Below are 55,678 nucleotides of genomic sequence, written 5' to 3' on the forward strand. Positions count from 1 at the left end.
CACGTTGAGCTCCCAGCCGGTAAGCTCGCTGGCCAGGCGCACATTCTGCCCGCCACGGCCGATGGCCTGTGAGAGCTGCTCTTCGGCCACGGCCACATCCATGGCGCCACGATCCTCGTCGACCACGATGGACTCGACCTCGGCCGGCGCCAGGGCGTTGATGACAAACTGTGCCGGGTTCTCGTCCCACGGGATGATGTCGATGCGCTCGCCACTGAGCTCGTTGGAGACCGCCTGCACGCGCGAGCCGCGCATGCCGACGCAGGCCCCGACCGGATCGATGCGGGGATCCAGGGCACGTACCGAGATCTTGGCACGCATGCCCGGGTCACGGGCGGCGCCGAGGATTTCGATCAGCCCCTGACCGACCTCGGGCACCTCGATCTTGAACAGCTCGACCAGGAAGTCGTTGGCCGTGCGGCTGACGAACAGCTGCGGCCCGCGCGGTTCAGAGCGGACGTCGCGCAGATAGCCGCGAATCCGGTCGTTGGGCCGGATCGCCTCGCGGGGGATCAGATCCTCGCGGGAGACCAGCGCCTCGGTGTTCTCGCCCAGATCAATGATGGCACTGCCGCGCTCCATGCGCTTGACCGTGCCGTTGACCAACTCACCGATCCGGTGTTTGTAGGCGTCGACGATCTGAGCCCGCTCGGCCTCGCGCACCTTCTGCACGATAACCTGCTTGGCGGTCTGCGCCGCGATGCGGCCGAAGTCCACGGACTCGATCGGCTCTTCGACGTAGCCCCCCACCTCGGCACCGGCGTCCCGCTCGCGGGCGCGCTCCAGACTGATCTGGCGCTGCGGCTCCTCCACGGACTCCTCATCGGGCACCACCTCCCAGCGTCGATAGGTGGCGTAGTCACCGGTCTGCCGATCCACCGCGACCCGGGCGTCGATGTCCTCCATGTGCCGCTTGCGCGTGGCCGAGGCCAGGGCCGCTTCAATGGCCTCGAAGATCACCTCCCGGTCCACGCCCTTCTCATTGGAGGTGGCCTCCACGACCAACAGGATTTCTCTACTCATGCCTCCGACTCCGCTGTTCTTCTGCGGCCGACGCCCTTCACGGCTCGAGATCCAGCCGCGCCCGGTCGATCAGCTCCAGGGGGATGCGCAGCTCGATCCCGTCGACATCGCGCACCCGCACGAATTCATCATCCAGTCCCAGCAGGACGCCCTTGACCCGGCGACGCCCCTCGTAGAGCTCCAGCAGGCGCAGCTGGATGCGCTCACCGCTGAAGCGATCGTAATCCGCCGACTTGAAGATCGGCCGGTCCAGTCCCGGCGAGGAGACCTCGAGATGGTAGGCCCCCTCGATCGGGTCCTCGACATCGAGCAGACCGCTGACCTGGTGACTGACCGCCTCGCAGTCCTCCAGGCGAATGCCCGCGGGCGTGTCGATGAACACGCGCAGCGTGCGATTGCCCTTTGCCCCGGTCAGCTCGACCCCGACCAGTTCATAGCCGAGCCCGGCCACCGTCGGTTCGAGTAACGAGTGAAGCGTCTGGATCTGAGACATCCGGCACCACAAACAAAAAGAGGGCCCAAGGCCCTCCCCCCGAGTCCGCTCGTCGGCGAACCGACGGCGGGCGTGTCCAAAGAGCCTGCGAGCCCAACCACCCTCGCAGCTTCAGCCGGCGATTATACACACGCGCCAGGTGACAAAAAAGCGCACGGCCCACGCCGGCTGACCCAACGGGACCGTCCGTCAAGCGCCCACAAAAAAGGCGGCCATGGGCCGCCTTTCCGGATTGGTAGCGGGGGCAGGATTTGAACCTGCGACCTTCGGGTTATGAGCCCGACGAGCTACCAGACTGCTCCACCCCGCAACTGTTAAAGAGGATTATACGGGGACCCTATGCAAACATCAAGCCGTCCCCGCCTTCGCGAGCCGATCCACCGTCACAGTCCCAGGGCCGCCTGGCACAGGGCGATCAACCGCTCGGGGAAGATCCCGAGCACCAGGACCGCCACACCGTTGACGACCACCAAGCTGCGGATGGCGGAGGACGCGCCGGGGGCCGGCAGCGCCTGCGTGTCGGCCTCCGCCTCGGGGCGGTCGAAATAGACGACCTTAAGCACCCGCAGGTAGTAGAAGGCCCCAACCACGGCCGCCACTACGGCAAAGATCGCCAGCGGGATGTGCCCCGCCTCGACGGCCGCCTGGAGCACCAGGTACTTGGCGTAGAAGCCGACCGTACCGGGAATGCCGGTCATCGACACCAGCACCAGCAGCAGCACCCCGGCGTAAACCGGATGACGCTCGTTGAGCCCGCGCAGATCGGCGATCTCCTCAGCCTCGAACCCAGAGCGGGCCAGCACCGTGATCATGCCGAACGCGCCGGCCGCCATGATGCTGTAGGCGATGGTGTAGAACAGCGCGGCCGCGTGACCGGCATCGGTACCGGCGGTAAACCCGACCATGATGAACCCGGCGTGGGCGATGGCCGAGTAAGCCAGCATGCGCTTGAAGTTGGTCTGCACGATGGCGATCAGGTTGCCGACCAGCAGCGAGGCCACGGCGAGGATCATCAGCATCGGCTCAAGCTGCTCGTGCATCGGTCCCAGACCGTCGACCAGCAACCGCATGAACAGCGCCACGGCCGCCACCTTCGGCGCCGTACTCAGGAACAGGGTCACCGGCGTGGGGGCGCCCTGGTAGACGTCCGGCACCCAGGCATGGAACGGCGCGGCACCGAGCTTGAAGGCCACGCCCACCAGCATGAACACCACCCCGAAGAGCAGCATCAGTGGATCGGAGTGGCGGCCCGCCACCTCGGCGATCACCGACAGCTCCAGGCTCGCGGTAGCGCCGTAGACCATCGACATGCCGTAGAGCAGGATGCCGGAGGCCAGCGAACCGAGAACGAAGTACTTCATGGCCGCCTCAGCCGCACGGCGCGAGTCGCGGTGATAGGCCACCAGGGCGTAGAGGGCCAGCGACAGCAGCTCCAGGCCGAGATACAAGCTGAGCAGGCTGGCGCCGGAGGCGATCACCAGCATGCCCAGGTTAGCGAACAGGGCCAGCAGGTAGAACTCCCCCTGGAGCAACCCGCGGTCGCCCAGATAGGGCCGCGTGTAGGCTAGGGCCAGCATGGACAGCAGTGCCACGGAGGCCTTGACCACTGCACCCAGGGAGTCGGCAACGTAGTGGCCCGAGAAGGTCACCTCGTTCACGCCCCACTGGGTACTCAGGGCCAGCACCGCCGTCACCAGCAGCGCCCCCTGGGTCAGATAGAAAGTCGCGCTACGCCGGGCATCACTGGAGAAGAGGTCCACCACCAGCACGCCGCAGGTGGCCGCCAGCAACCAGATTTCCGGCAGCGCCAGGGAGAAATCGGGCGTCTCGAAGCTCATTGCCTCTCCTTCCTTACCGGGCAGCCGGGAGCGCTGCAGAGACGTCGTTCAACAACTCGACCAGGGTCGGCTCCGCCACAGCGACCAGCGCCTGGGGATAGACACCGACGCCGATCACCAGCACCGCCAGCACGCCGAGCAGCATGAACTCGCGCCGGTCGAGGTCGTTCAGCGCAGCCACCCGCTCGTTGGCCACCGGACCGAAGATGACCCGCTTGACCAGCCACAGCGAGTAGGCAGCTCCGACGATCAGGGTCAGACCGGCGATGGCGGCGTACCAGAAGCTGGCCTGGTAGCTGCCGAGGATGACCAGGAACTCGCCGACGAAGCCGGAGGTCCCGGGCAGGCCCGCGTTGGCCATGGCGAAAACCACGAAGAGGGCGCCAAAGATCGGCATGCGGTTGATCACACCACCGTAGTCGGCGATGTTCCGGGTGTGCATCCGGTCGTAGAGCACGCCGACGCACAGGAACAGCGCCGCCGAGATGAACCCGTGGGAGATCAGCTGGACGTAGCCGCCGGTCATGGCCATCAGGGCGCCGTCCCCGGCCTCGGCACCGAGACCGGCCTGGAAGATGACGAAGAACCCCAGGGTGGCGAAGCCCATGTGGGCGATCGATGAGTAGGCGATCAGCCGCTTCATGTCCTCCTGGACCATGGCCACCAAACCGATGTAGACGATGGCGATCAGCGACATGGCGATCACCAGCCAGGCCAGCTCCTGGCTCGCCTCCGGCGCGATGGGCAGCGCGAAGCGCAGGAACCCGTAGGCGCCCATCTTCAGGGTGATCGCCGCCAGGATCACCGAGCCACCGGTGGGCGCCTCGGTGTGTGCATCGGGGAGCCAGGTGTGTACTGGCCACATCGGCACCTTGACGGCAAAAGCCGCCAGCAGTGCCAGGAAGATCAGGATCTGCGCCTCGAGCCCGATGCTCAGCCCGTGGAAATCGAGTACGCCGAAGCTGCCCGCCTCCCAACGCAGATAGAGGAAGGCGATGAGCATCAGCACCGAACCGAGGAAGGTGTAGAGGAAGAACTTGATGGTGGCGTAGATGCGGTTGGCGCCGCCCCAGATACCGATGAGCAGGAACATCGGCACCAGCATCGCCTCCCAGAAAACATAGAAGAGGATGGCGTCGAGCGCCGCGAAGACGCCAACCATCAGCCCCTCCATGATCAGGAAGGCACCCATGTACTGCGCCGGCCGATAGGTGAGCCCGCTGCGACCGGCGACCACCACCAACAGCGTGGCGAAGGCGGTCAGCACCACCAGCGGCATGGAGATACCGTCCACCCCCAGGTGGTAGTGGATGTCGAAGGTCGGCACCCAGTCGCGCTTCTCCACGAACTGCATGCCGCTCCCGGGTTCAAAGGCGAACCAGAGCACAAGGCTGAACAGGAACGTCAGCCCGGCCACGCCGGTGGCCAGTTCCCGGACCGCCACCTCCGAGCGCTGGCCAACGGCCAGCACCGCGGCACCGCCGAGGATCGGCAGCCAGATAATCAGGCTAAGCAACCAACCGTCGAACATCCGTTCTTCCCCTGCGTTCTTGCGCGTCCGTTCCGAAGCCGCGCACTAGGCGAACAGCGTTCGCACAACGAAGAATGAGATCAGCAGCAGTACGCCGATGACCATGACGAAGGCGTAGTGATACAGGTACCCGGTCTGTGAGTACCGCGCCCCGGCAGCGACCCGGCCGATCAGACGCGCCGACCCGTTGACCAGCAGCCCGTCGATCAGCCAGCGATCCCCGACCTTCGACAGCAGCCCGGCGATCGCTCGACCGCCATCCGTGAACCCGCGGATGTAGAGCCAGTCGAACCCGTACTTGTGCTCCAGCACCCGCTGCAGCGGACGCAGGGGCGCCACCACCCGTTCCCGCAGGTCGGGGCGACGCAGGTAGAGCAGCCAGGCCACGAAGACACCGGCCAGCACCAGGTAGAGCACCGGCGTCACCAACGCGTGGGCCATGAAGCCCAGAACCCCGGTGTACCCGTCCGCCAGGCGATCCAGGCCGGTCTGATCGGCAAGCACGCGGATCGACCCGTCGGCGTAGAAGAAGTCGCCCATGACCATCGGCCCGAAGGTGAACAGGCCGATCAGCACCGAGGGCACCGCCAGGAGCACCAGCGGCACGGTCACCACCAGCGGGCTCTCGTGCAGATGTTTGCGGGCGTGCTCGTCCATGCGCTCCTCGCCGTGAAAGACCATGAACAGCAGGCGGAAACTATAGAGCGCGGTGACGAAGACCCCGAGCACCAGCAGCCAATAGGCGAAGGTGGCCCAGCCGCCGGCGGAGTACCCCACGGCCTCGATAATGGCGTCCTTCGAGAAGAAGCCAGAGAAGCCGGGGATGCCGATCAGCGCCAGGGTGCCGACCAGCATGGCGATGTAGGTCACCGGCATGTACCGGGCCAGCCCGCCCATCTTGCGCATGTCCTGCTCGTGGTGCAGGGCGATGATCACCGAGCCGGCCCCGAGGAAGAGCAGTGCTTTGAAGAAGGCGTGGGTGAACAGATGGAAGACACCGGCCGCGTAGGCCGACACGCCCAGGGCCGCGACCATGTAGCCGAGCTGGGAGAGCGTGGAGTAGGCGATGACCCGCTTGATGTCGTTCTGTACCAGCCCGATCAAGCCCATGAAGAAGGCCGTCAGCGCACCCACGACCAGGACCACGGTCAGCGCCACCGTGGACAGCTCGAAGACCGGCGACATGCGGGCGACCAGGAAGATGCCGGCGGTCACCATGGTCGCGGCGTGGATCAGCGCCGAGATGGGCGTTGGGCCCTCCATGGAGTCCGGCAGCCAGACATGGAGCGGGACTTGGGCCGACTTGCCCATGCAGCCGATGAAGATCAGCAGCGCGGCGACGGTCACCAGGCTCCACTCGGCGGCGCCGAAGAGGTTCAGCGTCCGGCCGGGATCGGCCTCCACCGCCGCGAAGATCTCGCCGTAGTGGAGCGTGCCAAAGGCACCAGCCAGTACGGCGATGCCCAGAAGCAGCCCCAGATCCCCCACGCGGTTGACCAGAAACGCCTTGAGGTTGGCAAAGATGGCGCTCTCGCGGGTGTACCAGAAACCGATCAACAGGTAAGAGACGAGCCCGACAGCCTCCCAGGCGAAGAACAGCTGCAGCAGGTTGTTCGCCATGACCAGCATCAGCATGGCGAAGGTGAACAGCGCGATGTAGCTGAAAAACCGCTGATAGCCTGGGTCGTCGTGCATGTAGCCGATGGTGTAGATATGGACCATCAGCGCGACAAAGGTGACGGTGGCCATCATCACCGCGGTGAGCCGGTCGACCAGGAAGCCGATCTCGAAGCTCAGGTCGCCCACCGAGGCCCACGTGTAGACGGTGAAGTCCACCGGCTCCAGATCGCCCCAGACCAGGCCGTGCAGCACCCAGAAGGAAAGGGCGCAGGAAATGGCGACACCGAGGATGGTCACCCAGTGGGCTCCGGCGCGTCCGATCCAGCCGCCAGCCATGCCAGCGATGGCGGCGGCGACCAGCGGAAAGAGGACGATGGCGTAGAGGACCGTCTCCATGGCTTACCCCTTCATCGCATCCAGGGCGGCAACGTTGATGTCGCCGCGTGAGCGGAACAGGACCACGACGATGGCCAGGCCGATGGCCGCCTCCGCCGCCGCCACGGTGAGGATGAAGAAGACGAAGATCTGCCCGGCTATATCCTCCAGATAGGCGGAGAAGCCGATGAAGTTGATGTTCACGGCGAGCAGGATCAGCTCGATGCACATCAACAGCAGGATCACGTTCTTCCGGTTGAGGAAGATGCCTGCCACGCCGAGGGAGAACAGCAACGCCCCCAGGATCAGGAAATCGGACAGCTCGATCATTGGGCCTTCCTGCTTGCCTTCGCTAGTCGTTTGCCCGGCTTCGGGCCCTCAGTTCCGCGTATGGTCCTGCCGTCGCGAGGACTTCATGCGCACCATGCGCAGGCGGTCGTCCTTCTTGACCGACAGCTGCCGGGGCACATCCTGCTTGTGCGTCCCCTCGCGCCGGCGCAGCGTCAGGGTGATCGCGGCAACGATGGCCAGCAGTAGGATCACCGCCGCGATCTCGAACGGGTAGACGTAGACCGTGTACAACACCCCGCCAATCGCCTGGATATTGTTCACGTCCGCCGCCGGCTCGGGGATGGTCCCACTGACCAGGTCCGCCCGCTCGGAGACGATGACCGCCACCAGCTGCGCGGCCATCAGGACCGCCACCAGTGCCCCGACCGGCAGGTAGCGGGTAAACCCTTCGCGCATCGGGGCGATGTTGATATCGAGCATCATCAGCACGAAGAGGAAGAGCACCATCACCGCGCCGACGTACACCAACACCAGGGCGATGCCGAGGAACTCGGCACCGGCCAGTACCCAGATCACCGCAGCGTTAAAGAACGCGAGCACCAGGAACAGCGCCGCGTGGACCGGGTTGCGCACGGAGATCACCATGGTCGCCGCGAACAGCAGCACCCCGGCGAAGATGTAGAAGATCACCTGTTCCATAAGCCCGAGGCTCCCATTACCGGTAGGGCGCATCGGCGGCGCGATCGGCCGCCAGCTGGCTCTCGTACTTGTCACCCATGGCCAGCAGCTTCTGCTTGTCGGCGACCCGCTCCTCGCGACGCTCCATGTGGAAGGTGTCGAGCCGGGTCAGGACGATGGAGTCTACCGGGCAGGACTCCTCGCAGAAGCCGCAGTAGATGCACTTGAACATGTCGATGTCGTAGCGCGTGGTGCGCCGTGTGCCGTCGGCGCGCTGGTGTGAATCGATGGTGATCGCCAGCGCCGGGCACACCGCCTCGCAGAGCTTGCAGGCGATACAGCGCTCCTCGCCGTTGGGGTATCGACGCAGGGCCAGGTGCCCCCGGAAACGCGGCGACTTCGGCGCCCGCTCTTCCGGGAACTCCAGCGTGACGCTGCGTCGGAAGAACATGTGCCCCGCCGTCAGCCGCAGTCCGCGCAGCAGCTCGGTGAACAGGAAGCTGTTCAGATAGTCGTTTAGCGGTCTCATGACCGTACCCCCGTCAGAACCAAGGACCGACGCCGCCGTAGACCAAGCCGGTGAGCACCACCAGCCAGACCACGGTGGCCGGGATCAGAACCTTCCAGCCCAGCCGCATGAGCTGGTCGTAGCGGTAGCGCGGGAAGGTGGCGCGGAACCACAGGTAGCAGAAGGCGAAGAAGGCAGCCTTCGCGAACAGCCAGACGATCCCGGGGACCCAGTCGAACGCTGGCCCAAGCACCGGCAGCCCCTCGAAGGGCGAGTGCCACCCGCCCAGGAACAGAGTCGCCGCGAGGAACGAGATGAGCAGCATGTTGGCGTACTCGGCCAGGAAGAAGACCGCGAAGGCCATTCCCGAGTACTCCACGTGGAAACCGGCAACGATCTCGGACTCGCCCTCGGCAATGTCGAACGGCGCCCGGTTGGTCTCGGCGACGCCGGAGATCCAGTAGATCAGGAACAGCGGCAGCAGCGGCAGCCAGAACCACTCCCAGAACGGACCGGCCTGGGCGTTGACGATGCCGGTGAGGTTCATCGTCCCGGCGGCCAGCAACACACCGACCAGCGCGAACCCCATGGCGATCTCGTAAGACACGACCTGGGCCGAGGCGCGCAAGGTACCGAGCAGCGCGTACTTGGAGTTGGAGGCCCAGCCGGCGATGATCAGTCCGTACACCCCCAGCGAGGTCATCGCCAGGATGTAGAGCAGACCAGCGTTGATATCCGCCACCACCAGGCCGTCGTCGAAGGGGATCACCGCCCACGCGGCCAGGGCCGGCATGATGGCCATCGCCGGGGCGATCAGGAACAGCGTCCGGCTGGCGTAGGTCGGGATGGTGATCTCCTTGAAAAGGAGCTTCAGCGCATCGGCAATGGGCTGCAGCAGCCCGCGGGGACCGACCCGGTTGGGCCCGCGTCGATCCTGCATGTGACCGATCACCCGCCGCTCGACGTAGGTGAAATAGGCCACGGCCAGGAACAGCGGGATCAGGACGGCCCAGATCTTGGCGAACTGCCAGAAGAGTGTCTCGTACATGCCCTCGATCGTCCTTTTCTGCGGCTCTGCGGCCTAGAGCGCTTCCAGCGAGACGGTCCCGTAAGGGCCGCCGAGCGCCGCACGCTCATCCAGCCCGGCAGGAATCCAGGCCACGCCTGCCGGCACGGCGTCATCCACGACCAGCGGCAGCTCCGCCACCCCGCTGTCGGCACGGACCCGGACGCGGCGTGGCTGCGTCTGCGAAAACCCGAGTTCGGCCGCCGTCTGCGGGGCAAGCACCACCTCGGCCCGCCCGGCAATCGGCGCCTGCTGCAGTGGCCGCGCGCGCCGCACCAGCGGATCGCCGGCGTAGATCGGCACACCACCGGCCAGCGCCAAGCCCTGCCCCGTCTTCGCCCCGGCGGCCACCGCCGTGGCCGGGTAGTGCGACCCCGGCCTCAGATCCCGACAGAGCCCGGCCAGCTCGCCGTAAACATCGGCGATGTCGTTGTATTCGAAGCGCTCCAGCCCGAGGACCGTGCCCAGGGCACGCAGGACGCGCCAGCCCGGGCGTGCCTCGCCGGGAGGCTCCGCCAAACCACGGCAGCTCTGCCAGCGGCCCTCGTTGTTGACGTACGTCCCGGCACTCTCGCCGAAAGCGCCCATCGGCAGCAGGACGTCGGCCTGGGCGCGCAGCTGCTCGTCGGCGAAGGCCGTGATGGCCACCACCTCTTCGGCCTGCTCCATGGCCTGCCGGGCGGCCTGCGGATCCCATAGATCGCGGGTCGGCTCGACGTTCAGCAGCAGATACCCCTTGAGCCCGGCGCGCAGCATGGCGTCGGCGCTGCGTCCGGCCGGCTGTGCCGCCACGCCGCCGGCCTGACGATGTGGCACCGCGCCGGCCAACCAGCCGCCGGCGGTATTGCCGGCCTCGGCGAGAACCCCGAGGCGCCCGCCGCAGAACTCCGCGATACAGCTGCCCAGGGCCCGCAACGCGGCAGCCTGCGGATGACTGCTGGCGAGGTTGCCGAGCAGCACCGTGGGCCGCTGCGCCGCGGCCAACCGGCGCGCCACCTCGCGGGCGTGATCCGTCACCGGTCCGGCCACGGCAGCCAATTCGTCGGGCAGCGAGCGCCCGGCTCCCTCGGCCACTGCCACCGCCACCGCGCCGAACTCGGCAACCAGCTGCGCCGGCGCAACGGCCTGCTCTGAGGCCAGCGGCAGGTTCCAATCGAACCCCCGGGGGTTCAGGGCCATGATCTGCGCGCCCGAACGCGCGGCCTTGCGCAGGCGGTGGTTGATCAGCGGCTGCTCGTGTCGGGTATAGGCCCCGACCAGCAGCGCCGCATCGACCTGCTCGAGCTCGGCGATCTCCTGCCCGAGATAGGGGAAGGGCGGTGCCTGTTCCTGGTCCGAGGTGTCCACCTCGCGGAGCCGGTGGTCGACGTTCCCGCTCCCCAGACCGCGCAGCAGTCGCGCCGCCAGGTAGAGTTCCTCGAGGGTGGCGCTCGGCGCCAGCAGCCCGCCCAGACCATCAGCGCCGTGGCGCTGGACGACCCCCTGCAGGGCCCCCGCGGCGCGATCGAGTGCCGTCTCCCAGGGCACCTCGTGCCAACGGCCGTCGCGCTTGATCATCGGCTGCACAAGCCGGTCGGCGTGGTCGACCCCCTCAATGGCGAACCGGTCGCGGTCGGCGATCCAGGTCTCGTTGATGGCCTCGTTCTCGCGCGGCACCGCCCGCTGGATACGTCCGCGCAGGGTGTGCAGCGCCAGGTTCGAGCCGACCCCGTCGTGGGGGGAGACCGCTGGGAAGCTGAGCAGCTCCCACGGACGGGCCCGGAAACGGAACGGCTTGTTGGTCAGCGCTCCAACCGGGCAGAGGTCGATCACGTTGCCGGAGAGCTCCGAGCTTAGACCCGTTTCCAGGTAAGTCGAGATCTCCATGTGCTCGCCCCGCCCCATGCCACCGAGTTCCTTCTGCCCGGCCACCTCGTCGAGGAAGCGCACACAGCGGGTGCAGTGGATGCAGCGGGTCATCTCCGTGGCGACCAGCGGGCCAAGGTCCTCGTCGGCCACGGAGCGTTTGCCTTCGGTAAAGCGCGAGATCCCGCGGCCGTACCCCATGGAGATGTCCTGCAACTCGCACTCGCCGCCCTGGTCGCAGATTGGGCAGTCGAGCGGGTGGTTGATCAGCAGGAACTCCATCACCCCGCGCTGCGCCTTGATCGCCGTCGCCGATGTAGTGCGCACCACCATGCCGTCAGCCACTGGCGTGGCGCACGCCGGCAGCGGTTTCGGCGCCTTCTCGACCTCGACGAGGCACATCCGACAGTTGGCCACCACCGAGAGGTGCTTGTGGTAGCAGAACCGCGGGACGTGGATCCCGTGACGGTCGGTGGCCTGAATCAGCATCTCGCCCTTGCGGGCCTCGATGGAGCACCCATCGACCTCGATGGTGACCGTCTCCTCGTTTGCGCTCATGCCGCTGCCTCCACCGGGGATCGACCGTGCTCGATGTAGTGCTCGAACTCGTGCCGGAAGTGCTGGATGAAGCTCTGCACCGGAGTTGCCGCCGCATCACCGAAGGCGCAGATGGTGTGCCCGGCGATCTGCCCCGGCACCTCCTCGAGCATGCGTAGGTCGTCGTGGGTGCCGCGCCCCTCATGGATCCGCTGGACCGCGCGATAGAGCCAGCCGGTGCCTTCACGACACGGCGTGCACTGCCCGCAGGACTCGGCGTAATAGAAGCGCGTGATACGGGCGAGGATGCGCACCATGTCCGTGGTATCGTCCATCACCACCACGGCCCCGGAGCCGAGCATGGAGCCGGCTGCAGCAATGCTGTCGTAGTCCATGTCGGTCTCGAGCATGGTCTCGCCGGGGACCACCGGCGTCGAGCTGCCGCCGGGGATCACCGCCTTGAGCCGGCGACCACCACGCACACCGCCGGCCATCTCCAGTAGCTCGCGGAAGGGGATGCCCATCGGGATCTCGTAGTTGCCGGGGCGCTCGACGTGACCGGAGACGGAGAAGATCTTCTCGCCGCCGTTGTTCGGCCTACCGAGGTTGAGGAACCAGTCGGCGCCATTGCGGATGACCGCAGGCACCGAGGCGAGGGTCTCGGTGTTGTTGATGGTCGTCGGCTTGCCGTAGATGCCGACCTGCGCCGGGAAAGGCGGCTTGTATCGGGGCTGGCCCTTCTTGCCCTCGAGCGACTCCATGAGTGCCGACTCTTCGCCGCAGATATAGGCGCCGGCACCGTAGTGGTTGTGGAGCTGAAAATCGAAGCCCGAGTCGAGGATGTTCTGCCCCAGGTAGCCGGCCTGGTGGGCCTCGGCCACCGCCTGCTCCATACGCTCGAACGGCTCGTGATGGAATTCGCCGCGCAGGTAGTTGTAGCCGACGCTCGCGCCCATGGCGTAGCCGGCGATGATCATCCCCTCGACCACCGCATGCGGGTTGAAACGCAGGATGTCGTGATCCTTGCAGGTTCCCGGTTCGGACTCATCAGAGTTGCAGATCAGGTACTTCTGCCCGGCACTGTCGCGGGGCATGAACCCCCACTTGATCCCCGGCGGGAAGCCGGCACCGCCCCGACCGCGCAGGGCGCTCTGCTTGACCTCGTCGATGACCTCCTGGGGCGACATGGGCGTGCGCAGCACGCGCTCGAGGGCCTTGTAGCCACCCACCTTGCGGTAGGTCTCCAGGCTCCACGGCTCGTCATAGCCCAGGGTCGTATAACAAACTTGGTTGACCATGACCCCTCCGCGCCCTGCGGCTCAGCTCAGCCCGTCGAGGATCTCGTCGATCCGCTCGCGGGTCAGATGGGTGTAGTAGTGCCCGTCGACGACCATCATCGGCGCCCGCGTGCAGGCGGCCAGGCACTCCTCCTCGCGCACCAGCGTGATGCGCCCGTCCGGCGTCGTCTCGCCGAGCCGGATCCCGAGCTTCTCCTCGGCGTAGGCCACCAGCTCATCGGCGCCGTTGAGACAGCACGAAATATTGGTGCAGATATTGACCTTGTGCCGGCCCACCGGCTCATCGAGGTGAAACATGGAGTAGAAGGTCGCCACCTCGAAGGCGCTGGCCCGGGGCATGCCGATGTAGTCTGCGGCCGCCGCCACGTGACGCCGCTCCAGCCAGCCGCCGTTATCATCCTGCAGGATGTGCAGCGCCGGGATGATCGCCGACGCCCGCCCCTGCTCGTCATCGGGATACTTAGCCAGCCAGTGGTCGATACGCCGGCACTGGTCCGCGCTCAGGGTCTCTGCTGCCACCGTCTGCTCCGTCACCGATCCACCTCCCCGAACACCACATCCAGCGAGCCGATCAGGGTCACCACGTCCGCCAGCATGTAGCCGCGGATCATCTCGTCAGTAGCCGCCAGGTGGTAGTAGCACGGCGGCCGGACCTTTAAGCGGTACGGCTTGTTGGCGCCGTCCGAGATCAGGTAGACGCCAAACTCGCCCTTGGGCGCCTCTACCGCGGCGTAAACCTCGCCGGGCGGCGTGCAGTACCCTTCGGTGAAGAGCTTGAAGTGGTGGATGAGCGACTCCATGTCGTCTTTCATCTCTTCCCGGGTCGGGGGGGTCACCTTCGGATCGTCGACCCGCACCGGGCCCGGGTTGTCGCGCAGCCAGTCCACGCACTGCTTGATAATGCGCACCGACTGGCGCATCTCCTCGACACGCACCAAGTAGCGGTCGTAGGAGTCACCGTTGACGCCGACCGGGATGTCGAAGTCGACCCGGTCGTAGGCGGCGTAAGGCTGTTTCTTGCGCAGGTCCCAGGCTACTCCGGAGCCGCGCAGCAGCGGACCGGTAAAGCCGAGTTCCACGGCACGCTCGGCGGAGACCGGGCAGATGTCCACCAGTCGTTGCTTCCAGATCCGGTTCTCGGTCAGCAGCGTCTCGTACTCGTCCACGCAGGCGGGGAAGCGCTCGCAAAAGTCGTCGAGAAAGTCGAGCACCGAGCCCTCGCGGGCGCGGTTCATCTCACGCAACTCCTTCTCGCTGCGGTAGGGCGAGGGCTCGTACTTGGGCATCTGGTCGGGCAGGTCGCGGTGCACCCCGCCCGGGCGGTAGTAGGTCGCGTGCATCCGCGCGCCCGAGACCGCCTCGTAGACATCCATGAGATCCTCGCGCTCGCGGAAGGTATACAGGAACGCGGTCATGGCGCCGACGTCGAGCCCGTGCCCGCCGAGCCACATCAGGTGGTTCAAGATGCGGGTGACCTCGTCCATCATCGTGCGGATATACTGCGCCCGCAGCGGCGGCTCGATACCGAGCAGTTTCTCGATCGCGCGCACATAGCCGTGCTCGTTGCACATCATCGAGACGTAGTCGAGCCGGTCCATGTAGCCGATGGACTGATTGTACGGCTTGGATTCGGCCAGCTTCTCCGTCGCCCGGTGCAGCAGACCGATGTGGGGGTCGGCGCGGCGCACCGTTTCCCCCTCCATCTCCAGCACCAGGCGCAGCACCCCGTGCGCCGCCGGGTGCTGCGGGCCGAAGTTCAGGGTATAGCTCTGGAACTCAGCCATCGGCTTGTCCCTCCGTGCCTTCCGCCTTGTGCGGTGCGGCGTAACGGTTGTCTTCGCGGATCACCCGCGGCACGAGCACCCGCGGCTCGATCTCCACCGGCCCGTAGACGACACGCCCCTTCTCGGGGTCGTAGCGCGGCTCTACGTTGCCGATCAGCGGGAAGTCCTTGCGGAAGGGGTGCCCGACAAAACCGTAATCGGTGAGGATCCGGCGCAGATCCGGGTGGCCTTCGAAAACGATACCGTACAGGTCGAAAGCCTCCCTTTCGGCCCAATTGGCGGACGGCCAGAGGCCCGACACAGAGGGCAATACCGGCAGGTCGTCATCCTCGGCGAAGCAGCGCACGCGAAGGCGCTGATTGTGCGTCAACGACAGCAGCTGATAGACCGCCGCGAAACGCCGGCCGGTCCGCTCCTCGATCGACTGCACCCCGTAGATGCCGGTCAGGCCCAGACGCCCAAACCCCGGCTCGGTCACCCCGCGGCTGAAGCCTGTCCCGGTCGCCGACTCGGTGATCCACTCATCCTGGCCGTAGGCGGCGTAGTCGACCCCGGCGACATCGGACAGCTGCTCGAAACGCCAATCGGCGGCATCACGCAGCTCGGTCATCACCGCAACCAACTCGGCGGGCCGGACCTCCAGCGTCACCTCGCCGCGCTCGAGCCAGCAATCGGTCAAACGACCACCGAAATGGCCGCGGAGCTGCTCCAACAGGCTCTCGGGCTCAGCCATGACTCTCCCTCAACGTGCGATGGTATTGGTCCGGCGGATCTTGTTCTGCAGCTGCAGGATGCCGTAGTACAGGGCCTCGGCCGTGGGTGGACAACCGGGGACGTAGATGTCCACGGGGACGATGCGGTCGCAGCCGCGCGTCACCGAGTAGGAGTAGTGGTAGTACCCCCCGCCGTTGGCACACGACCCCATGGAGATCACCCACTTCGGCTCCGGCATCTGGTCGTAGACCTTGCGCAGCGCCGGGGCCATCTTGTTGCAGAGCGTGCCGGCGACAATCATCACATCAGACTGCCGCGGGCTGGGCCGGAAGATCAGACCGTTGCGGTCCATGTCGTAGCGCCCCGCCGCGGTGTGCATCATCTCGACGGCACAGCAGGCCAGGCCGAAGGTCATGGGCCACAGGGAGCCGGTCCGCGCCCAGTTGATCAGCTTATCCGCGGAGGTCGTCACGTACCCCCGCTCCAGGATGCCTTCTACTCCCATTCCAGCGCCCCTTTACGCCACTCGTAGAGCAAACCGATCACGAGAAGCCCGACAAATAGGCCCATGGCCAAGATGCCGAACAGCCCAATGTCGTCCAACACAACTGCCCAAGGGAAGAGGAAGGCGATCTCGAGATCGAAGAGGATGAACAGAATGGCGACGAGGTAATAGCGCACGTCGAACTTCATGCGCGAATCCTCGAAGGCCTCGAAGCCGCACTCGTAAGGCGACTGCTTTTCCGGATCTTCACGCCGAGGACCGAGCACGAACCCGGCAGCCAGAGGCAGGACGCCGAAGACGAGCCCGACGACAATGAAGAGCAGAACCGGGAGGTAATTCTCTAGCATCGTTCGCCGCTCCGCTGGTGAGAACACGGGACCGGTGCCCCGCCCCCGTGTCGAACATCGCTGGAGTTTACGGAGCGGTCTCTCTCCGTGTCAACTCAGCGGCTTTTTTAACTTCCTGATTTTAAAGACGTTATCGTGCCGACAAACGATCGTGACGGTTGCGGGAAATCAATCCCGCCAACCGGCGCGACCAGACAGGGACGATCAGGGTGCGGGATATCGCGCGAGTGCGCGCTGAGGAAGGAGAGATATAGATGGTGCCGAAGGCCGGACTCGAACCGGCACGGCTTTCGCCACCGCCCCCTCAAGACGGCGTGTCTACCAGTTCCACCACTTCGGCACGTAGACAGTTGCGCTTGGGCGTTTACTCTGCCCCAACGCGGGACGCATGATAGCAACCCTGATCCCGCGATTCAATCCCGCAATCGCGGAAAAGGGGCTACTCCGCTTCACCCTCTTCCGCAGGCGCGTCCGGCTCCACCGGCTGACCCGGCGCCTCAGGCGCGGGGGCCTCCTGCTCCGCCGGCATGTCCGGAGCCGCCGGCGCCTCCGGATCCTCCTCTTCCGTCTCTTCCTCGCTCTCGAGCACGTCGTCGTCGCCAATCACCGAAGCGCCGCCGCCGATCCCCTGCGAGGCGATCACCGCCAGCCCCAGGCTGGTCAGGAAGAAGGTCGTACCCAGGGTCGCAATCAGCTTGGTCATGAAGGTCGCTGCGCCGCGCGAGCCGAAGACGGTGCTCGAGGCACCGCTGCCGAAGGCGGCTCCCATGTCAGCGCCCTTCCCCTGGTTCAGCAGGACCAGCACCACCAGGGCAACGGCGATGACGATATGGACGGCAAGCAACGCTTCAAACATGGGTCTACCTCAGCCCTCCGCGGCTGCGTTGTAAATCGAAAGGAAGCTGTCGGGATCCAGCGACGCGCCACCGATCAGACCGCCGTCGATATCCGGCTGGGCCAGGAGCTCGGCGGCATTGTCCGCCTTCATGCTGCCCCCGTAGAGGATGCGCAGCTGGTCGGCCACCTCATTGCCATCGCGCTCCGCAACGCGCTGACGGATGAAAGCGTGCACCGCCTGCGCCTGTTCCGGGGTTGCGGTCCGCCCGGTCCCAATGGCCCAGACCGGCTCATAGGCGATGACCGCCCCCTGGAAGGCCGCCCCGTCCACGGCGTCGATGGCAGCGTCGAGCTGTTCACCTACCACAGTCTCGGTGCGCTCGGCATCTCGCTCGGCCAGGGTCTCGCCAACGCACAGGATCGGGGTCAGCCCGGCATTGCGCGCCGCCACGAACTTGCCGGCCACCCGGCCGTTGTCCTCGCCGTAGAGCGTCCGACGCTCCGAGTGCCCGACGATCACGTAACGGCACCCCGCCTCGAGCAGCATGCCCGCCGACACTTCGCCGGTGTAGGCGCCCGACTCGTACTCGCTGACGTCCTGCGCACCCAGCGCCACACCGAATGGCAGCTGCGATGCGGCCGCCGCGAGCAAGGGATACGGCGGGCAGACCGCCAGCTCGGCATCGCCACCGCTGTCGGCAGCGTGCTCCGCAACGCGGCGGACCAGATCCTGGTCGCCGTTCATCTTCCAGTTACCAGCAATGATCTTGCGCCGCATGCCTAGACCCAACCCTGTCTATGGATTCCTATGAAGCTGACGAAGCCTATCTACACAAGCGACTGAAATCAAATCGGGTCGGTGGCCGCACCCCGGGCCGCGCTGGCCACGGTCTCCGCCAGCGACTCGACCAGGCGATCCACCTGCGCCCCGTCGGCGCCCTCGACCATCACCCGCAGCAGCGGCTCTGTCCCGGACGGACGCAACAACACCCGCCCCCGTTCGCCGAGCTCTTGCTCGGCCTCGCTGACCGCTTCGTTGACCGCCGGCAACCCGAGTACGTCCACGCCACGCTCGATCGGCACATTGACCAGACGCTGTGGATAGTACTGCATCCCGGCGACCAGCTCATCCAGCGGCCGGCCGGTGGTCACCATGGCCTCGAGCACCTGCAGCGCCGAGATCAGCCCGTCGCCGGTGGTGGTCCGATCCAGGCAGATGATATGACCGGAGGACTCACCGCCCAGCACACCGCCGACCTGCAGCAGCCGCTCGAGGACATAACGGTCGCCCACCCGGGTCCGCTCCAGGGGAAGCCCCAGCTCCTGCAGCGCCACCTCCAGGCCGAGGTTGGTCATTTGGGTGCCGACCACCGGTCCGCACGCCTGACCACGGGCCACCCGGGCCGTAGCGATGATATAGAGCAGACCATCGCCATCGATCAGGCGGCCGGACCGGTCGGCCATGATCACCCGGTCGCCGTCGCCGTCGAACGCCACACCGACATCCGCGGACTCGTCCACCACCCGCCGGCACAGACGCTCCGGGTGCTGGGAGCCGTGATCGACATTGATGTTCAGCCCGTCCGGCTCGTGGCCGATGAGCACCACCTCGGCACCCAGCTCGCGGAGCACCGCCGGTGCCGCCTGGTAGGTGGCACCGTGGGCGCAGTCAACCACGACCCGGAGACCGCGCAGGTCGATGCGCCGACCCACAGAGCCCTTGCAGAACTCGATGTACCGCCCGACCGCGTCGTTGATACGGGTCGCGCGGCCCAGCTCCTGGCAGGGGACCATCTGCGGCGGCCCGTCCTGGAGCAGTCGCTCGATGGCCTCTTCGGTGGCGTCGTCGAGCTTGTAGCCATCCGGGCCGAAGAACTTGATCCCGTTATCGTAATGCGGGTTGTGTGAGGCGCTGATGACGACACCGGCCCGGGCATGGAGGGTCCGCGTCAGGTAGGCAATGGCCGGGGTCGGCATGGGCCCGAGCATCAGACTGTGCACGCCGGCGGCCGCGAAACCGGCCTCGAGGGCGGACTCGAACATGTACCCGGACAGCCGGGTGTCCTTGCCGATGACCACCTTGCGCTGCCCCTCGCCGACGAGGACACGGCCAGCCGCCCAGCCCAGCCTGAGGACGAAGTCCGGGGTGATCGGCGCCTCGCCGACCCGCCCGCGGATGCCATCGGTTCCGAAATAGATTCTCTGCTCGGCCAAGTCCGTGTTCCCTTTCAGTGCACTTGCCTAGGCGCTCGCGGCCGTCGCTGCCACCCGCACCGCGTCGGCGGTCGCCCCAACATCGTGGGCACGGATGATCCGTGCCCCCTGGTACACGGCGACGGCCGCCGCCGCCAGGCTGCCTGGCAACCGCTCCTCCACCGGGCGATCCAGCAGTTTGCCGATCATGGACTTGCGCGACATGCCGACGAGCACCGGTGGTCCGAGCGCCACGATCCGATCCAGGTGCCGGAGCAGCTGGTAGTTGTGCTCCAGCGTCTTACCGAAACCGAACCCCGGATCGAGCAGCATGCGCTCGCGTGGCAGCCCGGCCTCCTCGGCGGCGGCCATCCGTTCCGCCAAGCATTCGGCCACCTCGGTCACCACGTCATTGTAGCTCGGCGCATCCTGCATGGTCCGGGGCTGACCCTGCATGTGCATCAGACACACTGGGACGCCCAGCCCGGCGGCTGCCTCCGCGGCCCCCGGCTCCTGCAGCGCACGGATGTCGTTGATCAAACCCGCCCCGGCGGCTACCGCCTCGCGGGCCACCTCGGGCTTGTAGGTGTCCACGGAGATCGGGCAATCGACCTCGCGGGCCAGGGCCTCGACGACCGGGACCACTCGCTCAAGCTCCTGCTCCAGCGGCACCGGCGGCGCACCGGGGCGGCTCGACTCGCCTCCGACATCGATCAGGTCGGCGCCCTCGGCCACCATCCGCCGGGCATGGGCGCGCGCCTGCTCCAGGTCGAGGAAGTGGCCCCCGTCCGAAAAGGAGTCCGGGGTCACGTTGAGCACGCCCATAACCCGCGGCCGATCTAACGAGAGGGGGCGGCCCCCGCAATGGAGAACCGCCCCGTCGGACAACGCCACCATCAGTGTTCGCCTACGGGTCCGCCGATGGGTCCCTCGCGGCCGTCGTCCTTGCCATCCGTTTCGGCCTGGTCGTCAACCCCGACCGTCTCGCCCTCGTCGGTGGAGCCACCGCCCTGATCGCGATCCTGCCACCCCTTGGGCGGCCGGGGCTCCTTGCCCTGCATGATGTCATCGATCTGGTCGCGGTCGATGGTCTCGTACTTCATCAGGGCATCGGCCATGATATGGAGCTTTTCCAGGTTCTCCTGGAGGATCTTCTCCGCGGCGGTGTAGTTGCTGTCGATCACCGCCCGGACCTCCTCGTCGATGGCGTGCTGCGTCTCGTCCGAGACCTCCTTCTGCTGCGCCATCGAGCGGCCGAGGAAGACTTCGCCCTCCTCTTCGCCGTAGGCAAGCGGGCCAAGCCGCGCCGAGAGCCCCCACTTGGTGACCATGTTGCGGGCAATCTCGGTGGCCCGCTGGATGTCGTTCTGGGCACCGGTGGTGACCCGGTCGTTGCCAAAGATCAGCTCCTCGGCGATCCGGCCGCCAAAGAGGCTGGCAATCATGCTGTCCAGGCGCTGCTTGGTGTAGCTGTACCGATCCTCTTCCGGGAGGAACATGGTCACGCCCAACGCACGACCGCGTGGGATGATCGTCACCTTATGGACCGGATCATGCTCCGGGGTGCGCAGGCCGACGATGGCGTGCCCAGCCTCGTGGTAGGCCGTGAGCTTCTTCTCGTCTTCCTTCATCACCATGGACTTGCGCTCGGAGCCCATCATGATCTTGTCCTTGGCCTGCTCGAAGTCCGTCTGATCGACGGCCTCCTTGTTGGCCCGCGCTGCGAACAGCGCCGCCTCGTTGACCAAGTTCTGCAGATCGGCCCCGGAGAAGCCCGGCGTTCCGCGGGCGATGATCTCGGGCCGGACGTCGTCGGCCATGGGCACCTTGCGCATGTGCACGTTCAGGATCTGCTCGCGTCCGCGCACATCCGGCAGCGGCACCACCACCTGGCGGTCGAAGCGGCCGGGGCGCAGCAGTGCCGGGTCGAGCACGTCCGGCCGGTTGGTGGCGGCGATGACGATGATGCCCTCGCTGCCCTCGAAACCGTCCATCTCGACGAGCATCTGATTTAGCGTCTGCTCGCGCTCGTCGTGACCACCACCGAGCCCGGCGCCGCGTTGACGGCCGACGGCGTCCAGCTCATCGATGAAGATGATGCACGGCGCCTGCTTCTTGGCCTGCTGGAACATGTCCCGCACCCGGGAGGCGCCGACGCCGACGAACATCTCGACGAAGTCCGACCCGGAGATGGAGAAGAACGGCACCCGCGCCTCGCCGGCGATGGCCTTGGCGAGCAGGGTCTTGCCGGTTCCCGGCGGCCCGACCATGAGCACGCCGCGCGGGATGGTCCCGCCGAGCTTCTGGAACTTGCTTGGGTCGCGCAGGAAGTCCACAAGCTCCTTGACGTCCTCCTTGGCCTCGTCGCAGCCGGCCACGTCCGAGAAGCTGTGCTTGCTCTGCTCCTCGGTCATCATCTTGGCCTTGCTCTTGCCGAAGGACATCGCCCCGCGGCCGCCACCGCCTCCCTGCATCTGGCGCATGAAGTAGATCCACACGGCGATCAGCAGCAGGAAGGGCGTCCACGAGATGAGGATCTGCAGGAGCATGCTGTCTTCCTCAGCCCGCTCCGCATCGATGGTGACGCCGTGCTCGAGCAGTTCGCCGATCAGCGCCCGGTTGTCCACCTCGGGGTTGAAGGTCAGGTACTCGTTGCCGTCGGCGTGCTGGATGGTGATCTCCTCGCCCCGGATCAGCACCTCGCGGATATTGCCGCGCTCGACCTCGTTGAGGAACTCGGAGTAGGGGACCTTCTCGGTCACATCCGCCGACTGCTCCTGGAAGTTGCTGAATACGGACATCAGCACGACGGCGATGATGACCCAAAGGATCAGATTCTTGGCCATGTCGCTCACGGCGTCACCTCAATCTGCCTGAATGCGGCACCTGATAGGCACCTTACTATACCGTCGGACCGCGAGCCAGAAGGTAGACCTCCCGACTGCCCGACCTGGAGGCGTCCGGTTTGCGAGAGAGGACGCGGGAGAAGCGCCGTGTCAGCTCGCCGCGGAACGTGTCGAACCCCTCGCCGTGGAAGACCTTGACGAGGAAGTCACCATCCTTATGCAAGAATTGACCGGCAAAGTCGGCGGCGAGTTCCGCCAGCCCCATCGCCGCCGGCTGATCCACCGCGCTGTGCCCGGTCAGATTCGGCGCCATGTCGGAGAGCACCACATCCACCGGGCGCCCGCCCAGCGCGGTCTCCACGGCGCGCAGCCCGTCGTCGGTGGAAAAGTCGGCGTGGACGAACGTAACCCCGGGCAGGGGTTCCATCTCCAGCAGGTCGATGGCGACGACCAACCCTGACGCGCCCACCTTCGGCGCCGCCAGCTGCGACCACCCACCGGGTGCGGCGCCCAGGTCAACAACCACCTGACCGGGGCGCAGGAGCCCGTCGCGCTGGTCGATCGCCTCGAGCTTAAGTGCTGCCCGCGAGCGCCACCCCTCAGCACGGGCACGGCGGACGAACGGATCGCTTTCGTGCCGGCTCCGCCGGGCCCGGGAGTTGCAACCGCTGCGCCGCCGCCTACAGGCCGCCATGCCCGCCCCCTTCCGCCACGCGGCGGCGCGCCACGGCACGTGCGCGCAGCACGACCCAGCCGGCACCCAGGCTGGCGACCACCAGCACGCCGAGCGCCTCCTGCCAGGCGGCGAGATCGAGACCCAGCGTCAGGAAGTACGCCGAGATGATCACCAGCACCACCACACCCAGCTCGATCTTGACCTCGCGCAGCGGCCCGCCGCTTGCCCGGACCACGCCACGGCGTGATAGCCTTCTTGCTTTATCGTCACCAGGCACCAAACACCTCCATGCATCTAGATCCGGATCAACTCAAGCAACTCCGCCGGCTCGGCCACGCCCTCAAGCCCGTCGTCCTGACCGGGGCCGCCGGCCTCAGCGAGGGGGTCCTGGAGGAGATTGAGCGTGCCCTGGACGACCACGAGCTGATCAAGGTGAAGCTCGCCGGCGCCAGCAAGGAGGAGCGCCAGGCCATGACCGAGGAGATTGCCGAACAGACCGGGGCGATCGTGGTCCAGACCATCGGGCGGATCGTCCTGCTCTATCGAGAGAACCCGGAGAAGAGCCAAGTCCTGATCTGAGCTCCCGCGCGGCAGACGCTCAGCGTCCCTGTTCCGCGGTGTCGACGGCATCACCGTCACCTGCCGCCAGCCGCGGTTCGATCCCGCCGAGTACCAGGACCAGCGCAATGGCACTGGCCACGAAGTAGAGGCTTTCGGCGGCACGCAGGGCCGAGAGGTACCCGACTTCACCGGCCTGCTCAGTTAAAACCGCCATCGGTGGCCGCACCCAGAACTCTCCCACCGCCAGCACGACCGCCAACAGCACCAGCAGCCACAGCCGCCAGTGGGCCGCCAGCGGACGGATCCGGTGGCGCAACTGTGTCGGTATCAGCAGCGCGGCACACACCAGGGCGATCCAAGCCACCAGGCCGGTGATCTCGCCGACCAACGCCGCCGCCTGGGCGGTGTCCTCCAGCGTGCGAAACAGCAATGGCGAGACGATGTAGCCGACGCTCCACAGCGCGCCGGCCAGCATCGTCAGCGCCACCCGCTCGGCCGCGCGGATCAGCACCGCACCTCCACCGCCGGGCCGCTGCGGGCAAGCTGCCCGCACCTACTCATAGCGGACCTCGACGATCTCATAGGTCCGCTCACCGCCCGGGGCCTGCACCACGGCCTCGTCACCCTCCTCCTTGCCGATCAGCGCGCGGGCGATGGGCGAGTTGACCGAGATGAGGTGCTGCTTGATGTCCGCCTCGTCCTCGCCAACGATCTGATAGCTGACCGTCTCCTCGGTGTCGGTGTCCTCGAGCGCCACGGTCGCCCCGAAGACGATCTTCGGGGCCGCCTGCACCGTCGCCGGGTCAATGATCTGGGCGTTGGACAGTTTGCCCTCGATCTCCTGGATACGGCCCTCAATAAAACTCTGCTGCTCGCGCGCGGCGTGATACTCGGCGTTCTCTTTTAGGTCGCCGTGTTCCCGCGCCTCGGCAATCGCCTGGATGACCCGCGGGCGATCCTCGTGCTTGAGCCGCTGAAGCTCCTCACGCAGCTTCTCTGCGCCACGAACCGTCAACGGTATCTTGCTCATCCCGTCATCTCCCTGTGCAGGGCGTGAAGGGGGCGGGCCTCCCAGTCCTTCATGTGATCCAGTGCCAGGCACGTGGCCCGGGCACCCGCGATGGTCGTCGTGTAGCAGACCTTGCGCTGCAGCGCCTCGCGGCGGATCGAGTAGGAGTCGGCAATGGCCTGCCGCCCCTCGGTGGTATTCACGATCAGATCGATCTCGTCGTTCTTGATGGCGTCCACGACATGCGGCCGACCCTCGATGACCTTGTTGATCCGGCGCACCTCCAGGCCCGCCTCCTCGAGGGCGGCCGCGGTGCCATGGGTGGCGATCAAGCGAAAGCCGCGCCGAACCAGGTCCCGCGCCACCTCGACCGCTGCCTCCTTGTCCACCTCACGCACACTGACAAAGGCACAGCCGCCCCGCGGCAGGGTCACCCCCGCAGCCAGCTGAGCCTTCGCGTAGGCCTCCCCGAAACAGGCGCCAATACCCATCACTTCGCCGGTAGACTTCATCTCCGGACCGAGGATGGGATCGACACCGGGGAACTTGAGGAACGGGAAGACCGCCTCTTTTACGGAATAGTAGTTAGGGATGACCTCGTTCACCACCCCCTGCTCCGCCAGGGTGCGGCCGGCCATGCAGCGGGCGGCCACCTTGGCCAGCGGCACGCCACACGCCTTGGCGACGTAGGGCACGGTCCGCGAGGCGCGCGGGTTGACCTCCAGTAGGAAGATGCGCTGCCCCTGGATGGCGAACTGCACGTTCATCAGCCCGACCACCCCGAGCTCCCGGGAGAGCAGGCGCACCTGCTCGCGGATCCGATCCTGCACATCCTGCCCCAGCGTGTAGGGCGGGATAGAGCAGGCGGAGTCGCCGGAGTGGACGCCGGCCTGCTCGATATGCTGCATGATGCCGCCAATCACCACCTGATCGCCGTCGCTGACGGCGTCCACGTCGACCTCCACGGCATCGTCGAGGAAGCGGTCAAGCAGCACCGGCGAGTTGTGCGAAACCCGCACGGCCTCGTTCATGTACTGGCGCAGCTCGCTCTCCTCGTAGACGATCTCCATCGCCCGACCACCAAGGACGTACGAGGGGCGCACCACCAGCGGATAACCGATCTCGGCAGCCAGCTGCAGGGCCTCGGTCTCCGTGCGGGCGGTGCGGTTCGGCGGCTGCATCAGATCGATGCGGCCGATCATGTCCTGGAAGCGCTCCCGGTCCTCGGCCAGATCGATGGAGTCCGGGGTCGTACCGATGATCGGCGTCCCGGCGGCCTCGAGTTCGCGGGCGAGCTTCAGCGGCGTCTGCCCGCCGTACTGGACGATCACCCCGTCCGGCTGCTCCGTCTCGACCACCTCCAGCACGTCCTCCAGGGTCAACGGCTCGAAGTAAAGCCGATCCGAGGTGTCGTAGTCGGTGGAGACGGTCTCGGGGTTGCAGTTGACCATGATGGTCTCGTAGCCGTCATCGCGAAGGGCCAGCGAGGCGTGGACGCAGCAATAGTCGAACTCGATCCCCTGCCCGATACGGTTCGGCCCGCCGCCGAGAACCATGATCTTCTTGCGTCCGCTCGGCTCTGCCTCGCACTCCTCCTCGTAGGTGGAGTAGAGGTAGGCGGTGGCGGTGGGGAACTCGGCGGCGCAGGAGTCCACCCGCTTGAACACCGGCCGCACGCCCAGATCGCGGCGGCGCTGGCGCACCTGGGACTCCTTGACGCCCCACAGGGCCGCCAGACGGGCATCGGAGAAACCGCGCCGCTTGAGGCGCAGCAGCGCCCCGGCATCACAGTCGTCCAGGGTCGAGGCGGCGACCTCCCCCTCCACGGCGATCAGCTCCTCGACCTGCGCGAGGAACCACGGGTCGATGGCCGTCATGCCGTGGACCTCATCGAGGGTGAAGCCGACCCGGAACGCATCCCCCAGGTGCAGAACCCGATCCGGGGTCGGCTGACGCAGCGAGTGGCGCACCGTATCGCGCACGTCCGTGCGACTGTGGTCGAGCCGCTCGTCGAGCCCGGACAGATCCTGCTCCAGTCCCCGCAGGGCCTTCTGGAAAGACTCCTGGAAGGTCCGTCCGATGGCCATGACCTCGCCCACGGACTTCATCTGGGTCGTCAGGTAGCAGTCGGCCTGCGGGAATTTCTCAAACGTGAAACGCGGGATCTTGGTGACGACGTAGTCGATCGTCGGCTCGAAGGAGGCCGGGGTGGCACCACCGGTGATCTCGTTGCGCAGTTCATCGAGGGTGTAGCCGACGGCCAGCTTGGCCGCCACCTTGGCGATGGGGAAGCCGGTCGCCTTGGAGGCCAGCGCCGACGAGCGCGACACCCGCGGGTTCATCTCGATGATCACCATGCGCCCGTTGTCCGGGTTGATGGCGAACTGGACGTTGGAGCCGCCGGTCTCCACGCCGATCTCCCGCAGCACCGCCAGCGATGCGTCGCGCATCAGCTGGTATTCCTTGTCGGTGAGGGTCTGCGCAGGGGCCACCGTGACCGAATCACCGGTGTGCACCCCCATGGGATCGAGGTTCTCGATGGAGCAGATGATGATGGCGTTGTCGTGGCGATCGCGCACGACCTCCATCTCGTACTCCTTCCAGCCGAGGACCGACTCCTCGAGCTGCACCTCGTTGGTGTAGGAGAGGTCGAGGCCGCGCTCGACGATCTCGTGAAACTCCTCCCGGTTGTAGGCGATGCCGCCGCCGGAGCCGCCCAGGGTATAGGACGGGCGGATGATGACCGGGAAGCCGATCCGTGCCTGCGCCGCCTGGGCCTCGGCCATAGAGCGGGCGATCTCGGCGCGCGGCGACTCGAGCCCGATCCGCGACATGGCGGCGCGAAACGCCTCGCGCTCCTCGGCCTTGTCGATCGCCTCACGGGTGGCGCCGATCATCTCAACACCGAAGCGCTCCAGCACGCCGTGCTTGACCAGGTCGAGGGCGCAGTTGAGCGCCGTCTGCCCACCCATGGTCGGCAGGACCGCATCGGGGTGCTCGCGCTCGATGATCCGCGAGACCGTCTGCCACTCCACCGGCTCGATATAGACCGCATCGGCGGTCTCCGGGTCGGTCATGATGGTCGCCGGGTTGGAGTTGACCAGGATGACCCGGTAGCCCTCCTCACGCAGCGCCTTGCACGCCTGCGCCCCGGAGTAGTCGAACTCGCACGCCTGGCCGATGACGATGGGGCCGGCGCCGATGATCAGGATCGATTGGATGTCAGTTCTTTTCGGCATGATTCCAGAGTGCTCGGGGTCCAGTGGTCGGCGGTCGCCTGTGATGCGGCTGCGCAGTGCTCAGTCACGCTCCATCATCTCGACGAAGCGCTGGAACAGCGGACGCATGTCGTGGGGACCGGGGCTTGCCTCCGGGTGGCCCTGGAAGCTGAAGGCAGGCACGTCGGTGCGCCGGATACCCTGTAGCGAGCCGTCGAACAGCGAGCGGTGCGTCGCCTCCAGGTGGTCGGGAAGGCTGCCCTCGTCCACCGCGAAGCCGTGGTTCTGGCTGGAGATCAGCACCTGCCCGGAGGCCAGGTCGATCACCGGGTGATTGGCACCGTGGTGGCCGAATTTCATCTTCTCGGTCCGCGCCCCGCTGGCCAGCCCCAGCAGCTGATGGCCCAGGCAGATGCCGAAGGTCGGGATGCGATGCTCCTCCAAGAGCTCGCGGATGGTCGCCACCGCGTAGTCCATCGGCTCCGGGTCACCCGGCCCGTTGGAGAAGAACAAGCCGTCCGGCTGCAGCTTGAGGACATCCGCAGCCCCGGTCCGCGCCGGTACCACCGTGACCCGGCAGTCGGCGTCGACCAGCAGGCGCAGGATCTGCTGCTTGATCCCGTAATCGAAAGCCACCACGTGGTACCGCCCCGACTCACCGCGCTCCGCCGCATCGGCAAGACCATCGTCCAGGGTCCAGGTCCCGCGCTGCCACGGCCGACGGGTCTTGGTGCCCGCCTCGCCGGCCAGGTCACGGCCACTCATGCCGCCGTAGCCCTGGGCCTGAGCCAGCGCCCAGACCTCGTCCAGCGACTCGCCGGCGACCAGGCAACCACCCTGGGCTCCGCACTCGCGGAGGCGGCGGGTTAGCTTGCGGGTATCGATCCCGGAAATCGCCACCACCCCCTGGTCACGCAGCCAGGCCGTCAGCCCCTTCTCGGCACGCCAGTTGCTGGCCCGCGGCGGCACATCGCGCACCACCAGCCCCGCCAGCCGAGCGCGGTCGTCCTCGCGGTCGACGCTGTTGATGCCGGTGTTGCCGATGTGGGGGTAGGTCAGGGTCACGATCTGACCGGCGTAGGACGGGTCGGTGGCGATCTCCTGGTAACCCGTCATCGCGGTATTGAAGACCACCTCGCCGGTGACGGCCCCGTCGGCGCCCACCGCCTCGCCGTGGAAAACCGTACCGTCCTGGAGGACGAGCAGTGCTGGCCGGGTCAACGCAGCCTCCCCTGTCTGGAGCTCAACGGCCCCGCCCGGACAAGCCACGGACGGGGTGCGGGCATGCAAAAAACGGGAGGGTTTACCCCTCCCGTCCATGGAATCGCCAAACCGCGCCCTCCGGCGCGTAGACGCCGGTATTCTACCGGGGCCAGCGGTGATCTGTCACGGCTTTGCGGCGCATTTCAACCACCCGGTCGCCCCCGCCGGAGCCCGGTGCAGGCCGCACTCGCGCTGACCCGATGCCTCCCACCACCACCGCCCGGCGCGGGCATCCTCACCCGGAGCAACCGGCCGGGTACACGGCGCACACCCGATACTGCGATACCCTTGATCGTAGAGTTCGTTGTACGGCACACGGCGGCTGCGCAGGTAGGCCCATACATCGTCCTCACGCCACTCCGCCAGCGGGTTGACCTTCACTAGGCCGTGGTGCTCGTCGAACCCCTCGACGACCACCTCCTGGCGGGTGACGGCCTGGGCGCGGCGCATCCCGGTCAGCCAGGCACGCTGCCCGGCCAGGGCGCGCTGCAGCGGCGCCACCTTCCGGGCATGGCAGCACGCCCGCCGGGCCTCGATGCCATGGTAGAACCCGTTGGCGCCGTAATGCGCCACAAAACCCTCCACCTCAGCCGGATTGGGGAAGTAGGTGCGCACCACCGGGCCGTAACGCTCCAGCACCTGCTGCTGCAGTGCGTAAGTCTCCGCCGGCAGCCGCCCGGTATCCAGGGTAAAGACCCCGATCCCCGGCGCGTGCCCGCGGATCAGGTCCAGCAGCACCATGTCCTCGGCGCTGAAGCTGGAGGCCAGCGCCGCGGGCAGCAGCTCGCCCTCGACCCGCTCCAGGACCTGCACGGCCTGACAAACCCGCGCCCTGAGCGCCGGCGCCAAGTCCCGCTCGACGGATACTGCTCGGGATTCGCTCATCGATCTGCCTCCCCGTCTGTTCCCGCCTTGATCCGGACGAGCCGATCGCCCCAGACGCTGCGGCGGGCTTCAGCGGCGTCCGCACCCTTGCTCACCCTAGGCGCCTCTGCCGGCGGCGTGAAATACGGATTCGGCATTTTGTTACCACAGCCCGGCATATCCCCCCGCGGCATCCCGACCGCCCTACAAAAAAACCGGCACACCCCCTACCATGAGAGGTTTCTCCATGAACCCGAGGACACCCTTTGACCGCCCTAGCCGTCTCCGACCTGACCAAGACCTACGCCGGGGGGCATATCGCGCTGCACGGCATCAATCTGACCGTCGACGCGGGCGCTTTCTTCGGGCTGCTGGGACCCAACGGGGCGGGCAAATCCACCCTCATCGGGATCGTCTCGACGCTGGTCAACAAGAGCGGCGGGACGGTACGCGTCTTTGGCCACGACCTGGACCGCGACCCCTGGGCGGTCAAGTCTTCCATCGGCCTGGTCCCGCAGGAGTTCAACTTCAACACCTTCGAGACCGTGGAGCAGATCGTGGTCAACCAGGCCGGCTACTACGGTATCCCGCGCCGGTTAGCCCGCCAGCGTGCCGAGCACTACCTCCATAGCCTGGGCCTGTGGGAACGGCGTGAGACCGTCTCGCGCACGCTCTCCGGCGGGATGAAACGCCGGCTGATGATCGCCCGGGCGCTGATGCACGAACCGCAGCTTCTGATCCTCGACGAGCCCACCGCCGGCGTGGACATCGAGCTGCGCCGCTCCATGTGGGACTTCCTGCGCCACATCAACGACCAGGGCACCACCATCATCCTCACCACGCACTACCTCGAGGAGGCCGAGAGCCTCTGCAAGGACATCGCCATCATTGATGATGGACGGATCATCGAGAACACCGACGTCAAGAGCCTGCTCCAGCGCCTGTCCACCCACGCCTTCCTGCTCGACGTCGATCGGGTCCCCCGGCCGCTGCCGCAGCTGGACGACTTCGCCCTGCGCCAGGTTGATGACTACGTCCTGGAAGCGGAGGTGCCGCGCGGCCGAGCTCTGACTGACCTGTTCGCCGCCCTCTCCAAGCACGGGATCACGGTCAGCAGCATGCGCAACAAGTCGAACCGCCTCGAGGAACTTTTCCTGCGCCTGGTAGAGAGCAGCGACCCGGCTCCGGTGACGCCGGACAACGCCGATAGGCAGGAGGTCGTCTCTTGAACCGGCCCCAGGGATCCCCGCGCCGCTACGGCAGCCAGGGTACGCCGTCGCGAACCCGCGCCGCCCTGGTCTCGCTGCAGACCATTGTCTACAAGGAGACCCACCGCTATCTGCGGATCTGGATCCAGACCCTGGTGCCGCCGGCGATCACCATGACCCTCTACTTCGTGATCTTCGGCGCCCTGATCGGCGAACGGGTCGGCGAGATGGAGGGCTACCGATACATGGAGTACATCGCCCCCGGCATCATCATGCTGGCGGTGATCACCAACTCCTACAACAACGTGGTTTCGTCGTTCTTCGGCGCCAAGTTCCAGCGCCACATCGAGGAGATGCTGGTCTCGCCGACACCCAACATCGTCATCCTGCTGGGCTATGTCGCCGGAGGTGTGGGGCGCGGGCTGTTCACCGGCGCGATCGTCACCGCCGTGGCGCTGATGTTCACCTCCCTGCCCATCCACAACTGGGCAATCACCATCTCGGTGGTGGTCCTGACCGCGGTGCTGTTCTCCATCGGCGGCTTCATCAACGCCATCTACGCGCGCAAGTTCGACGACATCGCCATCATCCCCACGTTTGTTCTGACCCCGCTGACCTACCTCGGCGGCGTGTTCTACTCGATTTCGCTGCTGCCGGAGTTCTGGCAGGGGGTGTCGCTGGCCAACCCAATCCTCTACATGGTCAACGCCTTCCGCTACGGCATCCTCGGCTCGGCCGACGTCCACATCGCCGTGTCGTACGCGATGATGCTCGCCTTCATCGCGGCCTTCGGCGGGTTTGCCCTCTATCTGCTAAACCGGGGGACAGGGCTGCGCTCCTGATCCGTAGCCCGTGCATTCGCACCATCCGAGGGAGCTCTCATGGAACCGGCCCACAGCCCGCTGCTGACCGACCTCTACCAGCTGACCATGGTCGACAGCTACCTCCAGCAGGGCATGGACGCCCCGGCCTCCTTCGAGCTGTTCAGCCGCAGGCTGCCCCCGGGGCGCGGTTTCTACATCGCCGCGGGCATCGAGGCAGTGGTCGACTGGCTGACGGAGATGCGCTTTGGCGACGCGGAGCTGGACTGGATCCGGACCTGCGGACACTTCCGCGCCGGCTTGGCCGAAGAACTGGCACAGCTGCGCTTTACCGGTCACGTCGAGGCCGTGCCGGACGGCACCATCCTCTTCCCCCAGGAGCCGATCCTGCGTGTGACCGCCCCGCTGCCCGAGGCCCAGCTGATCGAGAGCCGGGTCATGAACCTAGTCCACCTGCACAGCCTGCTCACCAGCAAGGCCGCCCGCGCGGTACTGGCCGCCGGGGGCGGCAGCCTGGTGGACTTCGGCATGCGCCGCGCCCACGGCGCCGAGGCCGCCATGGCCGCTGCACGCAGCACCTGGATCGCCGGCTACGCCGGCACCGCCACCTGTCTGGCCGGCGCCCGGTACGACATCCCCACCGTGGGCACAATGGCCCACTCCTACGTGCTCGCCTTCGACCGCGAGATCGACGCCTTCCGCGCCTTCGCCACCGCCCATCCGCGGAACGTGGTGCTGCTGATCGACACCTACGACACCGCCGACGGGGCTCGGAAGACGATCCAGCTTGCCCGGGAGGGCCACCCCGTCCACGGCGTGCGCATCGACAGCGGCGACCTCGGGGCCGAAGCCAGACGCGTGCGCCGCATCCTGGACGAGGGTGGGCTGGAGCAGGTGCGCATCCTGGTCAGCGGTGACCTGGATGAGTATGCCATCGCCCGCCTGCGCGCCGACGCAGCCCCCATCGACGGTTTCGGCCTGGGCACACGGATGGACACCGCCGCCGATCAGCCCCACCTGGACATGGCGTACAAGCTACAGGAGTATCGCGGCGTTGCCCGGCGCAAACGCTCCGTGGGGAAGATGCACTGGCCGGGCCGCAAGCAGGTCCGGCGGCGCTTCGTCGATGGTGTGGCCGCCGGCGACACCCTCTGCCTAGCCGAGGAGGAGCTGCCCGGGGCGCCATTGCTCACCGAAGTCATGGACGGCGGCCAGCGTACCCGCTCCCCGGAGGGCACCGCCGCCATCCGCGAGCGAGTGCGGGAGGGGCTCGCCGCCCTGCCCGAGGCCTGCCGCGCGCTGGAGGCGGAGCCGGACCTCTACCCTGTGGAGGTCTCCACCCGGCTGCGCGCCTGCGCCGAGGCCACGGACCGCCAGCGCCACTAGCCGGAGTCCCCCGTCCCGCGCATGCCCTCAAGCAGATCGCTGAGGGCGAATCCGTAGCGCTCGGCGATGGCTTTCAGCTCGCGCCGCGCCTGGACGATGTTCTCCCGGCGACGGCGCTCGATCTCGCGTTCCACATCCTTGCGCAGGTCGCGCAACTGCTCCACCGAGTACCTGGACAGATCCTCCATCACGCTCCCTTTCGGCCCGATACGCCCATCACGGATTGAGCAGGAAATGGCTCCAGCCGTCCGGTCGGTGCTCGTATCGCTCGCGCTGATGCAGGCGTCCGTCACCGGCCGACCAGAGTTCGATACTGGACGGGATTATACGGTAACCGGACCAGTGCGGGGGACGCGGCACCCGCTCCGGGAAGCGCGACTCGACCTCCTCCAGGCGGGCCTCCAGCTCGTGACGGCTGGCCAGCGGGTCGGACTGATGCGAGGCCCACGCTCCCAGCTGGCTGAGCCGCTCCCGCTGCGCCCAGTAGTGGTCCGCCTCACTCGCACTCACCGCTGCTACCACGCCGCGAATCTCGACCTGCTCGTAGAGGGGCTGGAAATGGAAGCACAGCGCCGCGCGGGGATTGGCCGCCAGGTGCTGCCCCTTGCGGCTGTTGCGATTGGTGTAGAACACGGCGCCCTGGTGGTCCAGCTGTTTGAGCAACACCGTCCGCGCCGCCGGCCAGCCGTCGGGGCCGACCGTCGCCAGAACGCCGGCGGTAGGCTCCGGCAGGTCCGTGGCCCGGGCCCGCTCCAGCACCTGGTGCACCCGGCTCAGCGCCTCCTGGTAGATCGTGTCCGAATCCATCCCCGGTTCACTCATTGGGTTCGACCCTCAACGTCAGTCCCTCCTTGCTGACCACCCGCACCCGCTGACCGCTACGCACCGGGCGGACCGCCACGGCATTCCAGCGCTCGCCGGCGTAGCGCACATGGCCCGTGGCATCGAAAGCCTCCTCGGCGATGGCCTCGGCATCGATCAGCTCATCGGCCCCGCCGAGCTTCGGCCGTCGCCACGCCCGAGCGGCCATGGTGGCCACCCCGGTGAAGACGATCAGGCTAGCGACCGTAAACCCGGCGATCAGGCCGATCGAGACCTGGAAGGCCTCGAGATCGGTATCGAACAGCATGATCGAACCGAGCACAAAGGCAACGGCTCCACCGATGCCCATGATCCCGAAACTGGGCATGAACGCCTCGGCGATCATGAAGGCGATCCCCAGCCCGATCAGCCCCAACCCGGCGTAGGTGATCGGCAGGGCCTGGAAGGCGTAAAGCGCCAGCAGCAGGCTGATGCCGCCGAGCACCCCCGGCACCAGGGAGCCGGGATTGATCAGCTCGAAGATGATGCCGTAGATCCCGACCAGCATCAGGATATAGGCCACGTTGGGATTGGTGATCACCGCCAGCAGGCGGTTGCGCCAATCCGGCTCGAGCAGCTCCACCTCCAGACCGGCGGTCTCGATAGCGCGCTCGCCCACCGGGAACTTGACCACCATGCCGTCGGCCTTGGCGAGGAGTTCGTCCACGTCCTCGGCGACAAAGTCGATCACCCCCAGCTCGGCCGCCTCGCTGGCCGAGGCGCTCACCGACTCGCGCACCGCCTTCTCCGCCCACTCGGCGTTGCGCCCGCGCAGCTCGGCCAGGCCCTTGATGTAGGAGACCGCGTCCTCAATGATCTTGCGCTCCATGGCATCCGGGCGCTCGTCCGCCCGCTCTTCCGCCGGCTCGTCCTCGTCGCGGGCTTCCTCGTCGTCGTCCTCGCCGAGCAGATCCTGGAGTTCGTCGAAGCCCTCGCCGTCGCGCTCCTCGTCGTCCCCGCCGGGGAAGATCCCACCACCGCCACCGCCGATCTGCACCGGCGTGGCCGCACCCAGGTTGGTTGCCGGCGCCATGGCCGCAACATGGGAGGCGTAGAGGATGTAGGTCCCGGCACTCGCCGCCCGGGAACCACTGGGCGCGACATAGGTGGCCACGGGGATTTCGCTGGCGAGGATCTCGCTGATGATGTCGCGCATGGCGTCATCGAGGCCGCCCGGGGTGTTCATGCGCAGGATGACCAGCCTGGCGCCGCGCTCCTGCGCCTCGGCGAGGCCGCGGACGATATAGTCGGTGGTTGCCGGGCCGATGGGCCCCTTGACCTCGAGCATCAGCGCCGTACCGGCCGCTTCCTCATCGGCGTCCGGCGTTGTCTCGGCACTGCCCAGCGGCACGGCCGAGAGGAAGTAGGCGAGCAGGACGGCAAGCAGACGTCGAATCCACATGGCCAGGCACACCTCCAGAAAGCGGCGAGGGCCGACAAGCCCTCGCCGCCTGTCCGATCAACGCGCCTTGAGCGCGGCGAGGATCTCGTCCCGCACCGTCTCCACGGGCCGCTGCCCGTCGACGGTGATGTAGGCGGGCGCATCGGCACCACCCTTTTGCGCCCACTGGGAATAGTAGTCGACCAGCGGCCGGGTCTGCTCGTGATACACCGAAAGGCGGTGGCGGACGGTTTCCTCGCGATCGTCATCGCGCTGGACCAGGTCTTCGCCGGTGACGTCGTCCTTGCCCTCTTCGCGGGGCGGATTGTGCTTGATGTGGTAGACCCGCCCGGAACCGGGATGGACGCGCCGCCCGGCCATCCGATCGACGATCTCCTCGTCGGGCACCTGGATCTCGACCACGGCATCGATGCCGATCCCCTGCTCGTTCAGGCCATCCGCCTGGGCGATCGTCCGCGGGAAACCATCGAACAGGAAGCCGTTGCCGCAGTCTGGCTGAGCGACCCGCTCCTCGATCAGGCCAAGGATGATATCGTCCGACACGAGGCCACCCTCATCCATGATCTTCTTGGCCTGCTGCCCGAGCGGGGTGCCGGCCTTGACGGCGGCGCGCAGCATGTCACCGGTGGAGATCTGAGGGATGCCGAAGGCCTCACAGATATGGGCAGCCTGCGTACCTTTCCCGGCGCCCGGAGGGCCTAATAGAATGAGCCGCATTGATTCACCTCGTATATCGTTTAGTGGGATATGCCGTCGAGGCCGAGGGGGCCTGCGACACGAACGCAAACGAACAAGAAGACGAAAGGCTGATGAGACGGCACGTATGCAGAGTCGCCGCGGTGGCGATGTTGGGCGCGAGCGTATCACCGGCCCTGGCCACCTGCAATGACGCGCCCGCCCCCGGCGTCAACTGGTTCAACTGCGACCTGAGCGAGGCACAGCTCGCCGGTGAGGACCTAGAGGGGGCGGTACTCGGACGCAGCCGACTGGAAGGGGCCAACCTGGAGGGGGCCCACCTGCGGCGGGCAGACCTGACCAGTGTCAGCGCCGCCGGCGTCAACCTGCGCGACGCCAACCTGTCGCGGGCCCGGCTGAGCTCCGGGGATTTTACCGACGCCGACCTCTCGGGCAGCGACCTGCGAGACGCCCGGGCAGGCCGCGCCGATTTTGAGGGTGCCCGGCTCGACGGCGCCATCGCCACCGGTATCGACCTCAACAGCGCCCGCATGCGCGGCGCCAGCCTGCAGGACGCCGATCTGAGCGGTGCCTCGCTGCGGCGCACGGGCCTGCGCGAGCTGCAGGCAGCGAGGGCGAAGCTGGCCGGGGCCGATCTCAACGGCGCGGATCTAGAGGGGGCCAACCTCTCGGGAGCGGAGATGCGGCAAGTGGATCTGCGCGATGCGAACCTAGTCGATGTGGACTTCACGGACGCCGACTTGGGGCGGGCCGACCTGCGCGGCGCGGACCTCAGCGGCGCCGAGTTCACCGAGGCCCGCCTCGGCAGCACCCTGTGGACCGACGGCCGGCGCTGCCGCCCCACCTCCGTGGGGGAGTGCCAGTAGCGGCGCCCGCAGGCGCCGCGCCTAATGCAGGCGCAGCGCCGTCATGCGGCCGCGGGCATCCAAGACGTAGACATCGCCGTCGCCGGTGACCACCGGAGGCCTCTCCAGGGGCACGTCAGAGAGGCGCTCCCGCGCCACCAGCTCTCCGTCGCGCAGGCGCAGCCAGTTGACGTGTCCGGCATCGTCGCCCATCACCAGGTAGCCCTCGTGGACCACAGGGCGCGTTAGGGCCAGCCCCTCGAGGGCCTCCTGTCGCCAGGCGGTGGCACCGTTACGCCGATCGAAGGCCCAGACCCGCCCGTCATCGGCGGCCAGGTAGACCTCCTCGCCCTGAGCGACCAGCCCTCGATGGCTTGCCACATCCCGGCTCCAGGCCTGGGCCCCGTTGGCGATGCGGACCGAACCGATCGCCCCCTGATAGGCCACGGCGTAGGCGGCACCGCGGTGAATGACCGGATCGGCGGCGATGTCCGACATACGCTCGAGTTCAGTCCGTCCCCGCGGCTCGGTGAGGGTGTGCTCCCAGCGCACGCTGCCATCGGCCACGTTCAGCGCCACCAGTCGCCCGTTCTGCAGACCCACCACCGCGGTACCGCCGCTGACCGCCGGCGCGCTGTTGCGACGCAGGGTCAGGGCGGGGATGCTGCGGTCGAAAATCCACTGCCGCGACCCGTCCTCGGCGTCGAGGCCGTAGATCCGGCCATCGGCGCTACGCGCCACCACCATCCCGCGGGTGTAGCGCGGGCTCGCCAGCACTTGGGCCGAGAGGCCGGTCATCCACGCCGGCTCGCCGCTGTCCCGTTCGTACGCGTAGACCCGCCCCTTGCGATCCCCCACCAGCAAGCGGTCACCGGCGACCACCGGACCGGCGGACAGGGGACGGTTTAGGCGATCGTGCCACAGCCCCTCGCGGGTCTCGGCATCGAGGGCCCGGACCCAGCCGCGGGCGTCAGCCACGTACAGCACGCCGTCCGCGTAAGCCGGCTCCAGAGCGAAGGCGCCGGACTCCAGGCTGCCCACCGGCCGCCCGCTCCAGACCAGTTCGACATCCAGCGTGTCGGTGGCCTCGACCTGCGGGTTGGGCAGCGGATCCTGCAGCGCGCAACCGGCCGCCATGCCGAGCACCGCAGCAACCCCGATGGAACGCAGTCCCGCGCGGATCACGCCTCACTCTCCACGGCCTGCAGCTTCAGGCGGACCAGCTCGCGTGACTGTGCGCCCAATCCTTCCTGATCCAGCGCCTGCTGATACGCTTCGGTGGCCTCGTCATAGCGACCGAGCTCGCGGAGCAGGTCACCACGCAGCTCGGCATAGGCGGCCGCAAAACCAGCCGAGACAGAACCCTCCAGCGCCGCCAGGGCCTCCTCCGCGTCAACCTCGCCGAGGACCCGGGCCTGGCGCAGCCGGGCGAGCTCCGCCATGGCGCTATGGTCGGCGTTGTCGATCAACCAGCCGAGCGTCTCCGCCGCACGCCGGTACGCGCCGGCTTCGGCCTGGATACGGGCCATGCGCAACGCAGTCAGCCCTGCGTAACCGCTGCGGGCGTGATCGTCGAGCACCCGCTGGCCCGCCTGCTCGGCCATCTCGGGCTCACCGGACCGGGTGGCCTGCAGGAACTCGGCGTAGGCCGCGGCGGCCTGCTGCGCGCCTCGCTCTTGCCAGGTGCCGTAGCCCCACCAGCCGGCCACGATCAGCAGCGCCGCGGTCAAACCCAGCATGATCGACCCACCGTTGCGCCGCCACCAGTCCTTGAGCTGCTGAAGCTGTTCGTCGTCGGTGCGCTCCATCTCCAGTCCCCTTGCCAGCGACCGGGGCTACGCCCCGATCAGCCCTCGCAGATATTTGACTGCGTCGTCGAAGGGCAGCCGCTGCTGCCCGTCTTCGCCACGCAGATCCTTGATCGTCAGTGCACCGGCCGCATGCTCCTCGTCACCGAGAATCAGGGCCACCCGGGCACCACTGCGGTCGGCGCGCTTGAGCTGCGCCTTAAAGCCGCCACCGCCGGCATGGGTCTGCAGACGCAGTTCCGGCAGCGCGTCACGCAGGGCCTCAGCCGTCTCCAGCCCGGCCCCGACCTCGGTGGCCACCACCAGGTAGGCGTGGGGCACCCCGCCCTGACCGGGCACCCCCTGTTCCTCGAGCAACGCCACCAACCGCTCCAATCCCAGGGCGAAACCGATCGCCGGGGTCGGGCGGCCACCGAGCTGCTCGACCAGCCCGTCGAAGCGCCCGCCGGCGCAGACCGTGCCCTGGGCACCGAGTCGATCGGTCACCCATTCGAAGACCGTGCGCGTGTAGTAGTCGAGCCCCCGCACCAGCGAGGGATTCACCTCGTATTCGACGCCGGCCCGCTCAAGCAGGTTCCGTACCGTGTCGAAGTGTTCCGCCGAGGTAGCATCGAGGCAGTCCATCAGCCGTGGCGCATCGGCCATGATCTGCTGCACTTCCGGGTTCTTGCTGTCGAAGATGCGCAGCGGATTTGTCTCCAGGCGTCGCCGCGCGTCCTCGTCGAGCCGGTCCTCGTGGCGGCGCAGGTAGGCGACCAACTCCTCGCGATGGGCCGCGCGGCTCTCCGGGGTGCCGAGCGAATTGAGCTGCAGGCGCACATCGGGCAGTCCCAGCTCACGCAGCATGCGCGCGGTCATGATGATCATCTCGGCGTCGAGCTCGGGCCCGGGGATCCCGAAAACCTCGGCCCCGACCTGATGGAACTGCCGCAGCCGCCCCTTCTGCGGCCGCTCGTGCCGGAACATGGGGCCGGCGTACCAGAGCCGCGGCTCGGCATTGTGCAGCAGACCGGACTGGATGCCGGCGCGTACACAGCCGGCCGTACCCTCAGGGCGCAACGTGACGCTGTCGCCATTGCGATCGTCGAAGGTGTACATCTCCTTCTCGACGATATCGGTGACCTCACCGATGGACCGGCTGAACAGCTCGGTGCGCTCGAGCACCGGCAGCCGGATCTCGCGATAACCGTAGGCCTCCAGGACCCGGCGGATCACCGACTCGGCGCGCTGCCACAGCGGGCTCTCCTCCGGAAGGATATCCGAGAACCCGCGAACGCTCTGAATCCCCTTTTTTGACAAAACGCTACTCCGACTCCATCGACGTCCAAGGCACACCGGCGACCGGCGTGCCCACCTGCGCGGCGGAGGCCTCCCGGGCCTGTGCACCGTCCTCGCCCGGGCCTGTCGGTTCCGGCTCGCCACCATCGAGCAGGATTGCGGTCATCACCACGGCCACGGCGAGCAGCAGCACAAGGAGCATCAACGGCAACCAGCGCCGCCGGCGGCGCCCGGCCGGTCGGGGCTCAACGGCTCCCACATTGCCCACGGCCCGCTCCTCGCTGGCCGGATCGCTGCCCCGGCGCCGGTTGTACGCCTCGACCACCGCCTCGGGATCGAGTTCGACCAGGCGCGCATAGGCGCGTAGGTAACCGCGCACGAAGGTTGGCGGCGGCAGACGTTCGTCGTCATCTTCCTCGAGGGCCGTCACCCGGTCCGCCGACAGGTTGAGACTCGACCCCACCGCACGCACGGTACGCCCCTGCGCCTCACGGGCGCGGCGCAGTTGCTGCCCCGGCGACGGCCGGGCGCCCTTGTCCCCGGCATCATCCGGGGCATCGGCCCGGGGCCGCGCCCCGTCGCTGTCGTCCTGCCCCGTTTCATCAGTCATGGCCCGACCTCATCCGCGTGCAAACGTTCGTTCCACCCCGAACCAGGGAAACGCTCGGCCAGCATCTCGGCGAAGGCGGCCGCCTCCTCCGGCCGCCCCTGCTCGGCCGCCACGCGTGCCGACCAGTAAAGGCCGCGCGCCCCGGCGCCACCGCTGTCACGGGCACGTTCCAAGTCTTCGGCGGCCGCCTCCAGCGCCCCCTGGCGGTAACGCAGCTCCCCGCGCACCACACGCGCCGGGGCAAACCCCGGTGCCGCCTCGACGGCAGCATCGGCGCGGCGGGCAGCGGCATCCTCGCGCCCCGCATCGAGGGCGCAGCGGGCGGCGTTGGTCAACGGCACTTCGGCGGAATCATAGCCACCCGCCCCGGCGGCATCCCCGAAGACCTCCAGCGCCTCATCCACTTGCCCGGCACGGCACAGACTCCGCCCCCGGTTGTTCAGGATAGGCCCCGAGTCCGGAGCGGCCTGCGCGGCACGCCGATGGTATTCGTGGGCCATCTCCAGATCGCCCTGCGACTCGGCCACGAGCCCCATGCCGGAAAGCGCCTGTGGGTGTTCTCCATCGATCTGCAACGCCCGCTCCAGGCGCGAGCGGGCGGCCTCCGGCTGCGCATGGGCGATCAGATGAAGCCCTGCCCCGGCGTGGCTGTCGGCTGCGCGCTGGTCATCCGGCATCTCGGGCCCGGCAGCGCACCCGACCGCCAGCAGGGCCGCCAGCATGGGCCCCGTGCGCTTCACGCCGTTCCCGCCACCTTACTGGGCCGCGCATCGCGGATCTCGCCGACGAGCTGGCCGCACGCCCCATCGATATCATCACCACGGGTTTCGCGGATGGTCGCGGTCAGGCCGTGCTCGAGCAGTCGATCCGCGAAGCGGCGCACCCGCCGCTGTGGCGAGCGGCCGTAGCGTGCCCCCGGGTAGGGATTGAACGGGATCAGGTTCACCTTGGACGGAATCCCCCGCAGCCGCTCGATCAGCTCCCGGGCGTGCTCGTCTTGGTCGTTGACCCCATCGAGCATGACGTACTCCCAGGTGATGCGCCTATGGGGCTTGTCGGCGATGTACGCGTGGCAGGCCGGCAGCAGGCGCTCCAGAGGGTTCTTGCGATTGAGCGGAACCAGCCCGTTGCGCAGCTCGTTATTCGGAGCGTGCAGTGAGACCGCCAGACTCACGTCCGTGATGCGCTGCATCCGCTCGATGGCGTGGACCACTCCCGAGGTCGAGATCGTGACCCGACGCTTGGAGAGAACGAACCCGAAATCGTCGGTGAACACCCGCGACGCCGAGATGACCGGGTCGAAGTTGAGCAGCGGCTCGCCCATGCCCATGAAGACGATGTTGGTGATCGCCCCCTCCGGCAGGTGGCGGCGCGCGATGTGAACCTGACCGACGATCTCGGCGGCGCTGAGATTCCGCGAGAACCCGCCCTCCGCCGTAGCGCAGAAGGTGCAGCCCATCGGGCAGCCGGCCTGCGAGGAGACGCACAGCGTCCCACGCTTCGGCTCCGGGATGTAGACGGCCTCGACACAGTTGCCGTCGGCCAGGCGCACCACCCACTTGCGGGTGCCGTCGCTGGCCTGCTGGTCGGCGGCCACCTCGGGCAGACCGACCCGGGCGTTCTCGCGCAGCCGCTGGCGCAGCGCCTTGCTCAGGTCGGTCATCTCGTCGAAATCGTAGACGTGGCGCTGATGCAGCCACTGCATCATCTGCCGGGCGCGGAACCGCTTTTCGCCCAGGGCATCGAAGAAAGCGGCCAGCCGCGGCCGATCGAGCCCGAGCAGCTCGACCGGGCCCGACTGGCGCTCGGCGTGCACCGCCTCGTGGTCAGCGGGAGCAGATCTCATCGGCCTTGAAGAAGAACTCGATCTCCTGTTCCGCCGTCTCGGGGCTGTCCGACCCGTGGACCGCATTGGCATCGATGCTCTCCGCGTAGTCGTGGCGGAGGGTGCCTGCAGCCGCCTCCTTGGGGTTGGTGGCGCCCATGATCTCGCGGTTCTTGCGGATGGCGTCCTCGCCCTCGAGAACCTGCACCATCACCGGCCCGGAGGTCATGAAGCCGACCAGGTCATTGAAGAACGGACGCTCCCTGTGCACAGCGTAGAAGCTCTCGGCCTGCTCGGTGCTCAGCCGCACCATGCGGACAGCCACCACGCGCAGGCCAGAGCGCTCGAAGCGGGCAAGGATCTCGCCGATCGCGTTCTGCGCTACGGCATCCGGCTTGATGATGGAAAGGGTTCGCTCGACGGCCATTAGGATCTCCTGACTGATGAATGCTCGCGTTCAACAAAAAAGCCGCAGCGCTGGAATGCTGCGGCGCCTTGGGCAGTCGGACAGTCTACCCCTCCGTTCCGGGCGCCGACAATCTCGCCGCGGTTGGGCCGTTCACACGGCAAAGCTCTCGCCGCACCCACACAGATCGCGGACGTTCGGGTTGCGGAAATCGAAACGGTAATTGATACCGTCGCGCACGTAGTCCACCTCGGTGCCTTCCAGAAACGGCCGGTGCTGTTGCGCCATCACCACCTTCACCCCGTGGCTCTCGACGACAAGATCCTGATCGCCGATCTCCTCGGCGTAATCGACCACGTAGGCGAAGCCGGAGCAGCCACTGGCCTTGATCCCCAGGCGCAGGCCGTGGGCCCGGTCAGCATCCTGGCTGGCGAGCATCTTCTCGACATGCCGCGCGGCACGTTCGGTCAGGGTTACGGGCATGACTTGCCTCCTGTCACTGGGCGCGCCGTAACGGCGCATCTGTCTGCATTCTAGGGGGTTCCGGCAGCTAGCGGGAAGCGTCCCGGTGGTGCTCGCCGCACGCCTTCTCGACCGACGTCTCGTCGACCTCCAGATCCGGCACGCGGGTCTCTTCAAGCCGCCCGCCCATCTGCTGCACGGCGCTGCACAGCTCCTCAATGCGCCGATCGGTGACGTGGATATGATCGAGGATCGCGTTCACCGCCTGGGCCACCGGGTCCGGCATCTCGGTGGTCCCGTAAGCATCGAAGCCAATTCGCCGCGCCACCCGGGCTCGCTGCTCGTCCCCGTCAACGTCGCGCTTGCGCTCGCCGACCTGGCGCGCCGGGATCCCCACCATAGTCGCCCCGTCGGGGACATCCTTGAGCACCACAGCATTCGAGCCGATGCGCGCCCCGCCACCCACACGGATGGGTCCAAGCAGCTTGGCGCCGGCGCCGACCACGACGTCATTGCCCAGGGTCGGGTGGCGCTTGCCCGACTGCCAGCTGGTCCCGCCCAGGGTGACGCCGTGGTAGAGGGTGACGTCGTCGCCGATGTCTGCAGTCTCACCAATGACCACCCCCATACCGTGGTCGATGAAGAAGCGCCGGCCGATGCGCGCCGCCGGGTGGATCTCGATCCCCGTGACCCAGCGGCTGAACAGCCCCAGCATGCGCGCCAGCCATCGCAGCCGCCAGCGCCAGAGCCGCGCGCTGATGCGGTGCAGGATCAGGGCGTGGAAACCGGGATAGGTGGTCACCACATGGAAGGCGTTCCGGGCGGCCGGATCGCGATCCATGACACACCGGATGTCCTCACGCAGGCGTCGCAGCATCCATTTACCCTTTACAACGGTCCTACTTGCGCCAGCGGCGCGGATTGAGCACGTGGCTGAGCAGCCCGCGCAGCATCCGCACCTCGTCCTCGGTCAACCGCGCACGGCGGAAGATGTTGCGCAACCGCCGCATGGTCAGCGCGGGGTTGTGCCGGTCCAGGTAGCCGACTCGACCGGCCATCTCCTCCAGGTGAACGAAGAAGCGCTCCAGCGTATCCACGGCGGCGGGCGGCTCTTCCGTCTCGGGCTGCGGCAGTGCGCCCCCCACCTCGGCCGCCATGCGCAGCTCCCACGCTACCAGCTGCACGGACTGAGCCACATTCAGGGAACTGTAATCCGCGTCGGTCGGGATCTGCACGAGGTAGTGGCAATGATCCAGCTCGGCGTTGGTCAGGCCGGTGCGCTCCCGACCGAAGACCCACGCCAACCCCCCTTCGCCCCCCTCAGCGGCGGCCGACTCGGCCGCCGGGCGCAGCGCCAGCCGGGGCTGCCGCTCGGCGCGGATACGCGCCGAGAGCCCGAAGGCCAGACGACAGCCGGCCAGCGCCGAGGCGAGATCCGGATAGCGCTGCGCCTGCTCCAGAACCTCGCCGGCCCCGGCCGCCCGCGCGACGGCCTCCGGGTCATCGGGGTCGCACTGCGGATCCACCAGACACAGATCCCGCAGCCCCATGGTGCGCATGGCGCGCGCGGCGGCGCCGATATTGCCGGGGTGCGTGGTCCCGACCAACACAATACGAGTGCGCTCAAGGCTCAAGATGGCCTCCCGGTCTGAATCGCATCAGTTTTGCTGTTATCCTGTACCGCGTCCAGCGTAGGAGCTTTCCCGATGCACCCAATGGTCAACATCGCAGTCCGTGCCGCACGGGCTGGTGGTGATCTAATCGTCCGCAACATCGACCGCCTCGACCGCGTCCGGGTCGAGACCAAGGGACGCTACGACTTCGTCTGCGACATCGATCGCCAGGCCGAGGCGGCGATCGTGCAGACCATCCAGCGCGCCTACCCGCAGCACGCCATACTCGCCGAGGAGAGTGGCCTGCAGGGGCGCGCGCAGAGTGAGGCGGAGTATACGTGGATCATCGACCCGCTGGACGGGACGGCGAACTTCCTCCGCGGCTACCCCCACATCGGCGTGTCGATCGCTGTGCAGAAGGACGGCCAGCTGGAGGCAGCCGCCGTCTACGACCCGCTGCGCCAAGAGCTGTTCACCGCCTCACGGGGCAACGGGGCGCAGCTCGACGGCCGCCGCATCCGCGTACCGCAGCGCCGCGGGGTGGACGGGGCGATGATCGGGACCGGCTTTCCGTTCAAGAACCAGGCCCTGATGCCGGCCTACCTGCGGATGTTCTCCGCCCTGACCGAGCACGCCGAAGACATGCGCCGTGCCGGCTCCGCGGCACTGGACCTGGCCTACGTCGCCGCCGGGCGGCTGGACGGCTACTTCGAGTTGGGCCTGAAACCGTGGGACATCGCCGGCGGCACCCTGCTGGTCCGTGAGGCCGGCGGCATTGTGACGGACATCACGGGCGAGGATCGCGCCCTCGCCACCGGCCATGTCGTCGCCGGCGCCCCCAAGGTCCACAGCGGTCTGCTGAACACCATCCGCGCCCACACGGCGGATCTGCCTACCGCCTGAGCAACCCGACCGCTCAGGCGCTGCCCAGGCCGCGCTCCAGGTCGCGGATGATGTCCGCCGGATCCTCCAGGCCGACGGAGATCCGGACCAGCCCCTCGCCGATGCCGGCCGCCGCCCTCAGTTCGTCGGTGATGGTGCCGTGGGTGGTGGTCGCCGGGTGCGTGATGGTGGACTTGGTATCGCCGAGGTTGCCGGTGATCGACAGCATGCGGGTGCTATCGATCACGCGCCAGGCCGCCTCCCGTCCGCCAGCCAGCTCGAAGGCAACGATCCCGCCAAAGCCACTCTGCTGCGCCGCCGCCAGCCGGTGGTGCGGATGGTCCGGCAGCCCCGCGTAGTAGACCCGCTCGACCCGCGGATGATCCCGCAGCCACTCGGCCACCTGCTGGGCATGGCTACTGTGGGCGCGCATGCGCAGCGAAAGCGTCTCCAGCCCCTTGAGAAACACCCAGGCATTGAAAGGACTCATGCACGGCCCGGCAGTGCGGATGAAACCGTGGATCTCTTCGCCCACCCGCTGGGCGTCGCCCACCACCGCGCCGCCGACACAGCGCCCCTGGCCATCCAGGTACTTGGTCGCCGAGTGGACCACCAGATCGGCCCCAAGCTCCAGGGGCCGCTGCAGGGCGGGGGTACAGAAGCAGTTGTCGATCGCCAGCAGGGCGTCGTGGGCGTGCGCGATCTCCGCCAGGCGGCGGATGTCAGCGACCTCGTTGAGCGGGTTGGAGGGCGTCTCGGCGAAGAGCAGACGCGTATTCGGCTGGATCGCCCCGGCCCAGGCCCCCTCGTCGCTCAACGGCACCCAGCTGACCTCGATCCCCCAGCGCGGCAGGTACTTGGTGAACAGCGACAGCGTGGTCCCGAACAGGGTCCGCGACGCGACCACGTGGTCCCCGGACTGCAGCAGGCCAAGGCACGTCGCCAGGACCGCGGACATGCCCGAGGCCGTCCCGACGCAGGCCTGACCGCCCTCCAGGGCCGCCAGGCGGTCGCAGAAGGTCCGCACCGTTGGATTGGTGAAACGCGAGTAGACGTTGCCCGGCTCCTCGCCGGAGAACCGGGCGGCCGCCTGAGCGGCGCTCTCAAAGGTGAAGCTCGAGGTCGGGTAGATGGGCTCCGACTGCTCCTGGCCATCGGTCCGCACCTGCCCGGCTCGCACCGCCCGGGAATCAAACCCGGAGAGCGGCTCGTCGTCAGGCCTGGTTGTGCACATCCACGATCTCCAAGTCCTGGTCGCTGCGCGCCTTTTCCCTGGCGGCATCGGCCCGCGCCTGGGACAGGCCACGCAGGTAGTCCTGGCTCACGCCACCGGTGACGTACTGACCATTGAAGCACGAGCTGTCGAACTGCCGGATCTGCGGATTGCCATCGGCCACGGCGGCCTCCAGGTCAGCGAGTTCCTGGTAGATCATTCGGTCGGCCCCGATGGCCTCGGTGATCTCGGCCTCGTCCCGATTGTGAGCGATGAGTTCCTCGGGGGCGGGCATATCGATGCCGTAGACATTGGGGTAACGCACCGGCGGCGCCGCAGAGGCCAGGTAGACCCGCCGCGCCCCGGACTCCCGGGCCAGCTGCACCAACTGCTGCGAGGTGGTGCCGCGGACGACCGAGTCATCCACCAGCAGGACGTTCTTGCCCTCGAACTCCAGCGGAATGGGGTTGAGCTTCTGACGTACTGACTTCTTGCGCGCCGCCTGCCCGGGCATGATGAACGTACGCCCCACGTAGCGGTTCTTGATGAAGCCCTCACGGGACTCCACACCCAGCTGATAGGCCAGCTGCATCGCCACCGTACGGCTGGTGTCCGGGATCGGGATGATCACATCGATATCGTGCTCGGGCCACTCGCGCCGGATCTTCGCGGCCAGCCGCTCACCCATGCGCAACCGCGCCTTGTGCACGGCCACCCCGTCGACGATGGAGTCGGGCCGGGAGAGGTAGACGTACTCGAACAGGCACGGCGCATGGACCGGATCCTCGGCACACTGCCGGGTGTGGAGCTCGCCAGCCATGTCGATGAAGATCGCCTCGCCCGGGGCTACCTCGCGCACCAGGCGGAAGCCGAGCATGTCCAGGGACACGCTCTCGGAGGCGATCAGGTACTCCCGCCCCTGCTCGGTATCGCGCTCGCCAAAGCACAGCGGGCGGATTCCAAAAGGATCCCGGAAGGCAAGGATACCGTAGCCGTTGATCATCGCCACGGCCGAGTAGGCCCCGTGGCAGCGTCGGTGGACCTGCTCGACGGCGCTGAACAGGTCGCCGGGCTCGAGTCGGTCGTGGGGCGAGACACTCAGCTCGTGGGCGAGGATATTGAGCAGGATCTCGGAGTCGGAATTGGTGTTGATATGGCGCCGGTCGGTGCGGAAGAGCTCCTGCTTGAGCTCCTCGGTATTGGTCAGATTGCCGTTGTGCGCCAGCGAGATGCCGTAGGGCGAATTGACATAGAAGGGCTGCGCCTCGGCGGAACTCTCGCAGCCGGCGGTGGGGTAGCGGACGTGGCCGATGCCGATATTGCCGGTCAGGCGCATCATGTGCCGGGTTCGAAAGACATCCCGGACCAGCCCGTTGCTCTTGCGCAGACTCAGCTGCCCCTGGTCATAGGTGATGATCCCGGCAGCGTCCTGACCCCGGTGCTGGAGCACGGTCAGCCCCTCGTAGAGGTCCTGGTTCACCGGCCCCTTGGCCACCATTCCGATTACGCCACACATGGATTGCTCCTACCTCTTGCTGGGCGCCGGCACGGCGGGCGGATTCACGGCCGCCGGCCGGCGCAGTATTCAGCCCAGTAATCCGGCAAGCCATCGAAGCCCTCCATTGCCTCGCCCTCAACAGGCGGCTGCCAATCAAAGTCTTCCAGCCAGGCGTCCAGGCCGGCTCGACAGATCCACGGCTTGATCCCCGGCAGCACGACGGACTCCTCCCAGGCCCGCTCCTGGGTCATCGGCGAGAACCCGAGCAGCAGCACCACCAGCGCCACCACCACCGCCCCGCGCGCAGCCCCGAACAGCACCCCTAGGAGCCGGTCGGTGCCGCCCAGACCGGTGCGCGTCACCAACGCCGACAGGGCGTTGTTGAGCAGCGCCCCGAGGATCAGTGTTCCCACGAAAAGCACCACGAAACCGGCACCCAGGCGGATCGTCGGCGATGCGATCCACTCCTCGAGCAGCAGCGCCACGGCCCCGGAGTAGCGCACCGCAACCCAGAAGGCGGCCACCCAGACCAGCACAGAGAGCACCTCGCGGACGAAACCGCGGATCAGGCTGATCCCCGCCGACAGGGCGATGACACCGAGAATGGCCAGGTCCAGCCAGTTCATCGCGTGACCACGTAGCCCTCGACCCCCGCCTCATCGACGGCGCGCTCGAGCAGCGCCTGCGCCTCGTCACGCTCCATGACCGGCCCGACACGGACGCGGTGGAAGCTTCCGTCCCCTTCGGCCGACTGGATATAGGCCGGTAGCCCCAGCTCGCGGATGCGATCGCGTTCGCGCTCGGCGTTGTCCGCCTCCCGGAAGCTGCCCACCTGGACGGAGTACGCCCCCTGGTCGCGGCTGACAATGGCGATACCGTCCACCTCGTCCACTACACCATTAACGTCGTCGTCTTCGCTCACGACGTCTTCGGCTTCGTCATCGGCGGCGGGCTCCCGCGCCTCGGGGTCGTCACGTCGGGTCTCGTCGTCGTCCCCGTCCCGCGGCGCCTCCGGCTCCTCGAACCCAACCGGCTCGTCGGTGCTGAAGTCCTCCGGCTCGTCCTCCAGGCCCTCGGGCGGCTGCTCGGCGAGTTCCTCCGGCTCCGGCTGCTCGTCGGGCCGCGGCGGCACCTCCACGGGGACGTCCACATCCTCGGCATCGTCGGAACCAGAGAAGATCATCGGCAGGAAGATCACGGCCAGGGCGACCAGGACCGCGGCGCCAACCAGCTGTCTTTTCGTGCTTGGATCCATCGCCTACCCCCAGCCTTTCTGCGCTTGTACGGCGGCCACAGTACGGAAGGAACCGAACACCACCACCCGGTCACCGGGGCGGGCCTGTTCTTCCAGTACGGCCAGGGTGGCCGCCACGTCGTCGCCGCAGTGGACCACCGGTTCCCCGGCTGCGGCAAGCTCACGGGCCAATTCATCGGCGTGACGCATATCCGGCTCGTCGAGCTGCGGCAGGTACCAGGCATCGATCCGGCCGCTCAGCGCATCAATCAGCGCGCCGGCGTCCTTGCGCGACGCCACGGCGAATACAGCCCGCGTCCACCCGGACGCCGCCCCGTCGTCGAGCACCCGGGCGAGTTCTTCCGCCCCATCGGCATTATGCGCGACATCCAACAGCCACTCCAGTGACCCGGTCCCGATCCGCTCCAGCCGTCCGGGGACGCGGATCCGGCCGAGGATGCGGGCAACGGCTTCCGGATCCGCACCGGTGCCCTCCGGCAGCTGAACCAGAGCGGCCAGGGCGGTGGCCACGTTACCGCGCGCCGCCCGCCCGGAGACCCCGGGCGCCGGCAGGCCGCACCAGTGGTGTCCGGCGCAGCGCCACCACCAGAGCCCGTCGTCCCCCTCCCCCCAGGTGAAGGCGTCCCCGGCCTCCACCAGTCCGGCACCGACCTCCAGGGCGATCCGACGCAGCGCCGCCGGCGCATCCGGCTGACCGATCACCGCCGGCCGGCCGGAGCGAAAGATGCCGGCCTTCTCCGCGGCGATCACCTCGAGGTCGTCACCCAGGAACTCGGCATGATCGCGGGCGATGCGGGTCACCACGGCGATATCGGCATCCACCGTGTTCACTGCGTCCAGCCGGCCGCCCAGGCCCACCTCTAGGATCCAGACCGCCGCGCCACTGCGCCCGAAGAGGTCGAAGGCTGCGAGGGTGGTGTGCTCGAAGTAGGTCAGGCTTACGCCCGCCTCGCTCCGGGCCTGCTCGACCCGACCCAGCGCCTCGATCAACGCGGCATCGCTGACCTCCGCGCCATCGATGCGCATGCGCTCGTTGAAGCGCTGGAAATGCGGCGAGGTGTAGAGTGCCGTGGCCACGCCAAGACCGTTCAGCACACCCTCGAGGGTCCGCGCCACGCTCCCCTTGCCGTTGGTCCCGCCGACGGTGATCACCCGCGCGGTGGGATCGAGGACACCAAGGCGCCGACCCACCGCGGCCACCCGCTCAAGGCCCAGGTCGATGGCCGTCGGGTGGGCCGCTTCCAGGCGTGCCAGCCAGCCATCGAGATCCGCCGGGGCTGCCGGCTGCGCCGTGCGGGCGTCGTTCATGCGTTGCGTGTGCCGCCCCCGTCCTCACCGGCGTCGGCCGGACCGTCACCCGCCTCGCCGGAGCCGTCTCCCTCGCTCGGCTCGCCGGCCTCGGTGCCCTGCGCCTCGGCAGCCGTCGGCTCGGACTCCACCGCCGGAGCGGGCGCCACCGAGACATCGCCGCCGAGCTTGCCCATCAGCGAGGCGATCTCGTCGCGCATCTCGCGCCGGTCGACGATCATGTCGATGGCGCCGTGCTCGAGCAGGAACTCGGCCCGCTGAAACCCCTCGGGCAGGGTCTCGCGCACGGTCTGCTCGATCACCCGGGGACCGGCGAAGCCGATCAACGCCCCAGGCTCGGCGATGATGACATCGCCCAGCGTGGCCAGGCTGGCCGAGACACCGCCCATGGTCGGATCGGTGAGCACGGAGATATACGGCACCCGGGCCTCGTTGAGCCGCGAAATGGCCGCCGAGGTCTTGGCCATCTGCATCAGCGAGAACAGCGCCTCCTGCATGCGCGCCCCGCCCGAGGCCGAGAAACAGACCAGCGGGATGTCGTGGGCCCGGGCCTCCTCGGCGGCACGGCAGAAGCGCTCACCAACGATGGTGCCCATGGACCCGCCCATGAACCCGAACTCGAACGCGCAGACGACGACGGGCCGCTGATGGACCGCACCGCGCATAGCCACCAGGGCGTCGTTCTCGCCGGTAGCCTTTTGGGCCTGGGTCAGCCGATCCCGGTAGCGCTTGCTGTCGCGAAAACGCAGGAAGTCCGAGGGCTGCAGTTCGGCGCCGATCTCCACGGCCTCGCAGGACTCGTCCAGGAACAGCCGCAGGCGCTGCCGCGCCGAGATCCGCATGTGTGCATCGCACTTCGGGCAGACCTCGAGGTTGCGCTCCAGATCCGGGCGGTAAAGGATGCCCTGACACGACTCGCACTTGGTCCACAGCCCCTCGGGGACGCTGCGGCTGCGCGGTCCGGCCTCAGTCCGGATGCGCCGCGGCATGAGTTTCTGAAACCAGCTCACGAATCACCCCCCGTCGTCGTCTCGTCCATCGCCCGGCGCAGGGCGCGGACGGCATCGCGCAGGCGCTCGGGCAGATCCGCCGCCGCGCCGTGTTCGCCGATCATGCGCACCAGCGCGCTGCCGACGATCACACCGTCGGCGCAGGGCGCCAGCGCCGCAGCGCTCTGCGGGTCGCGCACCCCGAACCCGACGGCCACCGGCAGATCAGTGACGCGGCGGATACCGGTGACCTGCTGCTCCACCAACCCGGCATCCAGGTCCGCCGCACCGGTGACCCCCTTGAGGGCGACCGCGTAGACGAACCCGCCGGCCACCGAGCAGACCCGCTCGAGGCGGGCGGCGCTGGTGTTGGGCGCCACTAGGTAGATGAGATCGAGGCCGTGGGCCTGCGCCTCGTCGGCCAGCTCTTCGGCCTCCTCCGGGGGCAGATCAACCGTCAGCAGCCCATCGACACCGGCGGCGGCGGCATCGCGCGCAAAGGCGCCGTAGCCGGCAGCCTCGAGGATATTGGCGTAACCCATGAAGACCACCGGCGTATCCGGATCGTCCTCGCGGAAACGGCGCACGACCTCGAACAGCCGCGCCGGCGTCGTCCCCGCCGCCAGTGCCCGGGCGCAGGCGGCCTGGATCACAGGGCCGTCGGCCATCGGATCGGAAAACGGGACGCCAACCTCGATGATGTCGGCGCCGCCGGCCACCAGGGCGTGCATCAGGCGCACGGTGTCGTCGGGCGACGGATCACCACCGGTGATGTACGGGATCAGGGCCGTTCGCCCGGCGGAGCGGCAAGTGCGGAAACGTTCAGCGATGCGGCTCACAGTTCGATGCCCTCCTGCGCCGCGACAGTGGCGATGTCCTTGTCACCCCGTCCGGAGAGATTGACCACCAGGGTGGCGTCCGGCCCGAGTTCCGCGGCCAGGCTTTCGGCGTAGGCGACCGCATGGGCGGTCTCCAGCGCCGGCAGGATGCCCTCGGTTCGGCTGAGCCGGTGGAACGCCGCGAGCGCCTCGGCATCGGTGACCGCGACGTACTCGGCGCGCCCGGTATCCTTCAGCCAGGCGTGCTCGGGGCCGACGCCGGGGTAGTCGAGGCCGGCCGAGATGGAGTGGGTGCCGATGATCTGCCCCTCGTCGGACTCCATCAGGTAGCTGCGCGCGCCGTGCAGCACCCCGGGCCGTCCGGCATTGAGCGGAGCGGCATGCCGACCGCTGGCCACGCCTTCGCCACCGGCCTCGACACCCACCAGCCGGACAGCGGCGTCGTCGAGGAACGGGTGAAAGATGCCCAGGGCATTGGAGCCGCCGCCGACGCACGCCACCACGGCATCGGGCAGACGGCCCTCGCGCTCCAGCATCTGCGCCCGGGTCTCGACGCCGATGACCCGCTGGAGATCACGCACCAGGGTCGGATAGGGGTGGGGGCCGGCGACGGTGCCGATGATGTAGAAGGTGTTGTCGACGTTCGCCACCCAGTCGCGCATCGCCTCGTTCATGGCGTCCTTGAGGGTGCGCGTACCGGCATCCACGGCGCGGACCTCCGCACCAAGCAGGCGCATCCGATAGACGTTGGCGGCCTGGCGCTGCACATCGTCGGCTCCCATGTAGACGACGCACTCCAGGCCCATTCGCGCGGCCACCGTCGCCGTGGCCACGCCGTGCTGGCCGGCCCCGGTCTCGGCAATGATCCGGGTCTTGCCCATGCGTGCGGCCAGCACCGCCTGGCCGACGGTGTTGTTGACCTTGTGCGCGCCGGTATGGGCCAGGTCCTCACGCTTGAAATAGATGCGCGCCCCGCCGGCGCTGGCGGTCAGCCGCTCGGCCAAATACAGCGGAGTCGGTCGGCCGACGAAATCGCGCAGCTCGCGGTCGAGTTCATCCTGAAAGGCCGGATCGCGACGCGCTTCCGCGTACGCCTCGGCCAGCTCCTCAAGCGGCCCCACCAGGGTCTCGGAGACGAACCGTCCCCCGAAACGGCCAAAGTGCCCGTCGTGCTCCCCGGCGGGATCGCCGCCGTACTGCTCAGGTCTCGTCGCCACGTTCCACCTCCGCGAGAAACCGGGCTATGCGCTCCCGGTCCTTGATCCCCGGCTCCGACTCGACGCCGCTGCTGACATCCACGGCGAAGGGGCGCACATTGCGCACCACCCCCGCCACATTCTCGGCGTTCAGGCCGCCGGCCACCGTAAGCCCCCGCACGCCGCCCGGGATCGTGTCGTGATCAAAGGACTCGCCCCGGCCACCCCGTTCGCCCAGGCGGTGGCTGTCGAACAGGAACCCGCTGGCATCGGGATAGGCCGCCACATAATCCTGAGGATCCACCCCGCCGCCCATGGGCACCGCCTTGACGTAACGGCGCTCGTAGAAGCGGCAGAGCTCAGGCGCCTCATCGCCGTGGAACTGCAGGGTATCAAGGTGCAGCCCCTCGAGCGCCACTTCCACCTGCCCCGGCTTGGGATCGACAAACAGGCCGACCACGGAGACAAAGGCCGGGACCGCGGCCACAATGGCGCGGGCCTCTTTCATATCCACCGCACGCGGGCTGGCATCGCAGAAGACCAGGCCGATGGCATCGGCCCCCAACTCCACGGCGGTCGCGGCATCTTCAGGGCGGGTGATTCCGCAGATCTTGACGCGCGTGCGCACGCTCGGCGTCCCCCTTCGGCGGCTCCAAGGAAAGCGCAAATGTTACCGCGTGGGCCGGCTTTACGCCAAAAACGGCCAGTGCCCTTCGGCGGGGAGTCCGTAATGCGGCGGGTAGACCACCCGGGTCAGGTAGAGCCCGGACGCCGGCGCCGTGATCCCGCTGCGGGTCCGGTCGCCCGCGGCCAGCAGATCGGCGGGCCAGTGCTCAGCCTGCTCGCCGGTTCCGACGGCCATCAGCGTCCCGGCGATGTTGCGCACCATGTGGTGCACGAAGGCGTTGGCCTCGATGTCGATGAACAGAAGCTCACCGTGGCGGTGCACATCGATCCGGTACACCTCGCGAACGGCGTGGGGTGCCTGGCAGGCGACGGCACGGAAGGCCGAGAAGTCTTGCTCACCGACCAGGGCCTGGGCGGCCCGGTGCATACGCCTCGCATCGAGCTCGCGGTGGGTCCACGCCACCCGGTGGCGCAACAGCGCCGGGCGGGCGCGGCGGCTCAGGAAGACGTAGCGGTAGCCACGGCGCTGGGCGCGGTAGCGGGCGTGGAAATCGGCGTCGACGGCGTGGGCCGAGCGCACGCTGACCGTCTCGGGCAGTTGCGCGTTGGTCCCTAGCACCCAGGCGTGCAACGGACGCGACGCCGTCGTATCGAAATGAACCACCTGCGCGGCGGCGTGCACCCCGGCATCGGTTCGCCCGGCGCAGACCACGGTCACAGGGTGATCCGC

The 55,678-nt window shown here is 67.7% G+C and carries 58 protein-coding genes and 2 tRNA genes (2 of these 60 running past the window's edge); 6 read left to right on the top strand and 54 right to left on the bottom strand.

Annotation, left to right across the window (positions count from 1 at the left end):
- From nusA to LRG07_RS00880, 25 genes are all read right to left on the bottom strand, one after another.
- A protein-coding gene (gene nusA, locus LRG07_RS00760) for a transcription termination factor NusA (protein WP_201171426.1) crosses the window boundary here: on the bottom strand, nucleotides 1-1,023 show its 5' portion. It extends 483 nt beyond the left edge of the window; 1,023 of the gene's 1,506 nt are visible here — the first part of the coding sequence; the start codon lies at nucleotides 1,021-1,023; its stop codon lies beyond the left edge, outside the window.
- Nucleotides 1,024-1,060: 37 nt separating this feature from the next.
- Nucleotides 1,061-1,516, bottom strand: coding sequence for a ribosome maturation factor RimP (gene rimP / locus LRG07_RS00765; RefSeq protein ID WP_201171428.1), 456 nt, complete (start codon nucleotides 1,514-1,516; stop codon nucleotides 1,061-1,063).
- A 233-nt stretch (nucleotides 1,517-1,749) separates the two neighbouring features.
- Nucleotides 1,750-1,826 (bottom strand) — tRNA-Met (locus tag LRG07_RS00770).
- A gap of 73 nt (nucleotides 1,827-1,899) precedes the next feature.
- On the bottom strand, nucleotides 1,900-3,354 hold the full coding sequence (nuoN, locus tag LRG07_RS00775) for an NADH-quinone oxidoreductase subunit NuoN (protein WP_201171430.1): 1,455 nt from the start codon (nucleotides 3,352-3,354) through the stop codon (nucleotides 1,900-1,902).
- Nucleotides 3,355-3,367: 13 nt separating this feature from the next.
- Nucleotides 3,368-4,885, bottom strand: coding sequence for an NADH-quinone oxidoreductase subunit M (locus LRG07_RS00780; protein ID WP_201171432.1), 1,518 nt, complete (start codon nucleotides 4,883-4,885; stop codon nucleotides 3,368-3,370).
- Nucleotides 4,886-4,930: 45 nt separating this feature from the next.
- The gene (nuoL, locus tag LRG07_RS00785) at nucleotides 4,931-6,901 is read right to left on the bottom strand and encodes an NADH-quinone oxidoreductase subunit L (protein WP_201171434.1); all 1,971 of its coding nucleotides are present in this window, start codon (nucleotides 6,899-6,901) and stop codon (nucleotides 4,931-4,933) included.
- 3 nt (nucleotides 6,902-6,904) lie between these two features.
- A complete protein-coding gene (nuoK, locus tag LRG07_RS00790) occupies nucleotides 6,905-7,210 on the bottom strand; it encodes an NADH-quinone oxidoreductase subunit NuoK (protein ID WP_201171437.1) in 306 nt (101 codons plus the stop codon).
- A gap of 48 nt (nucleotides 7,211-7,258) precedes the next feature.
- Nucleotides 7,259-7,870, bottom strand: coding sequence for an NADH-quinone oxidoreductase subunit J (locus LRG07_RS00795; RefSeq protein WP_201171439.1), 612 nt, complete (start codon nucleotides 7,868-7,870; stop codon nucleotides 7,259-7,261).
- Nucleotides 7,871-7,886: 16 nt separating this feature from the next.
- Complete coding sequence (gene nuoI, locus LRG07_RS00800; protein ID WP_201171441.1) at nucleotides 7,887-8,378, bottom strand: NADH-quinone oxidoreductase subunit NuoI; 492 nt, start codon at nucleotides 8,376-8,378, stop codon at nucleotides 7,887-7,889.
- Between the two features lie 13 nt (nucleotides 8,379-8,391).
- Nucleotides 8,392-9,405: an NADH-quinone oxidoreductase subunit NuoH gene (gene nuoH, locus LRG07_RS00805; RefSeq protein ID WP_201171444.1), complete on the bottom strand. Its 1,014-nt coding sequence runs from the start codon at nucleotides 9,403-9,405 to the stop codon at nucleotides 8,392-8,394.
- A gap of 33 nt (nucleotides 9,406-9,438) precedes the next feature.
- Complete coding sequence (nuoG, locus tag LRG07_RS00810) at nucleotides 9,439-11,826, bottom strand: NADH-quinone oxidoreductase subunit NuoG (protein ID WP_238641575.1); 2,388 nt, start codon at nucleotides 11,824-11,826, stop codon at nucleotides 9,439-9,441.
- Nucleotides 11,823-13,103 (bottom strand): NADH-quinone oxidoreductase subunit NuoF, encoded by a 1,281-nt coding sequence (nuoF, locus tag LRG07_RS00815; protein WP_201171452.1) that lies wholly within the window; start codon nucleotides 13,101-13,103, stop codon nucleotides 11,823-11,825. The genes nuoG and nuoF overlap by 4 nt, the downstream gene beginning before the upstream one ends.
- Before the next feature lie 21 nt (nucleotides 13,104-13,124).
- The gene (nuoE, locus tag LRG07_RS00820; protein ID WP_201171454.1) at nucleotides 13,125-13,637 is read right to left on the bottom strand and encodes an NADH-quinone oxidoreductase subunit NuoE; all 513 of its coding nucleotides are present in this window, start codon (nucleotides 13,635-13,637) and stop codon (nucleotides 13,125-13,127) included.
- Nucleotides 13,634-14,887, bottom strand: a complete 1,254-nt coding sequence (locus LRG07_RS00825; protein WP_201171456.1) for an NADH-quinone oxidoreductase subunit D — start codon at nucleotides 14,885-14,887, stop codon at nucleotides 13,634-13,636. The genes nuoE and LRG07_RS00825 overlap by 4 nt, the downstream gene beginning before the upstream one ends.
- Nucleotides 14,880-15,620 carry an NADH-quinone oxidoreductase subunit C gene (locus LRG07_RS00830; protein WP_201171457.1) on the bottom strand — a complete coding sequence of 247 codons (741 nt, stop codon included), beginning with the start codon at nucleotides 15,618-15,620 and terminating at the stop codon, nucleotides 14,880-14,882. Before LRG07_RS00830 ends, LRG07_RS00825 begins: the two co-directional genes overlap by 8 nt.
- 9 nt (nucleotides 15,621-15,629) lie before the next feature.
- Nucleotides 15,630-16,106, bottom strand: coding sequence for an NADH-quinone oxidoreductase subunit B family protein (locus tag LRG07_RS00835; protein ID WP_011814550.1), 477 nt, complete (start codon nucleotides 16,104-16,106; stop codon nucleotides 15,630-15,632).
- Nucleotides 16,097-16,453 (bottom strand): NADH-quinone oxidoreductase subunit A, encoded by a 357-nt coding sequence (locus LRG07_RS00840; protein WP_011814551.1) that lies wholly within the window; start codon nucleotides 16,451-16,453, stop codon nucleotides 16,097-16,099. The genes LRG07_RS00835 and LRG07_RS00840 overlap by 10 nt, the downstream gene beginning before the upstream one ends.
- A gap of 255 nt (nucleotides 16,454-16,708) precedes the next feature.
- Nucleotides 16,709-16,793 (bottom strand) — tRNA-Leu (locus LRG07_RS00845).
- Between the two features lie 99 nt (nucleotides 16,794-16,892).
- On the bottom strand, nucleotides 16,893-17,309 hold the full coding sequence (gene secG / locus LRG07_RS00850) for a preprotein translocase subunit SecG (RefSeq protein ID WP_201171459.1): 417 nt from the start codon (nucleotides 17,307-17,309) through the stop codon (nucleotides 16,893-16,895).
- Nucleotides 17,310-17,318: 9 nt separating this feature from the next.
- Complete coding sequence (gene tpiA / locus LRG07_RS00855) at nucleotides 17,319-18,068, bottom strand: triose-phosphate isomerase (RefSeq protein ID WP_201171461.1); 750 nt, start codon at nucleotides 18,066-18,068, stop codon at nucleotides 17,319-17,321.
- Between the two features lie 68 nt (nucleotides 18,069-18,136).
- A complete protein-coding gene (gene glmM, locus LRG07_RS00860; protein ID WP_201171463.1) occupies nucleotides 18,137-19,504 on the bottom strand; it encodes a phosphoglucosamine mutase in 1,368 nt (455 codons plus the stop codon).
- Between the two features lie 27 nt (nucleotides 19,505-19,531).
- Nucleotides 19,532-20,380, bottom strand: a complete 849-nt coding sequence (folP, locus tag LRG07_RS00865; protein WP_201171465.1) for a dihydropteroate synthase — start codon at nucleotides 20,378-20,380, stop codon at nucleotides 19,532-19,534.
- Complete coding sequence (ftsH, locus tag LRG07_RS00870; RefSeq protein ID WP_201171475.1) at nucleotides 20,380-22,338, bottom strand: ATP-dependent zinc metalloprotease FtsH; 1,959 nt, start codon at nucleotides 22,336-22,338, stop codon at nucleotides 20,380-20,382. The genes folP and ftsH overlap by 1 nt, the downstream gene beginning before the upstream one ends.
- Nucleotides 22,339-22,384: 46 nt before the next feature.
- Nucleotides 22,385-23,023: an RlmE family RNA methyltransferase gene (locus LRG07_RS00875; RefSeq protein ID WP_201171477.1), complete on the bottom strand. Its 639-nt coding sequence runs from the start codon at nucleotides 23,021-23,023 to the stop codon at nucleotides 22,385-22,387.
- Complete coding sequence (locus LRG07_RS00880; protein WP_201171479.1) at nucleotides 23,010-23,282, bottom strand: hypothetical protein; 273 nt, start codon at nucleotides 23,280-23,282, stop codon at nucleotides 23,010-23,012. Before LRG07_RS00880 ends, LRG07_RS00875 begins: the two co-directional genes overlap by 14 nt.
- An 11-nt stretch (nucleotides 23,283-23,293) precedes the next feature.
- On the opposite strand from LRG07_RS00880, the gene yhbY reads away from it, so the two are divergent.
- On the top strand, nucleotides 23,294-23,584 hold the full coding sequence (gene yhbY, locus LRG07_RS00885; protein ID WP_201171483.1) for a ribosome assembly RNA-binding protein YhbY: 291 nt from the start codon (nucleotides 23,294-23,296) through the stop codon (nucleotides 23,582-23,584).
- Between the two features lie 19 nt (nucleotides 23,585-23,603).
- Here the strand turns inward: yhbY and LRG07_RS00890 are convergent, their stop codons facing one another.
- The 5 genes from LRG07_RS00890 to LRG07_RS00910 form a co-directional block, all read right to left on the bottom strand.
- Complete coding sequence (locus LRG07_RS00890) at nucleotides 23,604-24,077, bottom strand: DUF4149 domain-containing protein (protein WP_201171484.1); 474 nt, start codon at nucleotides 24,075-24,077, stop codon at nucleotides 23,604-23,606.
- A gap of 42 nt (nucleotides 24,078-24,119) precedes the next feature.
- The gene (gene greA / locus LRG07_RS00895) at nucleotides 24,120-24,596 is read right to left on the bottom strand and encodes a transcription elongation factor GreA (RefSeq protein WP_201171485.1); all 477 of its coding nucleotides are present in this window, start codon (nucleotides 24,594-24,596) and stop codon (nucleotides 24,120-24,122) included.
- Nucleotides 24,593-27,814: a carbamoyl-phosphate synthase large subunit gene (gene carB, locus LRG07_RS00900; protein WP_238641576.1), complete on the bottom strand. Its 3,222-nt coding sequence runs from the start codon at nucleotides 27,812-27,814 to the stop codon at nucleotides 24,593-24,595. The genes greA and carB overlap by 4 nt, the downstream gene beginning before the upstream one ends.
- 60 nt (nucleotides 27,815-27,874) lie before the next feature.
- Nucleotides 27,875-29,014, bottom strand: a complete 1,140-nt coding sequence (carA, locus tag LRG07_RS00905; RefSeq protein WP_238641577.1) for a glutamine-hydrolyzing carbamoyl-phosphate synthase small subunit — start codon at nucleotides 29,012-29,014, stop codon at nucleotides 27,875-27,877.
- A 165-nt stretch (nucleotides 29,015-29,179) separates the two neighbouring features.
- Nucleotides 29,180-29,941 (bottom strand): phosphoadenylyl-sulfate reductase, encoded by a 762-nt coding sequence (locus LRG07_RS00910; RefSeq protein ID WP_238636682.1) that lies wholly within the window; start codon nucleotides 29,939-29,941, stop codon nucleotides 29,180-29,182.
- 245 nt (nucleotides 29,942-30,186) lie between these two features.
- Between LRG07_RS00910 and LRG07_RS00915 the strand changes: the two genes are divergently transcribed.
- The 3 genes from LRG07_RS00915 to LRG07_RS00925 are packed head-to-tail and all read left to right on the top strand — an operon-like array spanning nucleotide 30,187 to nucleotide 33,335.
- A complete protein-coding gene (locus LRG07_RS00915) occupies nucleotides 30,187-31,149 on the top strand; it encodes an ABC transporter ATP-binding protein (protein WP_201171505.1) in 963 nt (320 codons plus the stop codon).
- Nucleotides 31,146-31,970 carry an ABC transporter permease gene (locus LRG07_RS00920; RefSeq protein WP_370641468.1) on the top strand — a complete coding sequence of 275 codons (825 nt, stop codon included), beginning with the start codon at nucleotides 31,146-31,148 and terminating at the stop codon, nucleotides 31,968-31,970. Before LRG07_RS00915 ends, LRG07_RS00920 begins: the two co-directional genes overlap by 4 nt.
- Nucleotides 31,971-32,009: 39 nt before the next feature.
- Nucleotides 32,010-33,335, top strand: coding sequence for a nicotinate phosphoribosyltransferase (locus tag LRG07_RS00925; RefSeq protein WP_238641578.1), 1,326 nt, complete (start codon nucleotides 32,010-32,012; stop codon nucleotides 33,333-33,335).
- On the opposite strand, the gene LRG07_RS00930 is transcribed toward LRG07_RS00925, so the two are convergent.
- From LRG07_RS00930 to adk, 4 genes are read right to left on the bottom strand one after another with little or no spacing between them, the layout of a single operon-like run.
- The gene (locus LRG07_RS00930) at nucleotides 33,332-33,523 is read right to left on the bottom strand and encodes an H-NS histone family protein (protein ID WP_201171510.1); all 192 of its coding nucleotides are present in this window, start codon (nucleotides 33,521-33,523) and stop codon (nucleotides 33,332-33,334) included. The genes LRG07_RS00925 and LRG07_RS00930 overlap by 4 nt on opposite strands.
- 28 nt (nucleotides 33,524-33,551) lie before the next feature.
- Nucleotides 33,552-34,157 carry a pyridoxamine 5'-phosphate oxidase gene (pdxH, locus tag LRG07_RS00935; RefSeq protein ID WP_201171512.1) on the bottom strand — a complete coding sequence of 202 codons (606 nt, stop codon included), beginning with the start codon at nucleotides 34,155-34,157 and terminating at the stop codon, nucleotides 33,552-33,554.
- Nucleotides 34,150-35,598, bottom strand: coding sequence for a nodulation protein NfeD (locus LRG07_RS00940; protein WP_201171515.1), 1,449 nt, complete (start codon nucleotides 35,596-35,598; stop codon nucleotides 34,150-34,152). The genes pdxH and LRG07_RS00940 overlap by 8 nt, the downstream gene beginning before the upstream one ends.
- A 57-nt stretch (nucleotides 35,599-35,655) precedes the next feature.
- Nucleotides 35,656-36,315 carry an adenylate kinase gene (gene adk / locus LRG07_RS00945; RefSeq protein WP_201171518.1) on the bottom strand — a complete coding sequence of 220 codons (660 nt, stop codon included), beginning with the start codon at nucleotides 36,313-36,315 and terminating at the stop codon, nucleotides 35,656-35,658.
- Between the two features lie 92 nt (nucleotides 36,316-36,407).
- Between adk and LRG07_RS00950 the strand changes: the two genes are divergently transcribed.
- Nucleotides 36,408-37,160, top strand: coding sequence for a pentapeptide repeat-containing protein (locus LRG07_RS00950; protein WP_201242084.1), 753 nt, complete (start codon nucleotides 36,408-36,410; stop codon nucleotides 37,158-37,160).
- 21 nt (nucleotides 37,161-37,181) lie between these two features.
- On the opposite strand, the gene bamB is transcribed toward LRG07_RS00950, so the two are convergent.
- From bamB to LRG07_RS01000, 10 genes are all read right to left on the bottom strand, one after another.
- The gene (gene bamB / locus LRG07_RS00955) at nucleotides 37,182-38,324 is read right to left on the bottom strand and encodes an outer membrane protein assembly factor BamB (protein WP_201242085.1); all 1,143 of its coding nucleotides are present in this window, start codon (nucleotides 38,322-38,324) and stop codon (nucleotides 37,182-37,184) included.
- Complete coding sequence (locus LRG07_RS00960; RefSeq protein ID WP_201171527.1) at nucleotides 38,321-38,947, bottom strand: tetratricopeptide repeat protein; 627 nt, start codon at nucleotides 38,945-38,947, stop codon at nucleotides 38,321-38,323. The genes bamB and LRG07_RS00960 overlap by 4 nt, the downstream gene beginning before the upstream one ends.
- Nucleotides 38,948-38,974: 27 nt before the next feature.
- Entirely contained in the window at nucleotides 38,975-40,246 is a 1,272-nt protein-coding gene (gene hisS, locus LRG07_RS00965) for a histidine--tRNA ligase (RefSeq protein WP_201171530.1), read from the bottom strand.
- A 4-nt stretch (nucleotides 40,247-40,250) separates the two neighbouring features.
- A complete protein-coding gene (locus LRG07_RS00970) occupies nucleotides 40,251-40,835 on the bottom strand; it encodes a RodZ family helix-turn-helix domain-containing protein (RefSeq protein WP_201171533.1) in 585 nt (194 codons plus the stop codon).
- On the bottom strand, nucleotides 40,832-41,575 hold the full coding sequence (locus tag LRG07_RS00975) for a tetratricopeptide repeat protein (protein WP_201171536.1): 744 nt from the start codon (nucleotides 41,573-41,575) through the stop codon (nucleotides 40,832-40,834). Before LRG07_RS00975 ends, LRG07_RS00970 begins: the two co-directional genes overlap by 4 nt.
- Complete coding sequence (gene rlmN, locus LRG07_RS00980) at nucleotides 41,572-42,681, bottom strand: 23S rRNA (adenine(2503)-C(2))-methyltransferase RlmN (RefSeq protein WP_238641579.1); 1,110 nt, start codon at nucleotides 42,679-42,681, stop codon at nucleotides 41,572-41,574. The genes LRG07_RS00975 and rlmN overlap by 4 nt, the downstream gene beginning before the upstream one ends.
- Nucleotides 42,662-43,087, bottom strand: coding sequence for a nucleoside-diphosphate kinase (gene ndk / locus LRG07_RS00985; RefSeq protein ID WP_238641580.1), 426 nt, complete (start codon nucleotides 43,085-43,087; stop codon nucleotides 42,662-42,664). Before ndk ends, rlmN begins: the two co-directional genes overlap by 20 nt.
- A gap of 132 nt (nucleotides 43,088-43,219) precedes the next feature.
- Entirely contained in the window at nucleotides 43,220-43,549 is a 330-nt protein-coding gene (locus tag LRG07_RS00990; protein ID WP_201171540.1) for an iron-sulfur cluster assembly accessory protein, read from the bottom strand.
- A gap of 67 nt (nucleotides 43,550-43,616) precedes the next feature.
- Nucleotides 43,617-44,405, bottom strand: a complete 789-nt coding sequence (gene cysE, locus LRG07_RS00995) for a serine O-acetyltransferase (protein ID WP_201171543.1) — start codon at nucleotides 44,403-44,405, stop codon at nucleotides 43,617-43,619.
- A gap of 22 nt (nucleotides 44,406-44,427) precedes the next feature.
- Nucleotides 44,428-45,162, bottom strand: a complete 735-nt coding sequence (locus LRG07_RS01000; RefSeq protein ID WP_201242090.1) for an RNA methyltransferase — start codon at nucleotides 45,160-45,162, stop codon at nucleotides 44,428-44,430.
- A 72-nt stretch (nucleotides 45,163-45,234) separates the two neighbouring features.
- Here LRG07_RS01000 and LRG07_RS01005 point away from each other — a divergent pair, with 72 nt between their 5' ends.
- Nucleotides 45,235-46,044 (top strand): inositol monophosphatase family protein, encoded by an 810-nt coding sequence (locus LRG07_RS01005; protein WP_238641581.1) that lies wholly within the window; start codon nucleotides 45,235-45,237, stop codon nucleotides 46,042-46,044.
- A 13-nt stretch (nucleotides 46,045-46,057) separates the two neighbouring features.
- Here LRG07_RS01005 and LRG07_RS01010 read toward each other — a convergent pair whose 3' ends face one another.
- The 10 genes in view from LRG07_RS01010 to truA are tightly spaced (at most 60 nt apart) and all read right to left on the bottom strand, a layout consistent with a single transcriptional unit that may run on beyond the window.
- Nucleotides 46,058-47,257, bottom strand: coding sequence for an O-succinylhomoserine sulfhydrylase (locus LRG07_RS01010; protein WP_201171551.1), 1,200 nt, complete (start codon nucleotides 47,255-47,257; stop codon nucleotides 46,058-46,060).
- On the bottom strand, nucleotides 47,238-48,752 hold the full coding sequence (purF, locus tag LRG07_RS01015; protein WP_238641582.1) for an amidophosphoribosyltransferase: 1,515 nt from the start codon (nucleotides 48,750-48,752) through the stop codon (nucleotides 47,238-47,240). Before purF ends, LRG07_RS01010 begins: the two co-directional genes overlap by 20 nt.
- 44 nt (nucleotides 48,753-48,796) lie before the next feature.
- Nucleotides 48,797-49,360, bottom strand: coding sequence for a CvpA family protein (locus LRG07_RS01020; protein WP_201171555.1), 564 nt, complete (start codon nucleotides 49,358-49,360; stop codon nucleotides 48,797-48,799).
- Complete coding sequence (locus tag LRG07_RS01025) at nucleotides 49,357-49,989, bottom strand: SPOR domain-containing protein (protein ID WP_201171563.1); 633 nt, start codon at nucleotides 49,987-49,989, stop codon at nucleotides 49,357-49,359. The genes LRG07_RS01020 and LRG07_RS01025 overlap by 4 nt, the downstream gene beginning before the upstream one ends.
- 3 nt (nucleotides 49,990-49,992) lie before the next feature.
- Complete coding sequence (locus LRG07_RS01030) at nucleotides 49,993-51,297, bottom strand: folylpolyglutamate synthase/dihydrofolate synthase family protein (RefSeq protein ID WP_238641583.1); 1,305 nt, start codon at nucleotides 51,295-51,297, stop codon at nucleotides 49,993-49,995.
- Nucleotides 51,294-52,307: an acetyl-CoA carboxylase, carboxyltransferase subunit beta gene (gene accD / locus LRG07_RS01035; RefSeq protein WP_238633474.1), complete on the bottom strand. Its 1,014-nt coding sequence runs from the start codon at nucleotides 52,305-52,307 to the stop codon at nucleotides 51,294-51,296. Before accD ends, LRG07_RS01030 begins: the two co-directional genes overlap by 4 nt.
- On the bottom strand, nucleotides 52,304-53,125 hold the full coding sequence (gene trpA / locus LRG07_RS01040) for a tryptophan synthase subunit alpha (RefSeq protein WP_201171578.1): 822 nt from the start codon (nucleotides 53,123-53,125) through the stop codon (nucleotides 52,304-52,306). Before trpA ends, accD begins: the two co-directional genes overlap by 4 nt.
- A complete protein-coding gene (gene trpB / locus LRG07_RS01045; protein WP_201171580.1) occupies nucleotides 53,122-54,342 on the bottom strand; it encodes a tryptophan synthase subunit beta in 1,221 nt (406 codons plus the stop codon). Before trpB ends, trpA begins: the two co-directional genes overlap by 4 nt.
- Nucleotides 54,326-54,949: a phosphoribosylanthranilate isomerase gene (locus LRG07_RS01050; protein ID WP_201171582.1), complete on the bottom strand. Its 624-nt coding sequence runs from the start codon at nucleotides 54,947-54,949 to the stop codon at nucleotides 54,326-54,328. Before LRG07_RS01050 ends, trpB begins: the two co-directional genes overlap by 17 nt.
- 60 nt (nucleotides 54,950-55,009) lie before the next feature.
- Nucleotides 55,010-55,678, bottom strand: the 3' portion of a protein-coding gene (gene truA, locus LRG07_RS01055) for a tRNA pseudouridine(38-40) synthase TruA (protein WP_238641584.1). Its footprint extends 132 nt past the window's final position; only the last 669 of its 801 coding nucleotides appear in the window; its start codon lies off the right edge, out of view; its stop codon occupies nucleotides 55,010-55,012.

The organism is Halorhodospira sp. 9622, from assembly GCF_022228025.1.
GTDB classification, from domain to species: domain Bacteria; phylum Pseudomonadota; class Gammaproteobacteria; order Nitrococcales; family Halorhodospiraceae; genus Halorhodospira; species Halorhodospira halophila_A.

Excerpts from the sequence above, each read along its gene's own strand:
- rimP (WP_201171428.1), bottom strand. The coding sequence starts at position 1,516 with ATGTCTCAGATCCAGACGCTTCACTCGTTACTCGAACCGACGGTGGCC.
- nuoN (WP_201171430.1), bottom strand. The coding sequence starts at position 3,354 with ATGAGCTTCGAGACGCCCGATTTCTCCCTGGCGCTGCCGGAAATCTGG.
- LRG07_RS00780 (WP_201171432.1), bottom strand. The coding sequence starts at position 4,885 with ATGTTCGACGGTTGGTTGCTTAGCCTGATTATCTGGCTGCCGATCCTC.
- nuoL (WP_201171434.1), bottom strand. The coding sequence starts at position 6,901 with ATGGAGACGGTCCTCTACGCCATCGTCCTCTTTCCGCTGGTCGCCGCC.
- nuoK (WP_201171437.1), bottom strand. The coding sequence starts at position 7,210 with ATGATCGAGCTGTCCGATTTCCTGATCCTGGGGGCGTTGCTGTTCTCC.
- LRG07_RS00795 (WP_201171439.1), bottom strand. The coding sequence starts at position 7,870 with ATGGAACAGGTGATCTTCTACATCTTCGCCGGGGTGCTGCTGTTCGCG.
- nuoI (WP_201171441.1), bottom strand. The coding sequence starts at position 8,378 with ATGAGACCGCTAAACGACTATCTGAACAGCTTCCTGTTCACCGAGCTG.
- nuoH (WP_201171444.1), bottom strand. The coding sequence starts at position 9,405 with ATGTACGAGACACTCTTCTGGCAGTTCGCCAAGATCTGGGCCGTCCTG.
- nuoG (WP_238641575.1), bottom strand. The coding sequence starts at position 11,826 with ATGAGCGCAAACGAGGAGACGGTCACCATCGAGGTCGATGGGTGCTCC.
- nuoF (WP_201171452.1), bottom strand. The coding sequence starts at position 13,103 with ATGGTCAACCAAGTTTGTTATACGACCCTGGGCTATGACGAGCCGTGG.
- LRG07_RS00825 (WP_201171456.1), bottom strand. The coding sequence starts at position 14,887 with ATGGCTGAGTTCCAGAGCTATACCCTGAACTTCGGCCCGCAGCACCCG.
- LRG07_RS00830 (WP_201171457.1), bottom strand. The coding sequence starts at position 15,620 with ATGGCTGAGCCCGAGAGCCTGTTGGAGCAGCTCCGCGGCCATTTCGGT.
- LRG07_RS00835 (WP_011814550.1), bottom strand. The coding sequence starts at position 16,106 with ATGGGAGTAGAAGGCATCCTGGAGCGGGGGTACGTGACGACCTCCGCG.
- LRG07_RS00840 (WP_011814551.1), bottom strand. The coding sequence starts at position 16,453 with ATGCTAGAGAATTACCTCCCGGTTCTGCTCTTCATTGTCGTCGGGCTC.
- secG (WP_201171459.1), bottom strand. The coding sequence starts at position 17,309 with ATGTTTGAAGCGTTGCTTGCCGTCCATATCGTCATCGCCGTTGCCCTG.
- tpiA (WP_201171461.1), bottom strand. The coding sequence starts at position 18,068 with ATGCGGCGCAAGATCATTGCTGGTAACTGGAAGATGAACGGCGACCAG.
- folP (WP_201171465.1), bottom strand. The coding sequence starts at position 20,380 with ATGGTGGCGTTGTCCGACGGGGCGGTTCTCCATTGCGGGGGCCGCCCC.
- LRG07_RS00875 (WP_201171477.1), bottom strand. The coding sequence starts at position 23,023 with ATGGCGGCCTGTAGGCGGCGGCGCAGCGGTTGCAACTCCCGGGCCCGG.
- yhbY (WP_201171483.1), top strand. The coding sequence starts at position 23,294 with ATGCATCTAGATCCGGATCAACTCAAGCAACTCCGCCGGCTCGGCCAC.
- greA (WP_201171485.1), bottom strand. The coding sequence starts at position 24,596 with ATGAGCAAGATACCGTTGACGGTTCGTGGCGCAGAGAAGCTGCGTGAG.
- carB (WP_238641576.1), bottom strand. The coding sequence starts at position 27,814 with ATGCCGAAAAGAACTGACATCCAATCGATCCTGATCATCGGCGCCGGC.
- LRG07_RS00910 (WP_238636682.1), bottom strand. The coding sequence starts at position 29,941 with ATGAGCGAATCCCGAGCAGTATCCGTCGAGCGGGACTTGGCGCCGGCG.
- LRG07_RS00925 (WP_238641578.1), top strand. The coding sequence starts at position 32,010 with ATGGAACCGGCCCACAGCCCGCTGCTGACCGACCTCTACCAGCTGACC.
- LRG07_RS00930 (WP_201171510.1), bottom strand. The coding sequence starts at position 33,523 with ATGGAGGATCTGTCCAGGTACTCGGTGGAGCAGTTGCGCGACCTGCGC.
- pdxH (WP_201171512.1), bottom strand. The coding sequence starts at position 34,157 with ATGAGTGAACCGGGGATGGATTCGGACACGATCTACCAGGAGGCGCTG.
- LRG07_RS00940 (WP_201171515.1), bottom strand. The coding sequence starts at position 35,598 with ATGTGGATTCGACGTCTGCTTGCCGTCCTGCTCGCCTACTTCCTCTCG.
- adk (WP_201171518.1), bottom strand. The coding sequence starts at position 36,315 with ATGCGGCTCATTCTATTAGGCCCTCCGGGCGCCGGGAAAGGTACGCAG.
- LRG07_RS00950 (WP_201242084.1), top strand. The coding sequence starts at position 36,408 with ATGAGACGGCACGTATGCAGAGTCGCCGCGGTGGCGATGTTGGGCGCG.
- LRG07_RS00960 (WP_201171527.1), bottom strand. The coding sequence starts at position 38,947 with ATGGAGCGCACCGACGACGAACAGCTTCAGCAGCTCAAGGACTGGTGG.
- LRG07_RS00970 (WP_201171533.1), bottom strand. The coding sequence starts at position 40,835 with ATGACTGATGAAACGGGGCAGGACGACAGCGACGGGGCGCGGCCCCGG.
- rlmN (WP_238641579.1), bottom strand. The coding sequence starts at position 42,681 with ATGAGATCTGCTCCCGCTGACCACGAGGCGGTGCACGCCGAGCGCCAG.
- ndk (WP_238641580.1), bottom strand. The coding sequence starts at position 43,087 with ATGGCCGTCGAGCGAACCCTTTCCATCATCAAGCCGGATGCCGTAGCG.
- LRG07_RS00990 (WP_201171540.1), bottom strand. The coding sequence starts at position 43,549 with ATGCCCGTAACCCTGACCGAACGTGCCGCGCGGCATGTCGAGAAGATG.
- cysE (WP_201171543.1), bottom strand. The coding sequence starts at position 44,405 with ATGCTGCGACGCCTGCGTGAGGACATCCGGTGTGTCATGGATCGCGAT.
- LRG07_RS01005 (WP_238641581.1), top strand. The coding sequence starts at position 45,235 with ATGCACCCAATGGTCAACATCGCAGTCCGTGCCGCACGGGCTGGTGGT.
- LRG07_RS01010 (WP_201171551.1), bottom strand. The coding sequence starts at position 47,257 with ATGTGCACAACCAGGCCTGACGACGAGCCGCTCTCCGGGTTTGATTCC.
- purF (WP_238641582.1), bottom strand. The coding sequence starts at position 48,752 with ATGTGTGGCGTAATCGGAATGGTGGCCAAGGGGCCGGTGAACCAGGAC.
- LRG07_RS01020 (WP_201171555.1), bottom strand. The coding sequence starts at position 49,360 with ATGAACTGGCTGGACCTGGCCATTCTCGGTGTCATCGCCCTGTCGGCG.
- LRG07_RS01025 (WP_201171563.1), bottom strand. The coding sequence starts at position 49,989 with ATGGATCCAAGCACGAAAAGACAGCTGGTTGGCGCCGCGGTCCTGGTC.
- LRG07_RS01030 (WP_238641583.1), bottom strand. The coding sequence starts at position 51,297 with ATGAACGACGCCCGCACGGCGCAGCCGGCAGCCCCGGCGGATCTCGAT.